General features: G+C 46.7%; 36 protein-coding genes and 1 tRNA gene. 11 read left to right on the top strand and 26 right to left on the bottom strand.

The annotated features are described in order from the left end of the window. Window positions 1-179 precede the first annotated feature (179 nt). Window positions 180-293, top strand: a tRNA-Leu gene (locus tag K5Q92_RS16030). Between the two features lie 188 nt (window positions 294-481). On the opposite strand, the gene K5Q92_RS16025 is transcribed toward K5Q92_RS16030, so the two are convergent. From K5Q92_RS16025 to rsmE, 6 genes are all read right to left on the bottom strand, one after another. Further along, window positions 482-1,600, bottom strand: coding sequence for a site-2 protease family protein (locus K5Q92_RS16025; protein WP_374758454.1), 1,119 nt, complete (start codon window positions 1,598-1,600; stop codon window positions 482-484). Window positions 1,601-1,712: 112 nt separating this feature from the next. Continuing rightward, window positions 1,713-3,377, bottom strand: a complete 1,665-nt coding sequence (locus K5Q92_RS16020; RefSeq protein ID WP_220769936.1) for a DUF342 domain-containing protein — start codon at window positions 3,375-3,377, stop codon at window positions 1,713-1,715. Between the two features lie 165 nt (window positions 3,378-3,542). Then, window positions 3,543-4,568 (bottom strand): class I SAM-dependent methyltransferase, encoded by a 1,026-nt coding sequence (locus K5Q92_RS16015; RefSeq protein ID WP_220769935.1) that lies wholly within the window; start codon window positions 4,566-4,568, stop codon window positions 3,543-3,545. 277 nt (window positions 4,569-4,845) lie between these two features. After that, window positions 4,846-6,150 (bottom strand): alkaline phosphatase, encoded by a 1,305-nt coding sequence (locus tag K5Q92_RS16010; RefSeq protein WP_220769934.1) that lies wholly within the window; start codon window positions 6,148-6,150, stop codon window positions 4,846-4,848. A 14-nt stretch (window positions 6,151-6,164) separates the two neighbouring features. Beyond that, window positions 6,165-7,118 (bottom strand): glutathione synthase, encoded by a 954-nt coding sequence (gene gshB / locus K5Q92_RS16005; RefSeq protein ID WP_220769933.1) that lies wholly within the window; start codon window positions 7,116-7,118, stop codon window positions 6,165-6,167. Between the two features lie 120 nt (window positions 7,119-7,238). Continuing rightward, a complete protein-coding gene (gene rsmE / locus K5Q92_RS16000) occupies window positions 7,239-7,970 on the bottom strand; it encodes a 16S rRNA (uracil(1498)-N(3))-methyltransferase (protein WP_220769932.1) in 732 nt (243 codons plus the stop codon). A gap of 457 nt (window positions 7,971-8,427) precedes the next feature. Between rsmE and K5Q92_RS15995 the strand changes: the two genes are divergently transcribed. Continuing rightward, window positions 8,428-9,180 carry an endonuclease gene (locus K5Q92_RS15995; protein WP_220769931.1) on the top strand — a complete coding sequence of 251 codons (753 nt, stop codon included), beginning with the start codon at window positions 8,428-8,430 and terminating at the stop codon, window positions 9,178-9,180. A 42-nt stretch (window positions 9,181-9,222) separates the two neighbouring features. On the opposite strand, the gene K5Q92_RS15990 is transcribed toward K5Q92_RS15995, so the two are convergent. From K5Q92_RS15990 to K5Q92_RS15980, 3 genes are all read right to left on the bottom strand, one after another. Further along, the gene (locus K5Q92_RS15990) at window positions 9,223-9,789 is read right to left on the bottom strand and encodes a SprT family zinc-dependent metalloprotease (RefSeq protein WP_220769930.1); all 567 of its coding nucleotides are present in this window, start codon (window positions 9,787-9,789) and stop codon (window positions 9,223-9,225) included. A gap of 273 nt (window positions 9,790-10,062) precedes the next feature. After that, on the bottom strand, window positions 10,063-11,223 hold the full coding sequence (locus K5Q92_RS15985; RefSeq protein WP_220769929.1) for a hypothetical protein: 1,161 nt from the start codon (window positions 11,221-11,223) through the stop codon (window positions 10,063-10,065). Between the two features lie 243 nt (window positions 11,224-11,466). Continuing rightward, window positions 11,467-12,378 carry a LysR family transcriptional regulator gene (locus tag K5Q92_RS15980; RefSeq protein WP_220769928.1) on the bottom strand — a complete coding sequence of 304 codons (912 nt, stop codon included), beginning with the start codon at window positions 12,376-12,378 and terminating at the stop codon, window positions 11,467-11,469. 122 nt (window positions 12,379-12,500) lie between these two features. Between K5Q92_RS15980 and K5Q92_RS15975 the strand changes: the two genes are divergently transcribed. Continuing rightward, window positions 12,501-17,054, top strand: coding sequence for a biotin carboxylase N-terminal domain-containing protein (locus K5Q92_RS15975; RefSeq protein WP_220769927.1), 4,554 nt, complete (start codon window positions 12,501-12,503; stop codon window positions 17,052-17,054). 90 nt (window positions 17,055-17,144) lie between these two features. On the opposite strand, the gene K5Q92_RS15970 is transcribed toward K5Q92_RS15975, so the two are convergent. The 4 genes from K5Q92_RS15970 to glf form a co-directional block, all read right to left on the bottom strand. Further along, entirely contained in the window at window positions 17,145-18,389 is a 1,245-nt protein-coding gene (locus K5Q92_RS15970) for a cation:proton antiporter (protein WP_220769926.1), read from the bottom strand. Between the two features lie 94 nt (window positions 18,390-18,483). Next, complete coding sequence (locus K5Q92_RS15965; RefSeq protein ID WP_220769925.1) at window positions 18,484-21,075, bottom strand: HAD-IC family P-type ATPase; 2,592 nt, start codon at window positions 21,073-21,075, stop codon at window positions 18,484-18,486. Between the two features lie 315 nt (window positions 21,076-21,390). Then, window positions 21,391-22,206: a DUF707 domain-containing protein gene (locus tag K5Q92_RS15960; protein WP_220769924.1), complete on the bottom strand. Its 816-nt coding sequence runs from the start codon at window positions 22,204-22,206 to the stop codon at window positions 21,391-21,393. 22 nt (window positions 22,207-22,228) lie between these two features. Further along, window positions 22,229-23,374, bottom strand: coding sequence for a UDP-galactopyranose mutase (gene glf, locus K5Q92_RS15955; protein WP_220769923.1), 1,146 nt, complete (start codon window positions 23,372-23,374; stop codon window positions 22,229-22,231). Between the two features lie 242 nt (window positions 23,375-23,616). Here glf and K5Q92_RS15950 point away from each other — a divergent pair, with 242 nt between their 5' ends. Next, window positions 23,617-24,555 carry a sensor domain-containing diguanylate cyclase gene (locus K5Q92_RS15950; protein WP_220769922.1) on the top strand — a complete coding sequence of 313 codons (939 nt, stop codon included), beginning with the start codon at window positions 23,617-23,619 and terminating at the stop codon, window positions 24,553-24,555. A 35-nt stretch (window positions 24,556-24,590) separates the two neighbouring features. On the opposite strand, the gene K5Q92_RS15945 is transcribed toward K5Q92_RS15950, so the two are convergent. Next, window positions 24,591-25,481, bottom strand: a complete 891-nt coding sequence (locus tag K5Q92_RS15945) for a LysR family transcriptional regulator (protein WP_220769921.1) — start codon at window positions 25,479-25,481, stop codon at window positions 24,591-24,593. A gap of 115 nt (window positions 25,482-25,596) precedes the next feature. Between K5Q92_RS15945 and K5Q92_RS15940 the strand changes: the two genes are divergently transcribed. Continuing rightward, window positions 25,597-25,746 carry a hypothetical protein gene (locus tag K5Q92_RS15940; RefSeq protein ID WP_220769920.1) on the top strand — a complete coding sequence of 50 codons (150 nt, stop codon included), beginning with the start codon at window positions 25,597-25,599 and terminating at the stop codon, window positions 25,744-25,746. Between the two features lie 275 nt (window positions 25,747-26,021). Here K5Q92_RS15940 and K5Q92_RS15935 read toward each other — a convergent pair whose 3' ends face one another. Next, window positions 26,022-26,282 (bottom strand): DUF5062 family protein, encoded by a 261-nt coding sequence (locus K5Q92_RS15935; protein ID WP_220769919.1) that lies wholly within the window; start codon window positions 26,280-26,282, stop codon window positions 26,022-26,024. Between the two features lie 129 nt (window positions 26,283-26,411). Further along, complete coding sequence (locus tag K5Q92_RS15930; RefSeq protein ID WP_259649595.1) at window positions 26,412-27,422, bottom strand: AraC family transcriptional regulator; 1,011 nt, start codon at window positions 27,420-27,422, stop codon at window positions 26,412-26,414. A gap of 243 nt (window positions 27,423-27,665) precedes the next feature. On the opposite strand from K5Q92_RS15930, the gene K5Q92_RS15925 reads away from it, so the two are divergent. Together K5Q92_RS15925 and K5Q92_RS15920 are read left to right on the top strand one after the other, a co-directional pair. Beyond that, a complete protein-coding gene (locus K5Q92_RS15925; RefSeq protein ID WP_259649594.1) occupies window positions 27,666-28,979 on the top strand; it encodes a hypothetical protein in 1,314 nt (437 codons plus the stop codon). Between the two features lie 156 nt (window positions 28,980-29,135). Next, window positions 29,136-30,014: a universal stress protein gene (locus K5Q92_RS15920; RefSeq protein ID WP_220769916.1), complete on the top strand. Its 879-nt coding sequence runs from the start codon at window positions 29,136-29,138 to the stop codon at window positions 30,012-30,014. A gap of 79 nt (window positions 30,015-30,093) precedes the next feature. Here K5Q92_RS15920 and K5Q92_RS15915 read toward each other — a convergent pair whose 3' ends face one another. From K5Q92_RS15915 to K5Q92_RS15880, 8 genes are all read right to left on the bottom strand, one after another. After that, window positions 30,094-30,519: a nitrate reductase cytochrome c-type subunit gene (locus tag K5Q92_RS15915; protein ID WP_220769915.1), complete on the bottom strand. Its 426-nt coding sequence runs from the start codon at window positions 30,517-30,519 to the stop codon at window positions 30,094-30,096. After that, on the bottom strand, window positions 30,516-31,424 hold the full coding sequence (gene napH, locus K5Q92_RS15910; RefSeq protein WP_220769914.1) for a quinol dehydrogenase ferredoxin subunit NapH: 909 nt from the start codon (window positions 31,422-31,424) through the stop codon (window positions 30,516-30,518). Before napH ends, K5Q92_RS15915 begins: the two co-directional genes overlap by 4 nt. Next, window positions 31,421-32,155, bottom strand: coding sequence for a ferredoxin-type protein NapG (napG, locus tag K5Q92_RS15905; RefSeq protein WP_220769913.1), 735 nt, complete (start codon window positions 32,153-32,155; stop codon window positions 31,421-31,423). Before napG ends, napH begins: the two co-directional genes overlap by 4 nt. A 60-nt stretch (window positions 32,156-32,215) precedes the next feature. Next, window positions 32,216-34,696, bottom strand: a complete 2,481-nt coding sequence (gene napA, locus K5Q92_RS15900; RefSeq protein WP_220769912.1) for a nitrate reductase catalytic subunit NapA — start codon at window positions 34,694-34,696, stop codon at window positions 32,216-32,218. Further along, complete coding sequence (locus K5Q92_RS15895; protein WP_220769911.1) at window positions 34,686-34,961, bottom strand: chaperone NapD; 276 nt, start codon at window positions 34,959-34,961, stop codon at window positions 34,686-34,688. Before K5Q92_RS15895 ends, napA begins: the two co-directional genes overlap by 11 nt. A gap of 355 nt (window positions 34,962-35,316) precedes the next feature. Further along, the gene (locus K5Q92_RS15890) at window positions 35,317-36,432 is read right to left on the bottom strand and encodes a lipocalin-like domain-containing protein (protein WP_220769910.1); all 1,116 of its coding nucleotides are present in this window, start codon (window positions 36,430-36,432) and stop codon (window positions 35,317-35,319) included. Next, complete coding sequence (locus K5Q92_RS15885) at window positions 36,429-38,984, bottom strand: ABC transporter permease (protein ID WP_220769909.1); 2,556 nt, start codon at window positions 38,982-38,984, stop codon at window positions 36,429-36,431. Before K5Q92_RS15885 ends, K5Q92_RS15890 begins: the two co-directional genes overlap by 4 nt. After that, window positions 38,977-39,645: an ABC transporter ATP-binding protein gene (locus tag K5Q92_RS15880; protein ID WP_220769908.1), complete on the bottom strand. Its 669-nt coding sequence runs from the start codon at window positions 39,643-39,645 to the stop codon at window positions 38,977-38,979. Before K5Q92_RS15880 ends, K5Q92_RS15885 begins: the two co-directional genes overlap by 8 nt. A 318-nt stretch (window positions 39,646-39,963) precedes the next feature. On the opposite strand from K5Q92_RS15880, the gene K5Q92_RS15875 reads away from it, so the two are divergent. Then, a complete protein-coding gene (locus K5Q92_RS15875) occupies window positions 39,964-45,264 on the top strand; it encodes a PAS domain S-box protein (RefSeq protein ID WP_220769907.1) in 5,301 nt (1,766 codons plus the stop codon). Window positions 45,265-45,425: 161 nt separating this feature from the next. Then, on the top strand, window positions 45,426-46,445 hold the full coding sequence (locus K5Q92_RS15870) for a two-component system response regulator (RefSeq protein ID WP_220769906.1): 1,020 nt from the start codon (window positions 45,426-45,428) through the stop codon (window positions 46,443-46,445). An 83-nt stretch (window positions 46,446-46,528) separates the two neighbouring features. On the opposite strand, the gene ygfZ is transcribed toward K5Q92_RS15870, so the two are convergent. Then, window positions 46,529-47,500: a tRNA-modifying protein YgfZ gene (ygfZ, locus tag K5Q92_RS15865; protein ID WP_220769905.1), complete on the bottom strand. Its 972-nt coding sequence runs from the start codon at window positions 47,498-47,500 to the stop codon at window positions 46,529-46,531. 174 nt (window positions 47,501-47,674) lie between these two features. Then, the gene (gene serA, locus K5Q92_RS15860; protein ID WP_220769904.1) at window positions 47,675-48,904 is read right to left on the bottom strand and encodes a phosphoglycerate dehydrogenase; all 1,230 of its coding nucleotides are present in this window, start codon (window positions 48,902-48,904) and stop codon (window positions 47,675-47,677) included. A 255-nt stretch (window positions 48,905-49,159) separates the two neighbouring features. Here serA and K5Q92_RS15855 point away from each other — a divergent pair, with 255 nt between their 5' ends. Then, window positions 49,160-49,774 carry a DUF2238 domain-containing protein gene (locus K5Q92_RS15855; protein WP_220769903.1) on the top strand — a complete coding sequence of 205 codons (615 nt, stop codon included), beginning with the start codon at window positions 49,160-49,162 and terminating at the stop codon, window positions 49,772-49,774. 218 nt (window positions 49,775-49,992) lie between these two features. Continuing rightward, window positions 49,993-50,658 carry a response regulator transcription factor gene (locus K5Q92_RS15850; protein ID WP_220769902.1) on the top strand — a complete coding sequence of 222 codons (666 nt, stop codon included), beginning with the start codon at window positions 49,993-49,995 and terminating at the stop codon, window positions 50,656-50,658. The last annotated feature ends 305 nt before the right edge of the window (window positions 50,659-50,963 follow it).

Genomic DNA, 50,963 nt, shown 5'->3' with positions numbered 1-50,963 from the left:
AGGTTTTTTAGCTTTTGATTAATTACGTTGTGGTTTAAGTAAAAGTTGAGGCTAATGATTTTCCAGACACGTACAAAGCGTAGCTTTTTTGGATTCAAAATCCGATGTGTATAGGTTTGGGATATGGCGCTGTATGGCCTATGGGAACAGGTTTTTAGCTTTTGCTGATTTACGTTGTGATTTAAGTAAAAGTTGAGGGCAATGAGTTTCCAGACACGTACAAAGCGCAGCTTTTTTGGATTCAAAATCCGATTTCGAAAGAAGTGACGGTTCAAGTCCGTCCTCAGGTACCATTATCAACAAAGCAACCTGCCATCGAGCAGGTTTTTTTATGCCTGAAATTTGGCTCCTATATTTGATACCTTTCTTAACCCTGATTATTGCGGTCAAAATTTCGCAAACAAAAGCGTTTTCTTAAGCTAGGTTTTAAGTGATAAAAAAAACCGACATAACGTCGGTTTTTTTATTCGGAACTTGCTGGTTAGCTCTTTAGGATCTCTAACGGTAGCGCTAGCATTTCATCGCCACTGCCAGCAAAGTACCAGATAATGCCGATGAGGGCACCAACGGTTAAGAAGTACCAAACGGCAGAGAATATTTGTCCATATCTATCTAATGGCAGTAAATGACTCTGGTGTCGAGTCTTCCACTCAAACACTATCTCCGCACTGCCAATAAGCAGTAAGAAGCCCAGAAGAGCAAGCCCCAGTGAGTAACTGATATAGACTCCTGCCGCAGCACCAAGGATACAGGCGACTAATCCCATCATACTGTTCATCGAGAAGCTGATACTCTTTAGAATATGGCCGCCATCTAGGGGTAAAATCGGTAGAAGGTTAAACAGGTTGAGTAGCGCGTTGAAGGTGGCTAAACCGGCAAAGAAAATATTTCCTGTTACCCAGTAGGCCACAAGCGATGCGATTGACATCAATAGACCAAAGGTCGGACCCATAATGGAGATCACCACATCTTGCCAGCGGGTGTTTATCTTCTCATCACTTAAGGCTAGGCCGCCCATAAACGGAATTAAGTAGATGCCTTTGGTTTTCATGCCAAAGTATTTCATTGCACGAATATGACCATATTCATGGAAGACTAAACAGGCGATAAGTGCTAACGCAAACTGGAATGAAAATAACCAAGAGTATGCGGCAACACTGGCACCAGCGAGCAGCACCTTAATCACCTTGGCACTTTTCAGTAACTTAAAGCCTAAGGAGGCGAGACCAACGACGCTAAATTGTCGTTTCTCCGGGATGGGAGTGGTAGGTGTTTGACGCTCAATATCTTTAGTGTTGCGCTGACCTGTTGTTATCACCTCATCGTCTTGGAGTAGACGGTAGTCGATGATAAAAGGTTGCCACTGTAGGTCGGTTTCAAGGGTGATTTTGATTGTCTGCAATGGCACTGGCTCGCCATCGGTGGCAAGTGCAGGATCTTGAGTCGACAACTCAAAAGTGTGGCTCTTTAGCCCTTCGTTGTTGGGGCTAGCTTGAATCACTGAGACTAGGTTATCGCCCCAAAAAAGTTGTTGCCAGCCAGCAAGAGATCCTTCTAGGCGTAAGGGCTTGCCTAGGCAGTCGATTTTCAATAATTCCACGAGATAACTCACACAATAAAAATGGCTCAATTATGCCGTGATTTACAGCGTTAAGGAACGGCTGAAGCACTTGAACCTGGTCTAAATATCCGCATAAGAGCAGAATTAATTATTACTGGCTGTAATCGAAGTGGATCTCATTATTTTCATTTTGGATGTGACAGGGCCCATGTTCTCTCTGGGTACGTTGAAACGCCGTCCCGATATGGAGTTCAACATTGGAGAAGACATGCTTGAGTGCATCGATCCGGTAGTGCTTATAGTAGCTATCTACCTCCATCTTCAATGTTTCAAATTCCGCTTCTTCTTGGGCGCGGATTTGCGTTGTACGGCGCTTTTCCTCCAGCATGACGGTTACTTGCTCAACCATCATTGCATCACCTTGCCACTGCTCTTTAGGAGGGAGTTTCCTGAGCTGTGCCTCGATATTTAGACCTGCAACGACCATGGATTTAATGCTCTGATCCAGCTGCTTGAGCTGTTGTTTTAATTCTGCAAGTTCCATGGCGCAAAATAGTTCAGTTTTAGTGTCGGCGGTGGCACCGATAGCAACGGCCTTAATCCCTTTGCTGGCCTCAGCCCTGCCGCCAACGAGATCGCCACGGCGGCCGCTGGCATCACTAACGAGCAATTGTTGCTGAGTTTGAGTATGACTATGTAGAAGTTGCTTGGTGACTAAGATGTTGCCTGCCGCTTTGAGCTCGGAATATTGCACGAATTGAGCACTGATCTGACCCTGAGCGGTTAACTTCGTCGACAAGCTTAAGTCTTTTAGCTGACGACCAATGACGCCTTTACTGACTGTGATATCGCCTTTAGCCTCCAGTGTCGCTGAATCGACAAAGCCCATAACAGTGATATCACCTAGGCTTTTTACGACCATACCTTCGCCCACATCGCCAGTGATCAACACACTGCCTTTAAAGTCGACATGACCATAGCCAACATCGACATTTTTTATCTGCAATACATCATCGACCTGCATGCCCGATGGCGTTTCGACGGGTTGCCCAGCCACGGTAGCAATAAGTTTGTTAGGATCATCTGGACTAAATTCGGTACCGTTGCCAGCGGTGAACTTAACATCTTTACCTGGTTTGGCATTAAGCTTTTCACCGTACACATTGTAGCCGTCAACGCCTAGGGTAGCAGGGTGTTTCTCGATAAGAAGGTTGCCAGGCTTGACCATGATAACCGCCCCTAGATTGCGCATATCAACGGTGCCATCGCTATTTGATTGAGGTTGTAGCAAGCGCTCCCTCGCCAGGGATACTTTTCGCACTAGCCTAGCTGGTGTGCCGTTCACTGCTGCTCGACCATTAGCTATGATGCTGTGACACTTTTCACCGGGTAAAAGGGTGGAAAACTTGGTAAGTAGCGCATCAATTTTGGCCTTGCTTAGCCCCATGCTAATGCGTTGTAGCTTCAGATTTTCCAGTATATCTCTAAGCCCTAAATCTTTGCCTCCGAAGGCCGCGGTTAATGTCATGCTAGCCTGCATTTTATCGCTGGAGACATCGAAGCTTATTTCGGCGTCACGCCTTTCGCCGATTTCAAAAAATAGTTCTGTTTTCCCTTCATCTTTAGGGTGTAGCTGATTGACTTGAATGACGGCTTGGGAGATCACGGCTTTCAAGGGGCACAGACAAGAGAAGTCTGGTAGTGCTAAAAGCTGTAGTAGAGCATCTTCTGTTATCGGCCCATTGAGGCTCGGGACGATCCTTAATTCGGCTTTTTGGTTATCTTGACTAAACTCAATGAGCTCTGGGCGCAACATAAAAACCCCATCTTTTTTTTATTATTTTTTATAATTAGCTCTGCGAGTATAACCATATAAAAGCTTGGTTAAAAAGTGCCAGTGATAAAATGTGTGAATCAAGAGCATGAGGTAAGAGCTCTAAGGCATGATTGAGGCATGCCTTAGAGTTGAGTATCGCGGGAGTTACTTTACGTTGGAATAAATTTTGTATTTATTGTTTTCTGCAGCGACATTCACCGAACCGAAGTTGTCAGCAATGGTGTCTGAATAGGGAAGGTGACGATTGGCCACGATATGGAAGATACCACCAGATTTGAGGTTCGCAGCGCTGTCTTTGACGAAGTTGGTGGCTATGTTTGTGGTGCTAGCGAGGCCGTCATGAAACGGTGGATTTGAGATAATACCGTCATAGCGTTGAGAGGTTTGCGCTAGACCATCGGATGCAAAGATGTTGGCCTTAAAGCCGTTCGCCGCCAAAGTTAATTCGCAAGAGGCTAGCGCCATGGCATTGATATCGACACAATCAAACTTTAGCTCCGGCTGAGCCTTGAGTAGTGCGGCTGTAATAACACCTGCTCCGCAGCCGAAGTCGAGTATATTGCCGCGCATCTTTGGTAAATTAGCCAGTAGTAATTGGGTACCTTCATCGAGCTTCTTCTCACTAAATACCCCCACCAAATTACAGATAGTCACTTGCCCTTGAGGGGTATCGAGTTGATAGCGGCTTATCCAGTCGGCCAGTTTTAATGCCGGAGCCGGTGCATTTAGTTCACTGGTAAATACGATACAGTGACGGGCATTATCGGCTTTAAACGGCTTATCGAAATAGCTAGGCAGCTGCTTAGGCAGAGACTTAATGCCGCCTTTATTTTCTCCCACAACGATGAGTTGCCCTTGTGGTTTTAGATGCTTAGCGGCGAGGTTAAACAGGTAAGGTGCTAGCGCCTTTGCCTTAGGAAAGTAGACGATGACAGAGTCAAAGCACTCTTCGATTGGCAGTTTATGGCCAAAATACAGGGTTAAATCTGCACAGGTATAGGGCTGCATCATCAGGTGATGATGGTAATCTAATGCTAATCCACACACTTTGCTGGCGGTATTTAACAACTCCTTTGGCAGGTGATCACTTTCATAATTGAGTACTAATACCGATTGGCCTTTGACTAAATCACTGTTTCTGAGGAGGACTTGCGAAGCGTTGGTTAGCATGTGTATTCAAGGTCGGCTTTTAATTGGCTGCGATTATACCTCAACCACTCTGGAATGCGAATTTGATGGAGTTACGTGTATCAAAAAAAGATGGGGAGTATTGCCGTTAAGATAAGCCAAAATCTGACTAATTAAATAGAAAACGATAAACCACGAAGCGTTCATTTTGCTCGCTACACGAAGAACACGAAGAAAAGAAAAAGAGCAGGATGCTTCTCTTTCGTGTTCTTCGTGCCTTTTGTGGTTAATTCTTATCTTTCGAAGTCACCTCAAAAGTTTATTTCGTTCTAGGTAATAAGCTGATCATCTTCTCAGCGATGTCGGTGTTGTCTTGATTACCTTTAAACAGATCGGCCGCAGGACCCGCTGCAAAAACTTGTACATCACCACCAGTGTGACCGCTGGTCGTCCAGCCGGTAAAGCTTCGGTTATCGATGAGCTGTTTCAAACTCGTTTCCAAGGCAGCTTTTCCCTGCATGCGTGCATTGCTAAGACGCAGCAGTTCTTCAGTTTTAAGCTCGAAACCTAGCTTTTGGGCCACTAAAGGCTGCCAATCATCGATGGCGATAGCTTGCTCGGCGATACTCGTAGGGCTTGCTTGGATCCCTTTTAGTAGCGCCGTATCCCAAGCGTATTCGCCATTGGCGCCGATAGATAAGCCACCAGTGTTATGATCCGCAGTTACCACCATTAAGGTGTCAGGGTTGGCGCGCACGTATTGCTCCACTACTTCAATGGCATTGGCAAAACCATGCATCTCCGCCATGGCTGTAGCGATATCGTTGTTGTGGCCTGCCCAGTCAATAAGGCTGCCCTCAACCAGTAGCACAAAGCCATTTGGATTTTGCGATAGAAGCTCTAGGGCTTTTTGGGTTAGAAGGCTTAACTGAGTCGAGTCTTGTTGATCGATAACCCAAGGCAGTTGTACTTCAGCAAAAAGACCTAAGGCCTTGCCTTGGGTTAAGTTATCGAGCTGATCCAACTGGTTAATATGCTGGTATCCCTTAGCTGTAAACTGCTTGAGCAGATCTTCTGGGAAGTACTTCTGCCCACCACCAAGGATAACGTCGGCCTCCGAGCTTAAGTAGCTTTGGGCGATCTCATCGTAGTTACGACGGCTCTCATTATGAGCTAGAAAAGCGGCTGGAGTGGCGTGATTGACTTGGGCGGTGACTGCGACGCCAGTCGCCATACCGCGTTCTTTAGCCATCTGCATGATGGTGGTCAGTGGGCGCTTATCGACGTCAACTGAAATTGCGCCGTTATAACTTTTGACCCCAGTTGTGAGTGCCGTTGCCGATGCTGCAGAGTCGGTTACATAGCCACTCTGTCTAGCTGGATAGGTTGAAGCCATGCCGACTAACAGGCGGTCAAATACCGTTTGCTCAATCTCTTCGGTATCGGGATTATCTTGGTAATAACGATATGCACTGGTGTAAGCAGGACCCATACCGTCACCAATCATGATAATCATATTCTTAGGGCGCGAGGGCGCGTCATGAATATCGACATTGGCCAATACAGCTTGGGGCAACAAGACAAGGGCACAAAGTGCCCAGGTAAAGCTTCTCTTTAAGTTCATGCCGGATCCTTTGGCTAAGCTGACTTGTTGATACGCTTTTCGATTGCGTCCATTAGCATACCTGTAATATCGACATCGAAAGCTGCTTCAATCTCTTTTATACAGGTTGGGCTGGTAACGTTAATCTCGGTAAGCTTGTCACCAATCACATCTAAACCAACAAAGATAAGACCGCGCTTTTTAAGTTCAGGGCCAATGGTGCGGGCAATATGCCAATCGGACTCAGATAACGGCTGCGCCACGCCTCGACCGCCGGCGGCTAGGTTGCCGCGGGTTTCACCCTTTTGTGGAATACGCGCTAAAGAGTAAGGTACAGGCTCGCCGTCGACCACTAAGATGCGTTTGTCACCGGAGGTGATATCGGGAATAAAGGCTTGCGCCATCGCGTAGCGCTGACCGTACTCGGTCAAGGTTTCGATGATCACGCCAGTGTTAGGATCGCCTGCTTTCATTCTGAAAATCAGTGTGCCGCCCATACCATCGAGTGGCTTAAGGATGATATCGCCCTTGGCTTGATGAAAGGCGCGAATGCGCTGCTCATCACGGGTAACTATGGTTTCTGGGGTAAACTCAGCGAACCAGGCAGTAAACAGCTTTTCGTTGGCATCGCGCAGGCTCTGAGGTTTGTTGACGATGAGTACACCTTGCTCCTCGGCGCGCTCAAGCATATAGGTTGCGTAGATAAACTCGGTATCGAAAGGCGGATCTTTACGCATTAAGATCACATCTAAGTCGGCAAGCGGCGTATCGATAGCTTCTTCGAGCTGATACCACTGCTCAGGGTCATCCTTTACGGTCAGGGCGCGCATGGTTGCCATAGCTTGACCGTTGACCAAGGCTAGATCGCTCATTTCCATGTAGAAAAGCTGGTAACCACGGGACTGGGCAGCCATTAACATTGCAAAGCTAGAATCTTTCTTGATGTTGATGCCGCTGATGGGGTCCATCACGATGCCGAGTTTAATCATGGAGCGTTTTCCTTTTCTTAATATTCGTTTCTAGGGTAAACATGGGGACGAATAGGGCCGATTTCTAGTTTATAAGAGATAAACGTTAACTCAGCCTTATTCTTAAATGTTTATCCACATTTAGCCAATGTCGCCAAATTTGAGTTGCAGTGCACTGATGGTCGTGAGTGCTGCCGTTTCTGTACGTAGCACTCGTGGGCCAAGTAATACATCGGTAAACTGGTGCTCTTCAGTCATGGCAATCTCAGGTGCTGATAAGCCACCTTCAGGGCCGATCACCAATCTTACTCTGTTGTTAGGTAAGGTTAGGCCATTGACGCCATGAGAAGCGCGTGGATGCAGGTTAAGTTTGACCGCATCAGATGCTTCAGCGCACCAATCGGCGAGCTGCATCGCTGGGCGCACAACAGGCACAACGCTTCGGCCAGATTGTTCGCAGGCGCTGATCACGATTTTCTGCCACTGCTGAATTTTTTTCTCTAGACGCTCACCACTTAACTTGACGCCGCAGCGCTCAGAAAACAGTGGTGTAATGGTATTGACCCCAAGTTCGACCGATTTTTGAATGGTAAAGTCCATTCTATCGCCGCGAGAGATCACTTGGCCTAAATGTAAGTTAAGTGGTGATTCGCTATCATTTGCCTCACATGTGAGGATCTTAACTTCGACGTTTTTCTTACTGGCGCTAATAATCTCTGCAAGATAGTCATTACCATCGCCATTAAACAGGCTCACCTGCTCACCTGAAGACATTCTTAATACGCGGCCAACATGACCTGCTGCTTCATCATCTAATGCGACCGATTGGCCGACAACTAATGTTGATTGTTGATAGATTCTTGGCACTCTCATGATGTAATTAGCCTTTTTTGCATATGTTGATGAGTTATTTAGCAGCTGACGCTATTGGCGTTGCTTTGAAGCATAGCAATCACTTGGTCACGTCGACATTCAATATTATCAACGGAATAAGTTTTATCCTATCACTAACAATAACGGTAATTGGCAGCCAGATGTTTTTGTCAGTCGGTTGCGCATTTAATAGCGTTGGTTTTGAGACTTAAGATATGGCCGGAGATTGCACTTTAGATGCCTTAAAGTCAACACTGACATGGTGCAGGGCTACCTATCGTCGCAGCTAATCAATGGCTGGAGATGAATAAATGAGGGTTGGATTGACCAATATAGATAGAATTTTGGATTTTGTTCACATTTTTTAGATGAAGTTGAATGAACTTTCGTTTAATAACGCCGTGTGAGCGTGAAGTTAAGGCAAAATTCGCGGAATTTTTTCTTAGTGTAAAGTGTTATGAAAATCCGTTTATTTTGTGCAGGGCTAATCACAGTTTTTTCCCTACCTACATTTGCTCAATCTTACCAAGGTAATACAAGCATTCATTCATTTAATAAGGCCAAAAAAACCTTAGAACGACAAGTCTATCATGACCACCGTATCACACTTTATTGTGATGCTAAGTTCGATAAAAATAAGAACATTACCCTGCCAAATGGCTTTACCACTGAAAAACATGTTAAGCGCGCTAAACGTGTGGAGTGGGAACATGTGGTACCAGCCGAAAACTTCGGACGCACGTTTTCAGAATGGCGTGATGGTCACGACAGTTGTGTGAACAATAAAGGTAAGAATTTTAAAGGCCGAAAATGTGCTGAAAAAATGAATAATGAGTATCGATTAATGCAGTCGGATCTTTATAACTTGTATCCAGCAGTGGGGGCGGTAAATGCCACGAGATCGAATTATAACTTTGCCATGTTGCCTTCTTCACGCTCTAGTTTTGGGGTATGTGAAGTGAAAGTGCAAGGTAGGAAAGTAGAGCCGACAGTCGGTTCTAGAGGGCGAATTGCAAGAACCTATTTATATATGGAGCAAGCATACCCTCGATTTCGTTTGAGTAATCAACAAAAGCAACTAATGAGCGCTTGGGATAAGCAATATCCAGTCAGCGAATGGGAATGTGAACGCGCTAAACGCATCGAGCGTATTCAAAAGAACAGAAACCATATCGTTTTTGAACGATGTGAGGCATTAAAAGCTAAATAGCAAGGCGTTCGTTTTAACGTAACAAATTGCTTTAGTTTGGCTTTAGTTTAGCTTTAGTTTGCTGCCGCATTTGCGGCAGCGATATTGGGTTTCTCCTCTCACTACCTTGTTGTGACGGCGGATACTGAGTTTAATTGGCCCACATTGGCAGTGATACTCGAAGGTCTTGCCCTCGACTGCACGAGTATCGAAGCTATGGGTGGTGCGTGGTACTCGTCCGTACAGAGACTGCATTAATGATTGCCACTCTCGCCCGTGGGGCTTTACTCGGCCATAGAGCTGAAAGGCCAATAGATGGCAGATCTCATGGGGGATCACATCCTCTAGAAAGGCTTGTTGATTATCTTGAAGCAGCTTGGGATTAAAACGCAGTTTGTTTAATTGCAGGTGAGCCGTGCCTGCGCTCTTGCCACGTAGGGTAAAAGCTACCTCAGGTCTTGGAAACTGTTTAGCTAGCTTTGACTCTGCGACTTGATAGCAATGTTCGACCTGCTGCGCCATCTGCTGATGCAGAGGATTTTGGAAGGTCATAACGGGGTGTTCGGTTAGAGTCGAAAGCAACGACTTTTTACTCTGTAAAGACTTGAAGGGATTAAGCGACTTGAACATTAACTCTCACAACTAAATCTCAAAACTAACTCTCAAAACTAACTCTCAAGACCTACTCTCACTGGGGAGGGCTTATAATTTGGGCTCAACAGTATTGAGCGCTGCCATTTTAACCGAGAGTACCGATGCAGGCCAGTGTTGTGCTTGTTAACGAAACCCTTGCCTAGGTGATAGCCCTATATTTAGCTCATTTAGTTAATGCCACTAAAGTTAAGTCAATGACTCGCTTAGATTGCAAGAGGATCTAAGCGAGCTTGTTCTTTCTTGTTACGGCTAGAGTGTGCCAGCGGCTGCGATCACCATGTCTCGAACTTGATTGACGATGTCACTCTCTGTTTTGACATCGTACGCGGCGATGCGCGGAGTGTGGATATGCCCAACAGGGATGCGGCTATTAAACTGCTTTTGCAGCAAGATAGCGCGATAGGAGATCTCATTCGACAAGTAACCTCCGCCAGAGCCCTCTACCGATGTAGCACTCTGTAGTTGTGCTAGTGAGCTGGCTTGAAACTCGCCGCGCTCTAGCGTGGAGACAGTGTGGTTATCATTGATCTTCCACGGGCCTTTTACCGTTTGCATTGCCGCGATAGGTAGCGAGAACTCAACAAACTCGGGGCCATTTAAATTGCCGCCATTAAATTTGGGGGCTATGGGAGCTTGTTTGCTGGCACCGGTAAGCACGTTAAGGTTATCAGGCGCTGCAGCGCTGCGGTTACGGCCCGGGAAGCGCTCGATGTCAAAATCATCTCGTCCCATACTGACGGTAAAGATCATATCAACGCTATTGTCGCGATAGATAGGCGTGAGCAGAGATTCAATCATGCCTTCATCAAAATCGGCAAAGCGTACCGGGATCATCACGGTTTCAATTTGTGCCTGTTTACCATCGACTTTAAAACGGTAACCGTCGAGAGCCAGCGCGGCTAGCCCTGATGGGTTGCTTTGATCGATATTGCGGTCGAGAAAGAAGGGATCGAAACCTGTAAGTAGAATTTTTATCTGAGCGTCATCTTTAAACTCGAGATCGCTAAAACCTCGTGATGATTTCTCAACGGCGTTAATCAAGATGTCTCGCTGCCAGACAGCGATATTGAAGTCTGGTTTCTGGGTTTTGAGTAGCTCACGCATTGCAAGGCGATTCCAATACAAAGAGCGATCATCCAAATGACCGGACTGTACATCTCTTACCGCCTGTTGCCATAACCTGAGTCCTTGATGAGCCACCATCTGGGTGACCTTTAACTCATCTGAATGCTGGCTGTACTTTTCGCCTAAGTTGTTAACAAAGGCTTGATAGCGCGAGACAACCTCCGGCATGGCTTGGTTCGCCTTTACTAAGCGAGCTTCCTCTACATCGAGTGCTGCGAAGGCACTCAGGGGCAGAGTGAGTGCAGCGAAGGCGCTAAGAAGTCGTGCTGAGCCGTGTTTATTCATTGCCAGTTCCTTTCTTATTATTGTTTACAGCGCAAGCTTGTCCATTTGTGGCTTTAATCTTGAGTCACGAGTCTGATAAGGCTGCTATTTTGGTGCTCAAGATATGCATTCACCAGTATGCACCACAATAAATCCCATTAAAAGATATCTGAGGTGGGCTTTGCAGGTATAAGAAGGGAGTGTATCCGCTTCCTTGGGTCGATATGTTGTCAGAGTCGGCTTTGGTGGCGACTCTGATAGGGGTTACATCATCAATGACTGCAGCGATTCTTGGTTGGTGAAACGCTTATGGAAAAAGTCTAAGAAGGCGCTAATGTTAGTGGCGAGCTGACGTCTGCTTGAGTACACGCCGTATACCTTGAAGGCTTCCATCGGCCACTCTTGTAGGATAGGGACCAGTGAACCGCTGGCCAGTTCATTTTTACAGACTGAGTTAGATAGCATTGCAATGCCAAAATCATCCATCACCAGCTGCTTAACCATTACCGCGCTATTGACTCGCACCTTACGCTGAAAGTTAACCATGGTCTTTCTGGTGCCTTTACCTAAGGGCCAAATTGGAGCAGAGCGCGAGGTCCCTAACAAGATACCACTGTGATCGGCCAAGTCTTGTGGTGTGGCTGGAGTGCCATGCACTTTTAGGTAACCTGGGCTGGCGACCAGAATAGGTTGGCGCTCAAATAGCAGTCTGGCAACAAGATCTGATGATTGCAGAGGGCCATATTTGATGGCGATATCGTAGCCTTCACCTACAAGCCCTACATCGCTGTCGGTAAATTGCACATCGAGTTCAACATTGGGGTAGAGGCGTAGAAAACCGCTGCATAGGGTCGCGATTAACTCTTGACTAAAAGAGACGGGAATTGCGATACGCAGTAGGCCTGAAACGTCATTGTGGGTATTTTCCACCGTGGCTTTGGCAGCCTCGATTTCATCGCTTATACTGGAGCAGTGCTGAAAAAATAGCGCGCCTACTTGAGTCAGGCTTAGATTACGGGTATCTCGCTGCAATAGTCGCACGCCAAGCTGTTCTTCTAGCTGGGCAACCTTGCGGCTAATGGTTGATTTTGGCATGCCTATTTCACGGGCAGCTTGAGAGAAACCTTTGGCTCTAACTACCGCCGCGAAGAGCATCATACCGTTTAAATCTGGCATGTTATCTCCACTGTCTCAAATATGGAACAAAGCGTCTAGTGCAGTTTAATAGCAATTGACGGGATAACAAAGTTATATTTACGGGCTAAAAATTTCAGAGGCTAAAAGCAGAGGATCTTTCGATGACCAGCAAAAATCAGCCCGCTAACATGACTCAAGTGCAAACTGCCGATCCGCTTTTCCTAAAAGCAGAGCAGTTAGCCAAAGACTTTTCATTGTTTCCTGAGCACAGCAAGCAGACGCTTTCAGAAGAGATTAAAGGTCTTTTAGACGATGATGCGATTCAAGCTAACCTTAAAGACTTGGCGCAGTTAGACGTTGATGGTTATGTCACTAAGGTGATTCAACCGACCCAAGATAAAAATCGCCCAGGCGCGAAGCGCATTATTGCCGACCTTAAAGGCAAGCTCATTACCGAAACCCATATTGGCCCTTTTTATAGTGCAGAGATCGAACTGAATTTTGGTTCTCGCACTCGCCGTATCGGTTTTGTGGCGCAAGAGCGTACCACTGCAAACGGCGCGTGGATGCCAGAGCACCACATCGCTTGCTGTAAAGCGATTCGCCACTTTGCTGAGCTGTCTATGCCGATTGTTTACCTTATTGACACCCCCGGTGCCGATGCGGGTGAAATCGCCAACAGCCAAAACCAAGCACACTCTATTTCAAAAGCGATTGCCGAGAGCGCGAACGTTGACGTACCAACAGTGGGTATCGTTATCGGTGCAGGTTATTCAGGCGGCGCGATTCCACTTGCTGCAGCAAACATCCTGTTGTCGCTACGTGATGGTATTTTTAACACTATTCAGCCACAGGGTTTGCAGAGCATTGCACGTAAGTACAACTTGTCTTGGCAGGAATGTGCGAAATCTGTAGGTGTATCACCAGAAGAGCTTTATACCTCTGGCTGTATCGACGGTATCGTTGACTTCTCTCCATCAGATCGCGATGAGCGTCAGCATAACCTGCGCCGCGCAATCATCAGTAGCATTGAAGCAGTAGAAAAAGCAGCGGTAAATTTTGTTCGCGAATCTGAAGACTTACGTGAGCATTATGACCGTAGTTTGGCACGTTTCCTGAATCCATCTAAGAATCTTGAAGCATTGGAGCTTAACGCTGAGCTTGCGGTTGCCAATAACCCAACCATGCACTTGAATCTGTTTGGTAGCACTTACCGTTACCTGCGTTACCTGACACTACGTAGCCGTATCCATTCTATCTCGCAAGAGCAGTATGGTCGTCTCTCTAAGGTGAGCGTACCAGAAGGTGACTTGCTAGCACGTATTCAGCAAGAGCAAGACCGAGTATTCCAATCTTGGTTATCAAGCCCTGATAAACTGGTTTATGACGAAGAGTTGAATAAGCTTTGGGGTAACTTCATCGCTAAGCGTGATGATGTGTCTACCGAGCGTAACATGCTAACTCGTTTGATTTTGGGTGAACCAAAAGAGAACTATAAGAAGGCCCGTAAGGCGCTGATCTTCAACATTAGCTGGTCGCTATACCATCGCTGGAAAGGCAACGCAGAGAATAACTTCAAAGGCCTTATCCATTACCTTGAGACACTGCCATCAGAAGTGACTCAAGCCGATTGGCCTGAGCTGAACAAGCTAACCGTACTCGATGTGATTGTTCATGACGAGCTTCGTGAAGACTTCATCTGGCAATGTCATAACATCTTGGTATTCAATGCCCTTTACGACAACGTTGTGGGTAACTTAGCCTCTATCGCTAAAGAAGCCATGATGTCGAAGAGCCTGTCACGTAACTCAGTCGATAACTTGCTACATGATTCGATTGACCGTGCGCTGTCGACACAAGACGTTGCCAACGACAAGAACAAGTTCTACAAGTGGCTTAAGTACTTTATGTCACAGTCCAACCGCGCCGAACTACTGACTCGTACTGAGCAGTGGAAGAGTGTTGGTTTCCCGCAGTTGAACGACAGTCTATTCGTTATTTTGACTTACTTCTTCGAACGTTTGCTACCTGAGTATTTCGATAGCGAAGAAGAGAGCAGTGATTACACTGGCGCAATTAACCCTGTGCGTATTGGTCGTCGTAAAGACTTCTGGAACCGCTTGACCATGGGTTATCAAGACTTGCTGATCCAGAAAGTGCTTCGTGATGAAAAACGCGCGGGCAAAATGGGTTGGGAAGCGATTATTGCTAAGTTCTTCACCGATTTTGAAGAGATTGATGGTGACAAGATTTCGGCTAACTTGCTGAACTTCCCTGGCTTCCGTCTATCTATCGAAGATGCGTTGGACAAGGGTATTCGCCCATGTGGTTTAATCACTGGTCTTGCTGATTTTGAGCAAAACGGCCAGCCGATGCGCGTGGGTGTGGCGGTATCAAATACAGCATTCCAAGCGGGTGCATTCGATATGGCTGCCGCTGAGAAGTTCAGTGCACTATTAATTGAGTGTGCTAAGCGTAAGCTACCGGTTATCTGTTTCATCAGTTCTGGTGGTATGCAGACTAAAGAAGGTGCTGCGGCGCTATTCTCAATGGCTGTGGTGAACGACCGTATTACTCGCTTTATTCGTGACAACGAACTACCAGTATTGATGTTCGGTTACGGCGACTGTACTGGTGGTGCACAGGCGAGTTTTGTGACTCACCCACTTGTGCAAACTTATTACCTATCGGGTACTAACATGCCGTTTGCGGGTCAAATGGTTGTTCCTGCTTACTTGCCATCGACTTCGACTCTATCTAACTATCTGTCGAAAGTACCGGGTGCGATGAACGCCTTGGTTACCAACCCATTTAGCGAGACGATTGACGATCAGCTACAGAGCATCGATCCATTAATGCCTAAGCCGACTGCTAAGATTGTCGATGTGATTTCAAGCGCAGTATCGACGCTAGTGCCTGAAAGACAGATTGCTGAAGAAGAGATTGTTCAAGACGATCCTCGTCAGCTAATGAAGCCGATTGAGAAAGTATTGGTTCATGCTCGTGGTTGTACTGCGGTTAAGCTTATCCGTAAGGCCCATGACAACAATATCAACGTGGTATTGGTTGCATCAGACCCAGATATGACCTCTGTACCTGCGGATATGCTAAAAGACAACGACAAGCTAGTTTGTATCGGTGGTAACACTTCTGATGAAAGTTACCTAAACGCCTACTCAGTGCTTAAAGTCGCTGAGTATGAGAATGTTGACGCGCTGCACCCAGGTATCGGTTTCCTATCGGAAAGCCCACAGTTTGCTGCATTGTGTGTAAACAATGGCGTTAACTTCGTTGGTCCAAGCGTACACAGCATGACAACCATGGGTAACAAGTCGAACGCGATTAAGACGTCACAGTCTCAAAACGTTCCAGTTGTACCCGGTAGCCACGGTATTTTGACCAACGCAGAGCAAGCCGTAAACGTTGCGAGCGAAATCGGTTACCCAGTTCTGCTTAAAGCGGTACAAGGTGGTGGCGGTAAGGGTATTCAAGTTGTTGAACGTCCTGGCGACATGATTGCCTTGTTCCAGAAGACCTCTACCGAAGCTGCAGCAGCATTTGGTAACGGTGACCTATACCTAGAGAAGTATGTGACCTCGCTACGTCATATCGAAGTTCAGTTACTTCGTGACCAGTTTGGTAACACTAAGGTTCTGGGTCTACGTGACTGTTCTGTACAGCGTAACAACCAGAAAGTGGTTGAAGAATCTGGCTCAACTATGTTGCCAGATGAGCTTAAGCAGAAGGTAATGGAATACACCCGTGCACTAGGTGATGCTACTGACTACATGGGCGCAGGTACGGTTGAGTTTATCTATAACTTAGACGCAAACGAAGTCTACTTTATGGAGATGAATACTCGCCTACAGGTAGAGCACCCAGTAACAGAAGCCACATCGGGTATCGATATCGTAAGCGCAGGTTTTGATATCGCTGCTGGTCGCTCGATTGCCGAGCTTGAGCCACAAGAGATTGGTTACGCAATGGAAGTTCGTGTAACGGCTGAGAAAGCGGCGCTTGATAGCAACGGTGTACTGCAGTTGCTACCGCATCCAGGTCTAATCACTGAGTACCAGATGCCTGAGCGTGATGATATCGAGATCATCTCAATCGCTGGCGAAGGTAAAGAGGTTTCTCCTTACTACGATAGCTTGATTGCTCAGATCATCTGTCGTGGCGAGAGCCGTGAAGATGTGATCACTAAGCTTCATGACTACTTGGCTAATCAGGTAGTGATTAAGGGCATCGCGACTAACATTCCATTGTTAACGCGTATTCTTAAAGATGGCACCTTCAACGAAGGCGTATATGACACTAACTATCTACCACGCTTTATGGCTGAGCTAGATGTGCCTGAGCTGATTGCTGAGATGGAAGCTGCGGCTGAAACCGTAGGTGTCGATACTGCATCCCTTCGTGTTGGTGAGAGTAACGAGCTTAAAGTTATGGCACAGGGCGCAGGTATCTTCTATACCTCTCCAGCGCCTGGTGAAGCAGACTTCGTTAAGGAAGGCGACATTGTTACTGTAGATCAGACTTTGGCGCTTACTGAAGCGATGAAGATGTTCTCACAGGTGACACTAGCTGGCTTTAACCGTAAGAATGCTGTGCTTTACCCTGAAGATCAGAAGTACCGTATCGAGCGTATTCTTAACGGTAACGGACAACAGGTCTCTCAAGGTGAGTTACTCTTCGTAGTATCACCAGTTGCCTAATGGCTTAGATATTCCGTTATTGGCTTACCTAAAGCGATAACGGAAATTAAAAAATACCCACCTTGTGTGGGTATTTTTTTTGCCTGCCATTCACTCTTTATCGACCCCATGAAAGCGAATGAGAAAGGCTAATAGCAGAGGGGTAATAATGCTGGTTGCAATTGCCATGATCACTATGGCGGAGAAGAGTCCGGAGATGATCGGCGGTGTAGGCTCTGGGTGATTAAACAGTCCGGCTTGCAATGCGACACCCGCCAACACGATTTCCACGGCTCCTCGACCACTCATCGCCACACCTATCCGCAAGGACTCTGGAGTATCATGCCCGGTCGCGCGGGCACAAAATCCTGCACCGATAAGCTTACTGAGCAGGGCTACAGTGATGAGTAGCACTACAAATTCAGGTATAGAGAACAGAGCGGTTAAGTTGAGGTGAAAGCCGATGGACACGAAAAAGATCGGTGCGAGAAAGCCGGAGGTGATACCGGAGGTCTGTCTCTCGACTCGGTTATAGATTTTTTGTTCCACCACGGCAGGATGAAAAAACATACCAGCGACGAAGGCGCCGATAATGAAATGTAGCCCCAGCAATTCAGCCAGTACCGCGTACGCCAGAGAGGCGATCAACAGCATACTAAAATCGATATCGGGAATATCGATGTACTTAAGGTAGCGGCCGATAAGCGGAAACAGATAGTAACCGACAGGGATAGTAATGGCGAAAAAGAGTAGCACCTTGGCGAGTAAAGGCCCCCATAATTCCAAACTAAAAGAGAGGGTGCCGCCATTAGAGATTGCCGCTAACAAGAGTGCGAGGATAAATAAACTTAACAGATCATCCCACAGCGCCGCAGCGACAATGGTTTTACCCTCTTCGGTATCTAAGCGGTTAAACTCCATCAGCATTCGAATGGTGACAGGTACTGCGGTAACTGCGAGGGCGGTGCCTAAGAACCAACTCTGGACAGTCTTGAAGGGGGATTCAGGAAATAGCATCAGCCCTATCACTGTGCCTGCGATAATAGGCACTAACATCCCCCCGACAGCCACTGCGGGGGCTGAGCTTGAGGTCTTTTTAAAATCTAGCGGGCTCATGCGCACACCCGCGAGTAGCATAAGGAAAAACATTCCCAGATCGGCAAGCGCCTCAAACGCTTCGCCTTGAGTCACCTGCCATAGCAGAGGGAATGAGTCTTGAAAGCGGTGGAGAAACAGACCCAGTGCGATACCCGATACCAATTCTCCAACGATTGGCGGCAAATTTAGCCGTTTGGCTAGTACCGCAAATATTCGGGTAACTGTTAGCAATACAAGAACTAAATATAGAAAGCGCATCAGTATTTCCAACCCTCTGGTTGATTAATATGAGAATAGTTGTGAGCCTGTATTAAGTCTAATATTTGACCTTATTTCGCTTTGCAAGCGGCCACTACTCTCGTGGATGTTCAGCTATCGAGACTGCAGGCTTAGGCTGATGCCTAGTACGCCAATTCTTCTTATGTGCTTCGTCTACAAGGAAGAGCACAGAGGCCGTGACCAGTAACACAAGCCACTGGTTGAGACTGATTGGACTGATTTGCAGTGCATCGCTTAGCCCTGGTGTATACATGGCACCAATATGGATCCCTTGGGCCACAAGGATCCCAATAAGTAATATTGGATTACTCAACATAGGTGTATTTAATATTGACCTGTGCTCGGAGCGACTATTGAGTGCGTGCACGTTTTCAAACAGTACCATCAACATTAATGTTAGATTCCGGGCCTCGACTTCATCAACTCCCATATTTAGAGAGATAGTAAATAGAGCGAAAGCCATTAAGCCCATAGTAAGGGCACTAGTGCAGACTCTTTCTAGCATTAACCTGTCGAAAATGGGCTCTTTTGGTGAGCGAGGTGCTTGAGATAACTCTCTGCCTTCGGCAGGTTCGAAAGCCAGTGCAACGTCTTGTACGCCATTGGTGACAATATTGAGCCAGAGGATCTGCAGTGGAAACAGGGGGATTGGCAGTGCAAATAAGACGCTGAGGATAAACAGAAAGATCTCGGCAGCTCCAGTGCTGATAAGCAGGTAGATCACCTTACGGATATTGTTATAGACGATGCGTCCCTCGATGATCCCCTTTACTATGGAGCTAAACTTATCATCGGTGAGCACCAAGGACGCGCTTTCTCTGGCTACATCTGTCCCCCTAAGGCCCATGGCTATCCCTACATGGGCGTGCTTTAGTGCCGGAGCGTCATTGACGCCATCTCCGGTCATGGCGACAAATTCCCCTTGCCTGATAAGCGACTCGGTGATCTCCATCTTCTGTTTGGGTTTTACCCTCGCAAACACCCTATGGTTAGCAACGAGCCGATCAAATGCATTGATATCCTGCTGCCTAGCTTGCTCGAGTTCTTGCCCCGTGATTGCGCTATCGGTTTCGTCGGCAACTTTAAGTTGTCGCGATAAGGTCAGTGCAGTCGCTGGGTGGTCGCCCGTAATCATTGCTACCTTGATTTTCGCTTGTCTACAGGACGTAACCGCAGCGATTGCATCGGGCCTGAGCGGATCGCTCATGGCGACCAAACCAAGAAACTGTAGATCGCTGAAATGCTCATCTAGTGGGGTGCCTTTTCCATGAGCCAAGGCTAAGACGCGATAACCCCGCTTAGCCATTGAGTGGGTTTGATTGAGAATTTTTTGTTGTATCTCTTTATTTAGTGGGCACATGGGAAGGAGCTTCTCTACCGCTCCTTTCACTGATAGCTCTGGCCCCGCTTCGGTTGCATTAACACTGGCACTAAAACCTTTCTCCGACTCGTAGGGGAAGAGGGTGAGTCGCTTACACTCTTTATCGGTGAGAGCCTTAAGTTTGTGGCCTAGGGCGAGAAAGGCTAGATCTACGCCATCGCCATCGGCATGAACCTTATCCCCTTCAAACACCAAGTGCGCCTCATTGGCTAGGACGCCTGCGGTGACTAACTGTTTGAGTGTACTTTCACTTTGTAAATCCACAGGACTACCGTGCCCGTGTCGATATACCCTGCCTGTCGGGCTAAGCCCTTCACCTGTGACATCATACAGCTGGTCATTTGCTAGCCAAATTTGGCCTATGGTCATCTCGTTGACCGTTAAGGTGCCAGTCTTATCGGAGGCGATAAAGGTGCAGGAGCCGAGTGCCTCGACCGCAACCAGTTTTCGCACGATTACGTTAGCCTTTGCCATGCGCTTCATACCTATGGCAAGCGCCACGGTAATCGCGGCAGGGAGACCTTCGGGGATGGCCGATACGGCTAATGCGACGCCGAGAAGAAATACCTCGGAAAGGGCGGCACCACGTAGAAGCGTGAGGCCAAATATGAAGGCGATGATGATCAGAATCGCGATTGCGATCCGCAGGGTAAACTGATCGATCCTCTGCATCAGTGGCGGTTTGGTATGCTCACCTTGATGGACAAGCTTGGCTATCTGGCCAATTTGAGTCTTGCTCCCAGTTGCCATGACTTCGCCTTCCGCTCGGCCATGGGTGACTAAGGTACCAGCAAACGCCTGCTGCTTATTGCTGACAGAGATTGACTCGCCGGTGAGAGCCGACTCATCAACCTGGAATTGGGTGGATTGTTTAAGTCTTATGTCGGCGCCTATGCGATCGCCGCTATTGAGCATGACCCAATCACCGGGAACCAACTCATCACTGCTTAGTAGTATTGGGTGGCCATCACGCACAACTCGACTCTGCTGCGGCACCATATGAGCCAATGAATCAGCAGCCTGCTGCGCTGAATACTCTTGAATGGTGCCAATGAGAGCGTTGATCAGTAAGACTGCAGAAATAAAGAATGCATTGATGAGTTGTCCCAGTAGCAAGCAGACAATGACGGCCACCAGTAGTACGTAGATAAATGCGCTACGAAACTGAAGTAGAAACAGCCGTGAGAAGCTATTTCTTCGTGGTTTTGGCAAACAGTTTTTACCATACTGTTGCAACCGAGCCTGTGCTTGAACGGTCGTCAGTCCTTGAGTTGCCACAGTCACATCATCTCCCGCTATTCTGATCGGTTTATCCCTTGTTCTATAGTCAATAATTATAGATAAAGAGATAAAATCTGGCGCTTAATTGACCAGAATCAAAGCTTGGTTAATAAGTGGAAGAGCGCCAAAGATGCTAGAGGCTTTCAGATGAGATAGGTTGCTAGTGCTGAATTGCGAAATGACCTTATAGCTAGCGCTTTTCAGCGTCTCGATATGTAAAAGCGCGATAGGGCCAAGCAGTATTCTGCTCAATTGTAAGATATAAATGGATGAGGCCCCCTTTCTGGTTGCCTCTTTAAGGGGAATTGGGGAATGTGCTTATTTCGAGGGAAATTTGGGATGCTTTTTCGCCTTATATTTTGCTATCACTCGCTGGTATTTCCCCTTGATGCTGGCCATTAAGGGGGAGCAAATTTGAGACTCTGTTATTTGGCTAAAGACTTTAAATTTATTTGGCGCATGGCGTCGGCAGATGTTGAACTGCGGATAAAAGTCTTGGAGCTGTACAGCATCTTTTTCTGGTGAGAGTTCTGGGTTGAGCTTATATAGCTCTCCTCCCACTGGACGAGTGTGGACAACGGGCGTTGCGTCAATCACCGCTATTTTTTTAAGATCGGTATTGTCGATAAGATGAGGCCAGAGCGCATCAAGTCCCCAGCCGGAAGGGCTTTGGTCAAAGCTCTCTTTTAATTTTAATAAGGCGCTAGCCGAGAAAATGGGCACCATAACTTCCACAAAATTGCAGTAGCGTAAAACAGAGTGAGGCTGACGCAGCAAACTCGAATGGGAAAAGTATGAGTCCATGGTCAACGCAGGCTGCGCCAGCGTCAAGTCAAAGCCATTAAAAAGGGTAAACATCTTATTAATAGTTTCCGCATCCACTAAAATGTCATCATCGGGTAACCAAACTGCCTCATATTGAGAAATGATTGCCCAGTTTGCTTCAATTAGCTTGTGGAGAATTGGCCACTTTCCACCTTTCACCTGCTCGTAATAAGTGGCTTCAGCCTGATAGTGATTAGGCTTATCACCAAAGTAACTTAAAAATAAGTCAAAGTTTGGCGTCTTGTTTTCTAACCAATGTGGATGCAGGGAGTTGTCTCCTACACGGGCAATGACTAAAAATTTCTTCATATCTATTAATTCTTTCAAAGCATTATAAAGTGGTGAATACGGGCATTGTTTGTTGGTTTTTCAGCGATTCTAAAAACAACTTACTGGTGGTTAATGCTTCATCGATCGTGACGTCCATATCGAGATAACGGTACGTGCCTAGTCGACCGACAAAAGTAATTTTTTCTTGTTTTTTTGCTAGCTCAATATATTGATTGAGCAGCGAGTTATCACCACTTAGTCTGACAGGGTAGTAGGGCGTATCTTCAGGCATGGCTTCTCGGCTGTATTCTTTAAAGATCACGGTACTTGAGTGCGTTTCCCAGGGAGTGAAGTGCTTGTGTTCGCTGATCCGGGTAAAGGCTTGGCTGTTATCGCAATAGTTAATAACCGCATTTCCCTGATAATCGCCTTCATGAGTTTCTTTTTGAAAATCTAAGGTTCTATAGGGCAATCTACCTAGCTGAAAGTCAAAGTAGGCATCAATTGGCCCAGAGAAAAATATGTGGTCATAAGGGGCTTTCATAGCTGCGCTGAAGCTTGTATTCAGTTTTAGGCTGATATTTGGGTGCTCTAGTAACTTTTCGATTATTGGCGTATAGCCCTCAATTGGCATGCCCTGAAATGGATGATTGAAATAATTATCATCGTAGTTAAAGCGAACGGGTAGTCGCTTTAAAATACAGGCTGGCAGAGTCGCAGGTGAACGCCCCCACTGCTTAATTGTGTAGTGCTTAAAGAATGCTTGATACAGTTGCTCACCGATGAGCTTATGGGCTTGCTCTTCAAAATTTTGTGGTTGTTGAATGCTCGATTCTGCCTGACTTGCAATGAACTTTTTAGCTTCAGATGGAGACATCTGTGCGTTAAAAAATTGATTGATAGTATGTAAATTAATTGGTAATGAATAGACTTGCCCTTGGGTCATAGCCTTGACTCGATTGATAAATGGCATGAACTGACTGAGTTGAGTGACGTAGTGCCAGATATGCGCTTTATCTGTATGGAAAATATGTGGACCAAAGTGATGCTGCATGATGTTGCTTTCACTATCTCTCGATGAATAGCAATTACCCGCAATATGCTGACGTGGTTCATATACAGTGATCTGGTGCCCAGCTTTAGCAAGTTCGTTTGCGATAACGGCGCCAGAGAAGCCTGCTCCAGCGATTCCAATCTTAAGTGTCATGTATTCAATATCGTGATCAATGAAAAGCGGCTTAGCAGTTTACCCCATTAGTCATTTGCGTGAGCGAAATTAAGGAGCTTTGCTTTGATTTTTCTATCCAATGTATTGGAGGTGTGATGACTTGTGGTTTTATTGTTTTGCATTTGTTGTTACTTTTTGGTGTTTATGGGGGATCTAATACACCTTTCGGTGAATGGTGAGTCAAGGAGGAGCTTATTACTCGCTCGGATGAACAAGCAAAAATGATTGTAAAGCTAATGCAGGAAAACGCACGGCTTGAAAAAGAGGGGTCTTTGTTACGGGAAAAGAACCGAATCCTAGAACAAAAACTGAATGCAGCGTTAGATGGCACAGGGTTATGCCTGTGGGAGCAGTATATTCCTACTGGAGAACTCACCATGTATAACATGGAGTGGGGCTCTTTACTTGGCTATACCATTGATGAATTGGCTGCCCATATTGATAGTTGGAAAGCTAACCTTCATCCTGAAGATCGTGACTGGGTTATCGCTAACTTTGAAGATCACATTAATGGCAGAACAGACTCTTATGATGTTACCCATAGGATGGTACATAAGGACGGCAGTATCAGCTGGGTGTCAGATAGAGGGCGGGTTATCGAATTTTCAGAAAATGGTGAGCCACTGCGGATTATGGGGACTCATGTCGATATCACTAAAGAGAAGCGTTATGAGATAGAGTTAGCTAAGCTTGCACATCGCGACCCTCTAACGGATCTACTCAACCGTAAAGCATTGCTTGAAGCCTTTGAAGTACTGCGTCAATCCGCTTTAGGTGGCGCTTTAATGTTTATCGATTTAGATGATTTTAAGGCCAATAACGACCGTTATGGGCATAAATTTGGTGATAGCTTATTGCTGAAAATTGCTGAGATGTTAAGACTGGAGTTCAATGAGTCGAATGCTATCGCTAGGTTAGGAGGCGATGAGTTTGTGGTGTTGTTCGATACAAGCGATAGAGCGCAGCTTGCAGGGATTGCCAATAGCGTGCTGAGTTCATTTTCGGAACCTGTCACGGTTGAAAGTCGCGAGATCACTGTAGGAATGAGTATAGGTATCAGCTGTTTCACAGAGCAATCTTTTACAGCTGTGTATGAACAAGCGGATAGCGCAATGTATGATGTAAAGCGTCAAGGAAAAAATAGCTACGTTTTTGCGTAAAGGGCGTGAAATCGCATAGCAACCGCCCTTTATGGTTAGTTATCAGGACTAAGTTCGCGACTTAAGCTAATAAAGCTTTCTGCTGCTGGAGTTAGCGGCAGGTTTTTACGCCAAATTAACGCCAGATCCCAAGTTAAGTTCGGCGATAATGGCCGATAGACAAGTTTGGATGAATTGATTTTATCGCAAATAGGCTTAGGTAAGATGGCCAGTCCCATCTGTGCCTCTACCATAGCAGCGATAAAATCCCATTGGCCGCTCTGGGCGGCAACATTAAGCTCTACATTGGCCTTGCGGCTTAATCTATGGATAAGTTTAGCTAGGGAGAAATCATCATTGTAGAGAATAAAGGGGTGGGGCTCAATTGCGGCCCATGTAATTGCCTCAGCCTTTTCAAGTTCATGGCCATTGGGTATGCATGCCAATAGAGGATAACCCTTAAGGTTGTGGCTATGAAATTCTTGAGAGTGGGTAGTCGGAAGCGCGGTAAAGGTGAGATCTAAGGTGTCATTGAGCAGTGCTTGCTCTGCACCAAAGCCTCCGAGTTCGACGATACTGACCTCAATTTTAGGAAAGCGTTTTCGATATTCACTCAGTAGACCAATAATCATCTCCCCCATCATGGGGCAAACGCCTAAACGCAACTGTCCTGTCTGCAATCCATTTAAGCTATTAATATCTTCTTGAAGCCTATGCCATTGTCCTACAATTTGTAGCGCGCTATTGGCGAGCATCCTGCCTGCCTCGGTGGCGATCACTTTCTGGTTATTTCGAATGAGTAATGGCTGCTCTAAATTATCTTCTAAACGTTGGATCATCTTACTCAAGGTGGGTTGCGTAAGGTGTAATTTTTCAGCGGCGCGTGTGTAGTTGCCGACTTCTAATAGGGTGACAAAACAGTGCAGACTTTTAATTTGAACATTCATGCTTAAATGGAATTCATTGGATAGGTATTATTCATTTTACTAATAGTAGGATAAGGATTACTTTGACCGCAACCACACTATTTCGCCTATTTTTATAGCAACGACAGGAAAGAAGATGAAGTCATACCAAGGTTTGTTTGCCCAAGCGCTCTATTTAGCTGCTAAACCATTGGATAAAGCCGAAAGGCAGAAGCTAGACAATGCTTCTGGCTCGAAACAACTCTCGGCGAAAGAGCAGGTAAAGCCAAGTAAGCTAGCGTCATAATATTATTGCTTAGTGGTTTGGCTTGATAGAGTTGACCGCTAAACTTTGCATCTTTAGTTGCACCGGATCGCGTCAACATTCGTTAAACTTGGCGTAAGTATCCCACTTAATATATGAAAGATTAGCTTGTCTTACTCTCAGCGTCTTGTCTTATCTAGTGATCCGTTTTAGCTTAACGATTGAAATGGTGAATCGATTGCTTTTTTGAGTAGAGGCTTCGGTGAGTAATACCTGCCACTTAGCGTAGCAGGTAGACCTAAAGTGACGAGAGGTACTCAGTTAAGCAGTTCATGCTCTGGGGGGAGTTGACGGCTGATCCACAATACCAGTTTGTGCTTCATATTGGGGCCATCTTCTTTATCTTTTGGCAGAGCCTGAATAAGGTTATCTTGCACCAATAATCGGTAGATACATTCGACTTTATCTTTAGGGGAGATCCCTTGGCCAAAATCGGCAAAGCCTCTCTTCTTGGCGTAGCCTACACCAATTTCCATTGCGAGCTTGAGTAGTTGTGCATCGTGCTTACCTGACTTCATATAGACGCTTCTTATGTCAATTGATCTTGCTTTAACGTTACCTGAAAATAGGATGATAGCAAGTGACATTGCGCCGATAACACGAGTTTAATCTATTGAAATTCTGGGGTTGTTATCAATAAACTGCGATTATTTTGCACTGTTTTGCTGTCGATATTGCAAAGGCGACACGCCATACCAGCGCTTACATGCTCGAGTAAAGTTACTGGGATCTTTAAAGCCTAAGCGAAATGAGATCTCTAACATTGAGAGTTGCGGACTCGACAGATATTTTTGCGCTAAATTTTTTCTTATCTGCTCGACTTGCTCGCTAAAGGATGTTCCTTCTTCCCGTAGCTTGCGTTGTAAGCTGCGACTACTCATATGAAAAGTTTTGGCGACGGTGTCTCGGTCTGGATTGCCTAACGTCATTGCAATGGCAATCTCTTCGGAGACTTTTTTGCTAAATGAAGGCTGAGATAATGCCAGAAAATAGCTGTGAATCGCCTCATCATTTTTTAGGGCGAGTTCTCTATTCGCCGAAGGGAAAGGCCGCTGTAAGTCTTGGTTGGAATAGTAGATTTTGTTGCCTTTGGCTGCGTAGCTAATTGGGCAACTAAATAGCTGTTCAAAAGGTTTTGCCTCGAAAGGTTGTCTACGCTCTAACGCTAATCTCGTGGGCTTTATCTGGCCATGACTAACCTGTAGTGCCATCAAATAACTCGTCGCCATAAAGGCGTCGATAGCTTCATCTGCATAGTGTTTACCTGGGAGTTTATTAAAGCATAATGCAGACTGTTCTGGCCCATGTTCAATATCCACCTCGAGTACGTTACTAATAATGCTGTAGTAACGTTTTACTCGGCTCCAGGCATCAGCTAAAGACTCGCTAACAAGTAGTGAAAAGCTCAAGGCGTTAAAGCTGGTGGGTTGTACAAAGTTAGCCACTTTTAAGCCGATGGCTTCGTCTCCTGTTATCGTGACCGTACGCCGCCATAATTGCGTCATTTGCTGTGTAGGTAATCGTGCATTTGGGTCATGCAATATAGATTTGTCGATGCCGACCTCATCGAGTATTTTTTGGCTATCGACGCCAGCCGCATCGATTGTGCGACATACGGCTAGAGCCCAAGAGGCAATCGTCGTAGGTTCATCTGTCAACTTGTTACTGTCCTTTAAAGTCATAAACCTGTCTCAATCCGACCATTAATCACTGCTTGTATGGTTTAGGTTACAAATAATGCCCATTAAGCTCAATCTTTATCCTATATAGAAAAATGAGACGTCAACAATCCTTTTAATAGAGGTTGAAAGGTATGACATTTTGTCGGGTATATAAGAAAAGGAATAACAATAACAATGAATAATTACTCGTTGAATTCTAAAAGTTGTATAAAGAAACCCTTGCTTACACTGGTATCTTGTTTGTCGATGATTGCCCTTGTGGGGTGTAACTCAGATTCTGATCCGAAGCCTTTGGGTAAGCAAATTGAGCCCAGCGCCTGTTTCTGGGTCGGTCCCTATAACATCGACCATCCTGAACGTAACTTTGCCTATCCTGATACAGGAGCAAATTACTGGCATGCGGGTTATATCCTGCCAGAAGGTGCCAGCTTAACCTTGCATGGCGAATATCCCCATGCGCGTTATATATCACTCAATAGCTACCGAGCAGACACCTCACCAGCAACGGCGATAACAGATAAAGATATTGTTGCAGATGAGGGCTCTTTTAATCCCTATATTCAAGGTGCAGAGCGCCATAAGCAATTAAGAGAGTTCACCCTTGCTGTTGCGCAAGGTCAGCCAGCAGGCGAGTTGCCAAGTAATACCTTGTTTGATTACGCAGAGCAGGGCAACAAGGCGGTACTGATTTATCGTATTTACGTTAGCGATGAAGGCCAAGATGATCTAGGCGGCGTAGCACTGCCTGCAGTTGAGTTGACCTTATCAACGGGGGAGCAACTGTATGGTCAACAAGCTTGTGATGCATTGCAAGTGGACACAGATAACCTAGCTATCCCGCTCGTGCCCAAGGAGACCTATGGCAAGATCCGCCTAAATCCAGCATTCGACCCAGCTAAAAATCCTGCGGTATGGCGGGCAGCTTACAATGGCACATTTGGCATTCAGTGTAACTTTCTCGGGAAGTGTGACGGCGAGCCGGAGCGGAAAGTGAATTACTATGCTAACGCCGATAATCAATATGTGAGTACCTTCTTAAACAGTGATTTTGGCGAAGTAGCTGTTACTAGAGGTAAGTTGCCAGTGGTACCAAAAACACTGGCTGGCAGTGGTGTATTTGATGAGTCTGAGTCTCAACTTCGCTACTGGTCTATTTGCCAAAATGAGTATTACTCACAAGTGGTGACAGCATGCTTATTTGATGAGGAGCTTGTTGTCGATGAGGAGGGGTACTACACGGTTGTGACTAGCCCAGAAGTGACTAAGCCGAGTAATGCCAACGCTGAGTGTGGCTATAACTACTTACCATGGACCGAGCAGGGAGATGGCTTTGGTCGAGTGGTTGAGGGAGGAGGTAATAAACTCAATGAAGCATTGCTCATTGTGCGTAACATGCTTCCGAAAGCGGATTTTGCCGAGGCGATTCAAAACACTTCGGTACCTGGAGATGAATATGCCATCATGGGAGAGTATCTGCCTACCACTGAATATATGAGTCAGGCAGACTTTGAATCGTTAGGCTGCGATATTTAACTTAGCCTAATGATTAAATTTATCAATAAGCCATCGCTCGATGGCTTTTTTATCATTTATCCAGTCTTGATCCGGATCATCAATCCTGTCGGTTTAACTGCAGTTAGCCTCAAACTTGTCTAAGCTAAAATCAGGGTATAGTAAGCGGAGACCGTGATGGACAAAGTATTCATTATTTCCCAGAGAGAAGAGGCCGAGGTCGATGCGATATCGGCGGGAGTGGAGCTTGCTAGAATGTTAGGTAAGCGCGCCGAGGTATTTGCTTATAGTTTTGAATATTTTGGCAATGCCGAGTATTACAACCCAAAATTTGTTGCTGTTGCACAAAAGCATATTATGCAGCAGCGAATGGCTAAGGTTGAGTTGGAGCTAGAGAGTATCGATGCTGCCGATACGCCAACCCATAGTGTCTGGAGCAAAGATCTTTATGAGCATGCTTGTCATCATTCAGACCGTCATGGCTTCGATCTTATAGTTAAATCTGTGCATCACGCCAACCATTACCTACCTGTTGACTGGAGCCTCATCCGTCATACTCGAGTGCCATTAATGCTACTGACCGATCATCCAGTAAAGAAGAGTAATACCGTGATGATGGCGTTAGATCTCGACAGTAAAAAAACCTTAAAGCAGCAGCTGAATCAAGCCGTTATTCGTCAAGCGACCCAGTTGGCAGAGGCGACAGGTTGTGAGCTACATCTTGCATTTGTGATTCGATTACCTCAGGTGATCCATGATATGGAGATCGTCGATACCTACGCCATGGTGAGGGAGGCAAAAGCTAAGCACCAAGCTTTGTTTGATAAGCTCAATATCGATCCTGAACGCATTCACATTACGGTGGGTGAGCCCGACTTGTGTATCTATCAGTTAGCCTGTAAGCATAAGGTGCGCTATTTAGTGCTTGGTGCGGCACAGCGTCAAGGCTTGTATGCTTTTGTGGTCGGTAATATGGCGGAATCGATATTAAGCCGTATCCGCAGCAATGTATTGGTGGTGCCTGCCCGCGAAGGGATGTTAGAGCCCTTAGAGTAAAGCGATTGCTAATAAGAGATGGAACATAAAAAACCACCTCAATGAGGTGGTTTTTTAATGGTTTAAAGCTAGTTAAAGCTTATTGAGCAGAGAAGTCGTTTTCGACTAGCTGCTGCTTGTTTTCCGCTTGTGGCGTATGGCACTGAGTACAGTTGTAGTACTCGTTATTTAACTTACCGTCTGCCAACATATGTGAAGGATCAACGGCTGTTGCTTTCATGCGCTTAGCTTTCGCTGGACTGTGACAGCTAATACAGCCATTTTTCTTCAGCGTGATTGGGTAATCCGCTTTGTGTGGGATCATCGGTGGCTGATGTACGAAGGTACGCTCGATAGACTTACCGCGCTTTGGATAAAGCGGCGCTGGATCGGCTGCACGAATATCTGTGATCTCAGACTTACCCAATGAACTGATGTTTACAGGTTCTGCTTGAGTGTTCGCTTGCTGACCAGAGCAAGCACTAAGCGCCATTACTAGCGCGGCTAAGGTGAGTACTTTTTTCATTGGTTGTTCTCCGCCTTTAGGGCAATTCGATTTTGATACTTTCGATTCTGAAACTGGAAAACGCGTTGGGCGCAAACGTCGATACAACGGCCACATTGAGTGCAATCACTGTCGAGTATCATTGGCTGCTTACCTTTGAGTGCAGGTTTTAAAACCTGTCTTTCAGGGCAAACAGTAAAACAATCCATACAGTTATCGCAGTCTTTGGCATTAACAGCTGATACTTTTACCGGGCTCACTTTACCCAGCAGGCTAAATAGCGCACCTGTTGGGCATAAGTGTCCGCACCATGCTCGCTCACTGATAAACAGATCCAGTAACAAGATGGCGGCCAAGATCCATAAGCCGCTGCCAGCGCCAAATAGCGCGGCGCGGTAAAGAACTGGCACGGGGTTGACCCATTCCCATACTGTCAGGCCAGTTATAATCGGCAAAAACAGTACGAGCGCAAGCAGGTAGTAACGTAAATTTCTTGGCATCTCAGAAGTGCGAGGCAAGTTCAATTTACGTCGTAACCAGCTGGCAAGATCTGTCACCATATTCACTGGGCAGACCCAGCTGCAAAATACTCGGCCACCTAATATTGCGTAAAACAGCGCAATAATCGCGGCGCCAAGTACCAGACTAAGCTCGGGTAAGTGGCCAGTTAGTAATACTTGCAAGGTTGCAAGTGGATCTGACAATGGCACAACGCCAAAGAGTTCGCTGGCAGAGAGGTTGCCCTTAAGCAGCCAAACGCCAGCCCACGTTGCGATGAAAGGGCTAAGGGCAAACAATGCAAAGACACTGACTTGGCTTATACGACGTAAGAACAAGAACTTGTGGGCGCGCCACCAGCCTAGCTCTTTTACCGCCGCAGCAGCAAAGCCACGTGTTGTCGGTTTTTGCTTTAGTGTCTGGCTCATAGTTCAAGCCCCTTATTTAGCATCTCAAGCGTGGTCTCTTCGGTGTTGATATAGGTATCATGTGAAGCCGTTTTTCCTAACGCAATATGAGTCGGTAGTACCTTGATTGCAGCTTGCTCTAGTACACAGGCATGTTCACATTTCCCACAGCCAGTACAGCTGTCGCTGTTAACTGTGGGAAGAAACATGGCGTGGTGACCACTGCGCTCATTGTGTTGCATTTCAAGGGTGATGGCATCGTCAATTAGCGGGCAAACCCGATAACAAACATCACATCTCAGCCCTTTAAAGTTAAGGCAATTTTTCTCGTCTATAAGGACTGCAATCCCCATTTTGGCGTCTTCAATATCAGTTAACTCATGGTCCAGCGAACCCGACGGGCAAGCTTTAACACAAGGGATATCTTCACACATCTCACAGGGGATTTTACGTGCGCTAAAGTAAGGGGTACCCGTTGGGACGCCCTCAAACCAGCGAGCTAGTTTGAGAGTGTCGTAAGGGCAAGCCTCTACACATAAGCCGCAGCGTACACAGGCCGAAAGAAAATCATCTTCAGTTAATGCACCTGGCGGTCGAATCGCGAGTGGGTCTAACTGACTAGATTGCTTAGCAACTGCCGTTAATCCCATTCCTAGTAAACCCATTGCGCAGCTAGCTTTTGCCGAAGTGGCTAAAAACTGACGGCGATTGACGCCTTTGGCTGTGACTTTACTATGATTGACCGTACTCATTTGCGTTATTTTTCTCCGCTTTTGCTTAAGCGATTAAAGTTAATTTTGTTAATGAAAGGCTTATGCTTTCATTACTTTAACTGGACACTTCTTGAAGTCTGTCTCTTTTGACAGTGGATCAGTCGCATCAAGTATTAACTTGTTGACCAGCTGGCGCGCATCGAAGAATGGCATAAATACCACGCCTCTTGGCGGCTTATTGCGGCCTTTAGTTTCCACTCGGGTTTTCACTTCACCACGAGGTGAGGCTACGATGACTTCATCGCCACGCTTTAGACCACGAGCTTTAGCGTCTTCTGGATGCATAAAGATCTGTGCATCTGGGTAAGCGCGGTAAAGTTCTGGTACACGTGCGGTCATTGAACCTGTATGCCAATGTTCAAGTACACGACCGGTAGACATCCAAAGATCGAACTCTTCGTTCGGCTCTTCAGCAGCAGGCTCAAACGGTAGCGCGAAAATCACCGCTTTACCGTCAGGCTTACCGTAGAAATCAAATTCCTTGTCGCCTTTCACATATGGGTCACCCTTAGAGAAGCGGCGTAGTGTTTCTTTGCCATCAACCACTGGCCAGCGAAGACCGCGTGTTTCATGGTAAGTATCGAAGTCAGCTAAATCGTGGGCGTGGCCGCGACCAAACTGGGCGTACTCTTCGAATAGGCCTTTTTGTACGTAGAAGCCAAATGCATCTGACTCGTCGTTGAACTCGCCCTTACACTCGCTGGCAGGGTACTTGTTGACGACGCCGTTGGCGTAAAGTACGTCAAATAACGTTTTATCAGCCAGTTCAGGTTGCTTAGCAATTAGCTCTGCAGGCCATACTTCAGACACTTTAAAGCGCTTAGAGAACTCCATTAGCTGCCAAAGATCAGACTTAGCGCCCTCAGGTGCTTTAACTTGCTGGTGCCACATGTGAGTACGACGCTCTGCGTTACCGTATGCACCTTCTTTTTCTACCCACATAGCGGTTGGTAGAATCAAGTCAGCTGCCATTGCCGTAACAGTTGGGTATGGATCAGATACTACGATGAAGTTTTCTGGGTTACGGAAACCTGGGTACATTTCATCGTTAATGTTTGGACCGGCTTGCATATTGTTGGTACACATAGTCCAGTAACAGTTCAGCTTGCCATCTTTAAGCATACGGCTTTGCAGCACCGCGTGGAAACCTGGCTTTGGCGGAATGGTGCCAGCAGGGATTTGCCATAGCTTTTCAGTGATTTCACGGTGCTTAGGGTTTGCTACTACCATGTCAGCTGGTAGACGGTGAGCAAAGGTACCGACTTCACGTGCCGTACCACAAGCTGATGGTTGACCGGTCAATGAGAACGGGCTGTTGCCAGGGGTAGCAATCTTACCGGTTAACAAGTGAATGTTGTAAAGCATGTTGTTGGCCCACACACCACGGGTGTGCTGGTTGATACCCATGGTCCACAAGCTCATCATCTTCACGTTTGGATCGGCATAAGCTTTCGCCATTAACTCTAGCTTTTCTGGCTCAACGCCACTCATTTCTGCCGCGTACTCTAATGTATAAGAGCTAACGAACTTAGCGTATTCGTCGAAGCTGATAGGCTTAGACTTACCGTTACCAGGGTTCTTGGCTTTCTTCTCAAGCGGGTGATCTGGACGCAAACCGTAACCGATATCGGTTGTACCTAGGGCAAATTTAGTGTGCTTATTAACGAAGTCTTTGTTCACTGCATCGTTTTGAATGATGTAGTTAGCAATGTAGTTAAGGATAACTAGGTCAGACTGTGGGCGGAACACCATCGCGTTGTCAGCTAAGTCAAAGCTACGGTTTTCAAACGTTGAAAGCACGTGCACGCGACTATTCGGGTTGCTTAAGCGGCGATCTGATAGACGAGCCCAAAGGATTGGGTGCATCTCAGCCATGTTAGCGCCCCAAAGCACAAATTGGTCTGCAGCTTCTAAGTCGTCGTAACAACCCATAGGCTCATCAATACCAAAGGTACGCATAAAGCCTGCTACCGCAGAAGCCATACAGTGACGGGCATTGGGGTCGATGTTGTTCGTTAGGAAACCGGCTTTATGAAGTTTAGAGGCGGCGTAGCCTTCCCAAACTGTCCACTGGCCTGAACCAAACATACCAACCGCAGTTGGGCCCTTAGTCTTAAGGGTGTTTTTCCACTTGTCAGCCATGATGTCAAAAGCGCTATCCCAGCTGATCGGGGTGAATTCGCCTTCTTTATCATATTGACCGTCTTTCATACGTAGAAGCGGTGTGGTTAGACGATCCTTACCGTACATGATCTTAGAAAGGAAGTAGCCTTTAATACAGTTAAGGCCTTTGTTCACAGGGCTTTCAGGGTCACCTTTAGTGGCCACTACTTTGCCATTATCTGTGCCCACAAGAACACTACAACCTACGCCACAAAAACGGCAAGGTGCTTTGTCCCACTTGATGTTATCTTTTTGCTCTGCAGCTTCGACTATCTTAACTGGCAGAGTTGCACCTACGGCTGTTGCGGCTGCAACGGCGGCGTTGGCTTTTAGAAACTCGCGACGGCTAATGCTCATGGTGTTCCTCACTCTTTTGTTCTACTGGATCGACTTGATGATAAATTAGACTGCTATTTAGTACGCCTTCTAAGGCGTTTATTGCTTCTACGCTATCGAGGATGGCGCGTTGGCTACCACCTTCAACGGTGACCACAAACTTGCCCTCATCGGTAACGGCGTGAATTTCGGTGCCTTCAAGAGCAGATATTCTGCTTTTTATCTCAGTCACAGCATGGGGCGCAGCGTGCACCACTAGACTGGTAATATGAAACTCTTGGCTCATCTTTATACCTTTTATGATTTTGACGACTCCATCGTTGCCGAGTGGCGTCTATGTTATCTAGCAAGGTTAGTATCGAGTCTAGACCTCATAATAATTGTGGGTATACCTCGCAAGGGGTATTGGCTTTTTTTGTAGACCAAGATCAACTTTTTGGTGTTGATCTAGTTCACAAATCTATCAATAAATACTGGTGTGGTGTTTAAAAAATGCTCGTTTGGAATGTTAGCTTGCGCTGTATTAAAAAGGCAAGATATTCAAAAGCTTATTTCTTGATAATGATTTTTATTTACACACATGTGGCGACGTAAACAGAATGGGAATATATCTGTGGCAAGGTATGTTGTTTGATTATTGTCTAATAACCGGTTAGCTCCATGTAACCAAGACCCTTGTGACTACCGCTAATCTTGATTGGTCCTTCCCAATAGGCAACGGACAGCGGCATGCTCGAGTCTAGGTTGAGCGCTTGGGTCGTTAATTGGATGTTTTCGGAGGGGATGGCGATTTGCCAACTTATTGGGTAGCGTCCCGATTTTGTCTGCTGCCAAGCCGTTGGGATCATCGAGATCTCTTTACTTGTAATATTGTGGCCGCGGCCATCGCGATACATGCGCCTGCCGCTGTAGAAATCTTGTTTATCAGCGTTTTTTTGCCTTAGCTGAAACAACATTAGCGTAGACCCATCATCTAGTCTTAAGGCGAACCAATCCCAACCTTGCTGAGTTTTGGCAAGAAACTGCGAGCTCCACTCTCTATCTAGCCAGCCATCACCGCTGACTTTTACCGTCTTTCCATTTCGCTCTACAGTGCCACTGACCTCGATAAAAGGTTGGCTGTAGTAGTAGCTCGCGACTGTGCCAGCTGCATTTTTCTGGCTATAGCCGTTATCGCCTTGAAGCTGGAAGGGCGCCTGACTATCAAGTTTGAGTTGGTAGCTAAAACTGTCGGTGGTAACCGATAGTGTGGCCGGAAATAGTTGATTATCGTCACTGCGCCACTGCCAGCCATCTTGTTTAATAACTAAGGGGCTTACTTGAGTGCCAGCAAGGGCTGGGCTGCCTCTAGACCATTTTTCCTTGGCGAGGTGCAGAGTCTTGCTAGTGATTGCTGTATGAGACATATAGAGCTGTTGAGTCTGCCAACTCGATTGGACTGCGTCTTGTTTCGTCGCCTCTGCATCAAAGTTTGGAGGGGAGAGAGCAATACGAAACTGGGTCCATTGTAGGCCTAGGTGCTCTCCAGAGGCGGTTTTTAGATTAGCGGTAAGATACCACCACTCCTGTCTGAAATCTTCATGGGCCTGGTGGTCGGCGGGAAAGGAGAATATTTTTCCCGGAATGACAGGAGCGTAGCCTTGGATGTTGCCATCGAGCAGCTGTCCCATCCCCTGTGGTGTGTCTGCGGTCGGTTTATCGAAAAAGCATCCACAGAGTGAAAAAGTCAAAAGCAGGCTACAAATTAATGGCCTCATAATATCTCCTGCTGCAAGCTGCTAATTAAGGGGCGACGGGTTTGCCACAACAGTGGCAAGATCACCGCTATTGCGCTGACAAGCATCGCGACTATTAGCACTCTGAAATACGCCTGCCAGTCCCAAACCATGGCGATACTCCAGCCAAAGGCCTGTAGGGTGACCTTATTTATCAGTAGGTAACCCAGTAGGGCACCGGTAGGCAGGGCTAGGAGGCAGGTAAATAGGACAATCAACAGCATCTGCCCCGAAACCAACCAGCGTAGTTGGCTGCGACTTGCTCCCAGCGCATAGAGTCTGGCAAGTGGGGCTTGTCTCGCTTGGGTCAGCATCAAGCAGGCGCTAAACAGGCCGATGGCGGCAACCAGTAAAGTTAAACTATTGAGCACTAAGGTGATAGAGAAGGTGCGTTTGAAGATTTGTATCGCACGCTGCTTGATTTTACTTTGGTTAAACATCTGCGCGGCGGGCAGTGACAGCTGGGTTTGCAGTATCGATTCTAGTTCGCTAATTTCACCAGCGTAATCCGCCGCAATGCTCGTTGGCATAATCGGTAACTGTAGCCGTTTCCAGGTCGCTTGACTGACGATGACCTGTCCGTTGGGATTGCCGTAATCATAGAAAATAGCGCCAATAGCCATTGGCGGTAGAGAGGCCTTTTCAAACTCGGGGAGGCTGATCTTGTCACCCACATTGAGTCGGTGCTTGATCGCCATCGGTTCACTGATCATCAACACCTTGCCCTCGAAGAGATCTTGCCAATGCTCATTAGACTGCACCTTAATCTGATTGCTATTTCGTAAGGAGTGGTCATCTCGGGTCATTAAACTCACTGGCGTTTGCTGGTATTGACTCGTGTGCAGCCACTGACCATAAATAGCACTGACATTGGTTAAGCTTGCCAGCAAGGTTTGAGTCTCGACCATTTTGCCGCTGGGGGGGCGGATGTACAGGTCGGCATAGAGTCTGTCATCGAGCCACTGCTTTAAGGTGATCTCAAAACTACCGACTAGAGTGTTCATCGAGATGTTGGCAGTCAGTGCTAATAGCATCGCCATCATGGCTAGGGAGAGTGGGGCGATAAGCTCTTTGCTCTCGGCGACACCATATTGCCATAGGCCTGGTGGAGTGGCTCGCTCAACAAGGGATAAGCCTGTTTGTAACACTAATGGCAAGAGTAAAGGAATGGCGATGGTGACTAGGCCTAACAGGGCTAGGCTATGTTGGTAGTCTTGTGTCAGCGGAAACAAGCCAGCCGCTAAAGCGAGCAGTAATAGGGCGACAACAAAGAGTTTTCCTTGTTGTTTTCGACCATGACTCTGCTGCTCGAAGCGACTCGCACTGCGCGCTAAAGGTTGTTTAGCCAGCTGGCTAAATAGCGGATAACAGGCGAGTAGTGCCGCTAAGAAGGTGAGGCCGATAGACTGATAGAGCCAGCTCCACTGCCAAACACCTGGCATCAGTCTCGCGCCGTAGAGTTGCTCAAGGGTGAGTGCAATCATAGGTTGCAACCAATGGCTGAGCTGCAGGCCCAGAATAAAGCCAACTAATGAGCCGATAAACACTAATATGAGTAGCTCAAACAGTAGGGCGAGTAGTAACGCTCGTTGAGGTACGCCCTGCTGTTGTAACTGCACCAATAGTTTTTGGCGTTTAAGTAGGCTGTAACGCACGCCGTTATAGGCGATAAATAGCCCAACGACAAATGCCAGTAGGCTCATGGCGCTTAGGTTTAGGTGAAAGCTGCGAGTGAGGCTCGTCAGGCCTTCGCCATCATCTTGTGGAGTAAGGTTAAAATACAGACTGCCTTGACCGTTAAAGGCCTGATTGACCGCTTGAGTGAGCGACTGGGCTTGACCAAATAATGCGATATAGCTGAGTTCTCCCCTGCGATTTAACAGCCGTTGTCCCAGTGAAATATCCATTAAGATGGCGCTGCCGAGTCCAAGGCTATCGTCTAGGCTAATAATTTTTAGCCGAGTGCCGTTAAGGGTCATACTGCCTTGAGGAGTGACTTGCGCACTAAAGCTTTCACTCATCAATATGTAGGGAGCTCCCGAGAGTAACTTACCGAGGGGGAGGTTGGCCGACAGTAGCGAAAGCTGACTTTTATCTGGGGTGTCTTCTGTTTGGCTTTTCGTTTGACCTTGGTTTTCTCGCTGGCTCTGTATCGACAGAGCCGCCACCAGATCGCTTGCTTGAATATCCCAGCGTTGCCCCGTTTCATCGGTGACGGTGCCGCTCAGTACCGCTAAGGCTCGATCGACTCCAGTTTGCTTTAGCGCAAAATAAACTGCCTCATCAACTGACTTCTTACCGCTTATCGGTGTGAGTAGTAGTTGCGCTCTTTGGCTTAGTAGCTCGGTTGCTTCTGAGTAACTGCGTATCGCATTTTCATTGGTGGCTCTGACGCCGATTAATAGGGTGACTGCGAGTATTAGCCCGACTAGAATCGCCCCGGCCTGTAGAGGTGATTTTAAATAGTGGCGTGTAAATACGCTCAGACTTAAGCGCATCGTAAGCCCCAGCTCCTGCCCGGCGAGGCTACTCATAGAGCTTACCATTCTCAAGGTGCCAACGCCTGGCCATAAAAGCTGCGCAGTCGCTGCTGTGAGTGACCATTAGAATAGCGGTGTTAGACTCTCTAGCGAGCAGACTAAGCAGGCTCATCACCTGTTGACCCGCTTTTTCGTCTAAGTTGCCGGTAGGTTCATCGGCCAATAATAGCCTTGGTCTATGGGCAAGTGCGCGGGCGATAGCAACGCGCTGCTGCTGACCGCCGGAGAGAGTTTCGACACTTCTATTTTTAACTTCGCTCAGACCGAGTTGCTCTACCAAATAGTCACACCAAGGGTTCCATTTTTGTTGGTTTAAGCGAAGAGAGAAGGCGATATTGTCTTTTACATTGAGGGGGGTTAATAGATTAAATTGCTGGAAAACCATGCCTAGGTGCTGACGCCTAAATTTGCTCCATTGCTTATCTTGCCAGCTTGCGGTGTCATTAGTGTTAATGAACAACTGGCCCTGTTTGATAAACTCGAAGCCGCCAATGACATTAAGTAGAGTGCTTTTACCACTGCCGCTAGGGCCGGTTAATGCAACTGTGTCAGCGGTATCTAGGCTAAGGCTAATATCATCTAAAACCTGATGGAATTTGTCTCCATCGTTAAATCCTTTTGAGACGCGATTCAGCCTGACAATCTCAGTCCCCATTACCACTCCTGTCGCTGTACTTTGACTTCTAATTCAAATATTAATCTAGCATGCTTTACTGATGTTGCAGCTCATTTTATATACGTTATTTATATTGAATGACGCTGTTTAAGGTGATTTAATGAACATGTTATTTCAAGCTCATCAAATAGTTAACACCATTAAAAGTAAATGGAGCCCTTTTAAAGGTGTTAAATCACAGTTTACCGTCTTTAATTGGTAAAGCCTGTGATAGGCATTTTTTATGTTCGAGAATAAAGGCCGCTGCTTGCTGTAGCACTATTAAACCAAAGCACTTCAACCAAAGCCCTGTGGATTATGGATATGAGCAGACTTCGTACATTTCGTAGCCGAATTTTGTCGCAAATGGCCCTGCCTCTGATTGCAATTATGGCAGTCGTTTTCGGTGTGAATGCATGGATTAATTATCAAGATGAAGAGCAGGATATATATCAGCACCTCAATCAAAAAGCCGAGAGTGCTGCGCTACGTCTGCAGTATTTTCTCATCACCGCCGAAACTGACACTCGCTCTTTTTCCGAATTTCTAACAGAGATGGGGAGTCCTGAAGAACTCGCCGATGAAGCTATGCTTCAACAACTGCTAAGACACCGCCTTGAGCGCTATAGTGACTTTTACGGCAGTGCCATCGCGTTTCAAAAAGGTTTTATCGAGGGGCGCGAGCTATATGCCCCCTATGCGCATCGAGAGCAAACCGAGATTAGTCTGATGGATATCGGCATCGATGGTTATGATTACACTAACGGTGAGTGGGATTGGTGGAGCAAGGCTATCGATAATCCTGACGGTTATTGGTCTCCCGTCTACTTCGATGAAGGAGCTGGTAACGCTTTAATGGTGAGTTTCTCCCAGCCATTTGGTGGCAAGCGACCTTTTTCCGGAGTGGTTACCGTGGATCTGGCGCTTAATTCTATTCCACAGATGGTGGGCGTATCGACTAAGCAGATAGTGGTGTTTGATGATAAGGGACAACTTATCTATCATCCTAATAACCGCTTACTCCTTGAGAGCGGTACCGATAAATGGTTATCTAAGTCCGATGAAAATCAACAGTTTATCGACTTGATTAACCGTGGTGAACTCGGTTATTCCTATATTGAGGATAGCGTGGGTGACAAATACCTAGCCAGTGTCGGTGTGGTTCCTGCCCTTAATTGGCGGGTGGCGGTTATGACTTCTGAGCGCCAGCTGTATGGCGAACTGCTCCGTGACTTTTTTTCTATAAGCCTTAACCTTTTTTTACTTTCTATCCTTCTTTTACTGACAGGTTATGTCACCTCTAGGCGTTTGACTCGGCCTATTGAGGAGTTGGAGGCCGGTATTGTAGCCTTTGGCGCAGGAGAAACTAAAAGGGTTAAAAAACCCCGTGGTGCGGCGAGTGAAATCGTTACTTTAACCGATAAGTTTAACGACATGGCCGAAGTGTTGGAGGAGCGAGAAGAGGCGCTGTTAGATTCACGAGGTAATCGCTTCGCTAAATTGATCGATGGCATGAGTGATAAGTCTTTCTATTGCTCAATTGAACCTAGTGGTCAGATAGCACAAGTGAGCGAAGGCGTTGAAAAAGTGTTGGGTGTGTCACCTGAGCTACTAAAGCGCAAGTACCAGAGGATGTTTTCAGACAATCCCATCAACGAGCTAAATTGGCAGTATATGGACCAGGCTTTACTTGGGGAGAATGTCCCGCCTCATCAGATAGAGATGATCGATGCCTTCGGTAAGTTGAGACGCTTAGATCTGTTTATGCAGCCTCTACTGTCTGACAACAAAGATCTGCTCTCCATTGAGATGCTATTTAATGATGTGACCGAGCAGTTTTCTGCTGTCGCTTGGTCAAATGCGGTACTCGAGTCTGCGCCTGAGGCGATGCTGATCGTTGAAGAGTCGGGACAGCTGGTATTTACCAATAGCCGTTGTCAGCAGTTGTTTGGTTACAGTGAGCAACAGATGTTGGCAATGTCTGTCGATGAGCTAGTCCCGGATGCGGTGAGAGGGGGGCATGCAAAGCTGCGGGCGCAGTTTATGGCTGAGGGGCGTGATCGCAAGATGGGGGCAGGCAGAACGTTGCATGCCCGTAGGAGTGATGGCACCGAGTTTCCGGTTGAGGTGAGCTTGGGCTTGCTACCCATTGCCGATGATGGCAAACGTCAGGTGGCCGCTACTGTTAGAGATATGACAGTTGAGCTTGAGATCGCTCAGCGGATCAAAGATAGCGAGAGTCGCTTTCGAGGCTTAGTCACTAATATCCCTGGTGCCGTCTACCGCACTCGGGTCGGTGAGACTTGGGTGATGGAGTATATCAGCGATAACATTAGCGAGATCACCGGATTTTCCGCATCGGACTTTATTGAAAACGCTAGCCGAAGTTTTGCGAGCTTGATTATCGAGCAAGATCTGGATGACACAACCAGAGCCATCGAAGAGGCACTGCTAGAGCAAAAAAGCTTCGAAGTTCAATACCGAATCAAACACAGAGATGGCAGCATCCATTGGGTTCATGAAAAAGGCAAGGCGAGTTACAACGATGATGGGCTCGCGCTTTGGTTCGATGGTAGCATTCACGACATCACCAATAGTAAGTTAGCCCTAGAGGAAATAGCTCAGTCTCAACAGCAGTTGGAGACGATTACCGAATCGATTCCAAGCACGGTTTACCAGTTGCATTGGTGCCGTAGTGGTGAGCGCAGGTTTACTTTCCTTTCCAGCGCTTGTATCACCACCTTAGGTTTTCACCGTGATGAAGTTTTAAATAACTTTGAGCGAGTGGCCGAGTGTATTATCAAAGATGAGCGCTCGCATATTATTGAGGCGCTCTCGGGCAAGAGTAGTAAAGGGCTACAGTGGACCGAAGAGTTTAGGTACCGCCACCCTATCGGAGACATCCGTTGGCTTCAGGCTGGGGCTAAGGGGGATCTGCAAGCCGATGGCTGTATTATCTGGAACGGTTACTTGATGGATATTACCGATCGTAAACAGATAGATAAGGAGTTAGAAGAGCGTGAGGCTCACTTTAGAGCGCTGTTTGATAATGCTGGTATTGGCATAGTCAATGTCGATGAACGCGGCAATATTCTCGACTGTAATGAGCAATTTAGTCTGTATATGCAGATAGATGTCGCCGATTTGAAGAGTTGTTCTTTCTTTGATTTTCAACATCTAGACGATCGGGAAAAGGCCAGAGAAGTGTTTGCCGGGCTAGCCGAGGGTGGCCGCGACAATATGTTCACCGAGCTAAGATTGCTTAATCAATCTGGCGAGTGTATCTGGATGGATATCACCCTAACGAAGCTGCAAGATCCCGATGGCCAATTAACCTCAGTTGTGTTGTCTATGGCCAATATCACCTCACTGAAGCAGCTTTCTGAAGAGCTTAAGTTGGCTAAAGACAGTGCCGATGCCGCCAATCAGGCTAAGAGTGACTTCTTAGCCAATATGTCCCACGAAATTCGCACTCCGATGAATGCCATTATCGGCATGTCACAGCTCTGCTTGCAGACAGAGCTAGATGCTAAGCAGCAAAACTATGTGCAGAAAATTGATAGAGCTTCTAAATCTTTGCTGGGGATCATTAACGATATTCTCGACTTTTCTAAGATAGAGGCTGGCAAGCTTGATATTGAGTCAGTCCCCTTTCAGCTCGATATCCTGCTCGAGGACTTGAGTGATATGTTCTCAGTCAAGGCCACCGATAAGCGGCTTGAGTTGCTGTTTGCCGTTGCGCCGAACATTCCAAGACTCCTGCAGGGGGATCCACTGCGCCTAAGTCAGATACTGATTAACCTGATGAGTAATGCGATTAAATTTACCGAACAGGGGGAGGTGCTGCTTTCCATTAGCCTGCTAGAGCGTATCGAAGATGACATTGTGCTTAGGTTTAGTGTCCGTGATAACGGTATTGGTCTTACGGAGGAGCAGCGTGAACGACTGTTTAAGTCCTTTAGTCAGGCTGACACCTCAACCACTAGAAAGTATGGTGGGACGGGCTTAGGTTTGGCAATCAGTAAGCAGTTGGTGGAGCTGATGGGGGGCGAAATCGGTGTTGAAAGCCAATTTGGCAACGGTAGTACCTTCTACTTTAGCGTGAGGCTGAAGGTTGCCGATAACCAGTTGTTAAAAGTGAAACGTGAGATCGAAGGGATGCGGATCTTGGTGGCGGATGATAACGCGACCGCTAGAGACATCATGCGTACCACCCTTGAGAGCATGGGATTCGAGGTTGATACCGTTAAGAGTGGTGCCGAAGCGATTGAGCGTTGCCAACATACAGACTATCCGGTGGCGCTGATCGATTGGTCGATGCCGGAAATGAATGGGATCGAAGCCGCCCAAAAAATTCTAGCAGAGCGAGATAATCCACCGAAAATATTGATCGTCTCGGCCCATGCTAATGCCGATTTCATCGAGCAGATAGAAAACAGTGATATAGCCAGTTACATCACCAAACCTATCAGTGCTTCACGCCTTCTTGATGGCATCATGTCTTCTCTTGGTAAAAATGGCGCGATGGCGGTTCGTCGTAAAGGGAGTGACATTAGCCAAGAGTTGCTAGGACAGTTGCAGGGCAAGCGAATTTTGTTGGTTGAAGATAATGATATGAATCAGGAGGTCGCCACCGAATTTCTTGAGCAGGTTGGGGTGGTGCTATCCATTGCAGAGAATGGTCAGGTGGCGCTGGAGAAGCTGGCGATGCAAAGCTTCGATCTGGTGTTAATGGATTGTCAGATGCCGATTATGGATGGCTATCAAGCCACGCGGGAACTGAGGAAAATGCATGGGTTAGAAAAGTTGCCTGTAATCGCTATGACAGCTAACGCCATGGCGGGTGATAGAGAGATGTGTTTGCGAGCCGGTATGAATGATCATATTGCTAAACCTATCGAGGTGGCGAGACTCTATAGTACCTTGCTGCAATATTTAGGTGACAGTCAGCTGGATATCTCGGCAACAGATTTTGATATTAAGCAGAGCGAAGGGGGACTGTTTTGGCCGCAGCATGAGGCGATAGATATTGATAAGGGGTTGCAGCTGGTACAGAACTCTGTGCGGCTATATCGAAGAATTTTCGAACGATTCTATAGTGGTAAAATCCATATTGCCCAAGAGATAGAGTCAGCACTTAGCCAAGGTAAAGCCGATGAAGCGATCCGCTATGCTCATACCCTTAAAGGGGTGTCGGGTAACTTGTGCTCGACCGCATTGGTGAAGCTCGCAAGTCAACTAGAGGCTAAGCTGCTCGATTCACCAACGGCGGATGTAACAGCTGAACTGAGTCAGATTGCCGAGTTAACGACATCGATATGCGCGGCCATAGCGAGCTGGAAGGCGGATCTAGATGGCGAAGGTGAACTAGTGGTGAGTGCTACGTCAGTGTCTCCGTTGTCGGATAAGGAACTAAGTGAAGAAGTGACACTGTTACTGCAGATGTTAGATGAGGCCGATTCTGATGCGGTTGAGAAAATAAATGAGATCAAAGCTCGGGTCTCGCCATCGCTATCGCAGAAGATGACTCCCGCAGTGACCATGGTCAACGGCTACCAGTTTGATGAGGCGGCGGAGCTGATTCAAGCCTTGTTTAGTGATAACAACAAGGCAAGTTAGCCGAATAAGAGCCTATTAATAAAATTATTAGCGAGTGGGTATTGGAGCGTTAAACAGGGGCTCTTAGTAAGGAGCGTTTGTACGAGATAGTGCTTAGCAAGCGAGCAGGAATGCTTGGCTATACTTGAGAGAGTTTTAGTACTAAAAGGAGAGAGGGTTAAATGGACAAAGCCACCATTTTAGTTGTGGACGATACCCCTGAGAATATTGATATTTTGGTTGGGATCTTAGGGAGAGACTATCGAGTCAAGGTGGCGATCGATGGTCCTAAAGCCCTTGCGTTGGCGAGTAAAACCACTCCAGATCTTATTCTTTTGGATGTGATGATGCCGGGCATGAATGGTTATGAGGTGTGTAAGCGCCTTAAGCAAGCGCCACTAACCTGCCATATCCCAGTCATTTTTGTGACCGCGCTTACAGAGGTTTCCGATGAGACTCAAGGGTTTGAGCTTGGCGCCGTTGATTACATTACTAAGCCTGTTAGTGCACCAGTCGTGAAGGCGAGGGTGAAAACCCACCTAGCCCTGTATGATCAGAAGCGTTTACTGGAGCAGGAAGTCAAGGCGCGTACTAAAGAGCTTGAAGAGACGCGTTTTGAGATCATTCGCCGTCTTGGCCGCGCCGCCGAATATAAAGATAATGAGACCGGCCTACATGTGGTCAGGATGAGTCATTATGCACGTTTATTGGCCGCGCAGTCTGGTCTGCCTGAACGTTATTGCGAGCTTATTTATAATGCGGCGCCTATGCATGATATTGGTAAAATTGGTACACCAGACTCTATTTTAAAAAAGCCGACCAAACTTGATGACGCTGAGTGGCTGGAGATGCAGCGTCATGCGGAAATTGGCGCCGAGATCATCGGTGAACATAAAGATCCGCTACTGGAGATGGCGCGTCGAATCGCCTTGAGCCATCACGAGAAGTGGGATGGCAGCGGTTACCCCTATGGCTTGTCTGGTGAGGATATTCCTATTGAAGGGCGGATAGTGGCTATCGCCGATGTGTTTGATGCCTTAACCTCGATTCGCCCCTATAAGAAGGCGTGGACGGTAGAGGCGACTATGGCGTTAATAGAAGATGAGGCGGGAAAGCACTTTGATCCTGAGTTGGTGAGACACTTTAAACAGATAGTTGCTGAGCTGACTAAAATTCGCGATGACCATAATGAGTCTGAATAGTTTGAATCGATTCTGTGTTGATTCGTTGGGGCAAACAAAAAGGCGCATTAAGCGCCTTTTTGTTTTTCTGCTAAATCTACAAATTACTCTTGCTCTTCGAGGGAGTAAGGTAGAGCAATCAGGGTGAGTTCAGACTGGTCATCATCGGCAACTCTAAGCTTGGCATTGAGTTGAGTATCGTTAGCCAGTACGGCAGTTAATAACACTTGGCCATCACGTTGAACCGCCTCGATAATCGTTCCCGCACGGCGGTATCCTTCACCATCTTCCAGCGCTATCTCAAGCTGGCTGTCGTTCGTTAATGGTGCCGATACGCTGCCGCTAACAATGTAAAGTGCGCGCTTGTTACCACCGCGGTATTTCATTCTGGCAATCGTCTCTTGGCCCATATAGCAGCCTTTGTTGAAGCTAATGCCGTTGATAGCTTGCACGTTACACATCTGCGGTACGAATTGCCCCTGGTGACTGGCACCTAGGTTTGGATAGCCAGCAGCGATTTCCAGTGCCTGCCATGCAGTGGCATCGAAAATTGGCTGCTCGATAGTGCCGATGACTGAATCGGCTTGGCTTTGCTCAATCACGAGAATATAGCGGCCCGCATCGTGGATGATCATACCGCTATCGATTAATGTTAGCTCATCGTTAAGCTCGCCATATTGCGCCGTTAACCAAGCTTTAGCTTGCTCACCTGCCACACCAAGCAATAAGTAGCTATCACTAACATCAGTCAGTTCAGCCTTGCTAAAGACGGCGTACTTTTGCAGTTGAGGCAGATCCAGCGCCAAAGTATCTCTTGGCATCATCATAAATAGGCTGTCGCCTTTAGCAAAGGTTCTAAAGCTAGCTAGCATCTTACCCTTAGGGTCACAATGGGCACCCCAACGCCACTGATCTTGCTCGAGTGAGCTGATATCGGTCGTCACTTGGCCGTGAATAAAGCTGCGCCCCTGCTCTCCGGTGACCGAGATTAAACCTAAGTGCGTTAATTCTGAGAAAAGCAGTTCAGGTTGTTGCCCATTAAGAGGCCAAGTTGGCTGAGAAGTTGACAGGGTCATATGAAGATCCAAGAGTTAAACCAAAGAGATAATGATTGTACCGCTAAATTTGTACTGCGCAAGCGCAGTCGTTCAAACATTTTGTGCTTACGCAGATAAAAATAAAAGCCGCATAACCTCAGTTATACGGCTTAATTTTATGGCCGACTATATCGGCTTTATGTCACTAAGGTATCAGTGCAACAGGCGAGTTCTTATCGTGCCTTCAATCGCTTGCAGTTCCACTAATGCATCTTCAGCCTGATCAGAGTCGACTTCCATTACCACGTAACCGATCTCAGAGGTTGTCTGTAGATACTGAGCGGCGATGTTGATGCCTTTCTCTGCAAACGCCGAGTTAATCTGGATAAGAATACCAGGACGGTTATGGTGAATATGCAGTAGGCGAGAGGTACCAGAGTGCTGCGCAAGGGAAACCTCAGGGAAGTTTACCGCAGTCATGGTCGAGCCATTATCTGAGTACTTAGCCAGCTTACCCGCAACTTCGACACCGATATTTTCCTGTGCTTCTGCCGTGCTGCCGCCAACGTGAGGAGTGAGTAACACATTGTCTAGGCCGCGTAATGGGCTCAGGAATTCGTCATCATTAGACTTAGGCTCAACCGGGAATACGTCAATCGCCGCGCCCGCCAGATGTTCCTCTTTTAATGAAGCCGCTAAGGCGTCGATATCGACCACAGTGCCACGTGAGGCATTGATTAAAATGCTCCCCTTACGCATGCAGGCTAGCTCTTCATGGCTTATCATCTCTTTAGTCTGTGGCGTCTCAGGAACATGTAAGCTGACTACATCGGCAAGGGATAATACCTGCTGCAGTGAATGCACCTGTTGGGCGTTACCCAGTGGTAGCTTGTCTTCGATGTCGAAGAAAATCACTCGCATGCCTAAAGTCTCTGCAAGAATACCTAGCTGAGTGCCGATGTGGCCGTAGCCGATGACACCTAAGGTCTTACCGCGGGCCTCATAACTGCCAGAAGCGCTCTTTAGCCAGCCACCGCGATGAGCTAGCGCGTTACGTTGCGGAATACCGCGCAGTAACATGATTATCTCGCCAAGCACTAATTCTGCCACACTGCGGGTGTTAGAGAATGGTGCATTAAATACTGGGATCCCCAGTTTTTCTGCTGCCGATAAATTAACTTGGTTGGTGCCAATACAGAAACAACCAATGCCAACGAGTTTTTCTGCTTGGGATAATACTTCTTCAGTCAATTGGGTACGGGAGCGAATACCAATGAAATGGGCATCTTTAACCGCTGTGTGTAGTTCATCTTCGGCTAGCGATGCTTTGTGATATTCAATGTTGCTATAACCCGCACGTTCAAATACATCTACCGCAGATTGGTGGACGCCTTCCAACAGCAGGATCTTAATTTTATCCTTGTCCAGCGAATGTTTCGCCATGATTTTTGTACCCTTCTATTTATTTGTATTATGTATACTTAATGCCACCGCAAAGACGACTAAACTCTACGTTGTAGGTGTGGTTTGGGTATAGACTGTCAATGTACTAAGGACTGTAAAGCCTTCACAACCGAAATTTACTTCGAAAGCGTAACAGAGGTAACAAAGTAGCACTTTTCTTTGTGGCTGTGGAGGGCTAGATGGCTAAAGTGTTTATTCTTAATTTAGAACAATATGGTATATAAGGAAGATATTTTGAATAAAAGTGCTGCATGGCTAGTGATATTCTTCGTCGTATTGATCTGGTCTGGGATCAATCCAAAGGATCAATTTACTTGGTTTTTAGAGGTGGCACCGGCCTTAATTGCATTGCCAATTTTGATCTATACCCGTAAAAGCTTTGCCTTAACCAGTTTGGCCTACGGCTTGATCTTAATTCATTGCATTATTTTGATGGTAGGCGGGCATTACACCTATGCCGAAGTGCCGCTGTTCGATTGGATTAGCGACTGGACGGGTGGGGAGCGTAATAACTACGATAAGGTTGGGCATTTTGCCCAAGGCTTTATTCCAACCATTCTGGCTCGAGAGGTGTTTATCCGCTTGAATGTGGTTAAGGTTGGTGCCTGGTGTAATTTTTTAGCTGTCTGTTTTTCTTTGGCATTTTCAGCTTTTTACGAGCTGATTGAGTGGTGGGTTGCCGAGTTGACAGGAGAAGATGCCGAGGCATTTTTAGGTACTCAAGGCTATGTGTGGGATACGCAGTCTGATATGGCGATGGCATTAATCGGTGGCATATCGGCAATAGTACTCCTCAGTCGTTTGCATGATAAGGCGTTGAGAACAAAGCTTAAGTTAGAGAAATTATGATAGGCTGAACGGATACTAAGGAATTTAGAAAGGCAAGATTTCATCTTTTTGCCTTCAGCGGGCTACATGATGTGTCTCGTAGGGATGAATAAAAATAATGCCGCAGTAAAAGCGCTATTTCAGGTTGCAGGCTCTCATGTTATCTCAGATTCGATTCTGACTTAACATTGAAGTTTGTTCTATTTAGCGGACAGGCAAAACTTTTCAGGGAAAAAGTGATGAGTAAAATTGATGAGGTTGTCTTTCTTCATCAGGTGGCATCTCCTTGCCACTTAGCAATTCTAGCGGAGTCAATAGGACTTAAAACACGCGTCCTATCCAGTGTCGAACAGTTAGAAGCTAATGCTAACGTGAATAGTTTTTATCTGTTATCACAACAGGGAGCCGCACTCGATGCTAGTGGTATCCCGCTTATTGCCAGTCAATTGGTTAAGCATGTCCCTGTCGCCCTATATCAAGTCGAGCGAGAACAGCTAGCCGCCGATGCCGCTTTATTAATGGGACTCCGTGGTTTGTTATTTAGCGAAGAGCGTATGGACCTCCTTTTGACGGGGTTGCGTAAGATGTTGGCCGATGAGCTGTGGTTCGACCGCCCCCTTATGAGTCAGATGTTACGCCAATTGATCCGCCGAGTCGAAGCACCGGATGAGTCATCAGGGCAAAGCTCGGAAATGTTGCAACTGCTAACCAAACGAGAGAAAACCATTATCCAGCTGGTATCAAGTGGTGCGCGTAATAAAGAGATTGCTAACACGCTGAACATCAGTGAGCACACAGTTAAAGCACACATCTCCTCTATTTTTAGGAAGACTCAAGCGAGAAATCGAGTCGAGCTGTTACGTTGGGCGCAATCATTTCAGAGTCAGTTTATAGTCGCAGGGTAAAGGCAAAGACGGGGGAAGCGGGTTAGAGCCGATAAAAGCTAAGATTGGGAAAGCCGAGAAAGGCCGGAAAGGCTGAGATGGGAAAAGCTGAGAAAGGCCGGAAAGGCTGAGACGGTAAGAGCAGAGACGGATAAAGCCGGTAAAGATAAAGCGGAAAATCAAAAGATCACAACTTGACGCTGTTGGCTTTTGCTTTTCCTAGCAGGGCGCAGCCCGCTCTAGCCGCGAAGCGCTCTAGAATCTAGATTTTATAGCAATAGAAGGTCCTAGGTGCTAGGGAAAGCAGGTTCTAGGAAAAGATAAAG

The organism is Shewanella sp. MBTL60-007, assembly GCF_019654915.1.
Classification (GTDB): Bacteria; Pseudomonadota; Gammaproteobacteria; order Enterobacterales; family Shewanellaceae; genus Shewanella.
Note: the sequence above shows the minus strand (reverse complement) of the source record. Positions and strands in the feature narration are given on the sequence as shown.

Bases quoted from the DNA above. Each gene is read 5' to 3' on its own strand.
- K5Q92_RS16020 (WP_220769936.1), bottom strand. From the start codon at position 3,377: ATGTTGCGCCCAGAGCTCATTGAGTTTAGTCAAGATAACCAAAAAGCC.
- K5Q92_RS16015 (WP_220769935.1), bottom strand. From the start codon at position 4,568: ATGCTAACCAACGCTTCGCAAGTCCTCCTCAGAAACAGTGATTTAGTC.
- K5Q92_RS16010 (WP_220769934.1), bottom strand. From the start codon at position 6,150: ATGAACTTAAAGAGAAGCTTTACCTGGGCACTTTGTGCCCTTGTCTTG.
- gshB (WP_220769933.1), bottom strand. From the start codon at position 7,118: ATGATTAAACTCGGCATCGTGATGGACCCCATCAGCGGCATCAACATC.
- rsmE (WP_220769932.1), bottom strand. From the start codon at position 7,970: ATGAGAGTGCCAAGAATCTATCAACAATCAACATTAGTTGTCGGCCAA.
- K5Q92_RS15995 (WP_220769931.1), top strand. From the start codon at position 8,428: ATGAAAATCCGTTTATTTTGTGCAGGGCTAATCACAGTTTTTTCCCTA.
- K5Q92_RS15990 (WP_220769930.1), bottom strand. From the start codon at position 9,789: ATGTTCAAGTCGCTTAATCCCTTCAAGTCTTTACAGAGTAAAAAGTCG.
- K5Q92_RS15985 (WP_220769929.1), bottom strand. From the start codon at position 11,223: ATGAATAAACACGGCTCAGCACGACTTCTTAGCGCCTTCGCTGCACTC.
- K5Q92_RS15980 (WP_220769928.1), bottom strand. From the start codon at position 12,378: ATGCCAGATTTAAACGGTATGATGCTCTTCGCGGCGGTAGTTAGAGCC.
- K5Q92_RS15975 (WP_220769927.1), top strand. From the start codon at position 12,501: ATGACCAGCAAAAATCAGCCCGCTAACATGACTCAAGTGCAAACTGCC.
- K5Q92_RS15970 (WP_220769926.1), bottom strand. From the start codon at position 18,389: ATGCGCTTTCTATATTTAGTTCTTGTATTGCTAACAGTTACCCGAATA.
- K5Q92_RS15960 (WP_220769924.1), bottom strand. From the start codon at position 22,206: ATGAAGAAATTTTTAGTCATTGCCCGTGTAGGAGACAACTCCCTGCAT.
- glf (WP_220769923.1), bottom strand. From the start codon at position 23,374: ATGACACTTAAGATTGGAATCGCTGGAGCAGGCTTCTCTGGCGCCGTT.
- K5Q92_RS15950 (WP_220769922.1), top strand. From the start codon at position 23,617: ATGATTGTAAAGCTAATGCAGGAAAACGCACGGCTTGAAAAAGAGGGG.
- K5Q92_RS15945 (WP_220769921.1), bottom strand. From the start codon at position 25,481: ATGAATGTTCAAATTAAAAGTCTGCACTGTTTTGTCACCCTATTAGAA.
- K5Q92_RS15940 (WP_220769920.1), top strand. From the start codon at position 25,597: ATGAAGTCATACCAAGGTTTGTTTGCCCAAGCGCTCTATTTAGCTGCT.
- K5Q92_RS15935 (WP_220769919.1), bottom strand. From the start codon at position 26,282: ATGAAGTCAGGTAAGCACGATGCACAACTACTCAAGCTCGCAATGGAA.
- K5Q92_RS15920 (WP_220769916.1), top strand. From the start codon at position 29,136: ATGGACAAAGTATTCATTATTTCCCAGAGAGAAGAGGCCGAGGTCGAT.
- K5Q92_RS15915 (WP_220769915.1), bottom strand. From the start codon at position 30,519: ATGAAAAAAGTACTCACCTTAGCCGCGCTAGTAATGGCGCTTAGTGCT.
- napH (WP_220769914.1), bottom strand. From the start codon at position 31,424: ATGAGCCAGACACTAAAGCAAAAACCGACAACACGTGGCTTTGCTGCT.
- napG (WP_220769913.1), bottom strand. From the start codon at position 32,155: ATGAGTACGGTCAATCATAGTAAAGTCACAGCCAAAGGCGTCAATCGC.
- napA (WP_220769912.1), bottom strand. From the start codon at position 34,696: ATGAGCATTAGCCGTCGCGAGTTTCTAAAAGCCAACGCCGCCGTTGCA.
- K5Q92_RS15895 (WP_220769911.1), bottom strand. From the start codon at position 34,961: ATGAGCCAAGAGTTTCATATTACCAGTCTAGTGGTGCACGCTGCGCCC.
- K5Q92_RS15890 (WP_220769910.1), bottom strand. From the start codon at position 36,432: ATGAGGCCATTAATTTGTAGCCTGCTTTTGACTTTTTCACTCTGTGGA.
- K5Q92_RS15885 (WP_220769909.1), bottom strand. From the start codon at position 38,984: ATGAGTAGCCTCGCCGGGCAGGAGCTGGGGCTTACGATGCGCTTAAGT.
- K5Q92_RS15880 (WP_220769908.1), bottom strand. From the start codon at position 39,645: ATGGGGACTGAGATTGTCAGGCTGAATCGCGTCTCAAAAGGATTTAAC.
- K5Q92_RS15875 (WP_220769907.1), top strand. From the start codon at position 39,964: ATGGATATGAGCAGACTTCGTACATTTCGTAGCCGAATTTTGTCGCAA.
- K5Q92_RS15870 (WP_220769906.1), top strand. From the start codon at position 45,426: ATGGACAAAGCCACCATTTTAGTTGTGGACGATACCCCTGAGAATATT.
- ygfZ (WP_220769905.1), bottom strand. From the start codon at position 47,500: ATGACCCTGTCAACTTCTCAGCCAACTTGGCCTCTTAATGGGCAACAA.
- serA (WP_220769904.1), bottom strand. From the start codon at position 48,904: ATGGCGAAACATTCGCTGGACAAGGATAAAATTAAGATCCTGCTGTTG.
- K5Q92_RS15850 (WP_220769902.1), top strand. From the start codon at position 49,993: ATGAGTAAAATTGATGAGGTTGTCTTTCTTCATCAGGTGGCATCTCCT.